The organism is Streptosporangium sp. NPDC006007 (genome assembly GCF_040614315.1).
Taxonomy (GTDB): domain Bacteria; phylum Actinomycetota; class Actinomycetes; order Streptosporangiales; family Streptosporangiaceae; genus Streptosporangium.
Genome location: NZ_JBEXUG010000006.1, coordinates 170,884 through 226,932, shown reverse-complemented (window position 1 = coordinate 226,932; position 56,049 = coordinate 170,884). Strand labels below are relative to the sequence as shown.

At 71.3% G+C, this 56,049-nt stretch carries 54 protein-coding genes (2 of these 54 cut by a window edge); 35 read left to right on the top strand and 19 right to left on the bottom strand.

What is annotated here, in order from left to right:
* Nucleotides 1-361 carry the 5' end (the start) of a hypothetical protein gene (locus ABZ194_RS07700; RefSeq protein WP_355593484.1) on the bottom strand. It extends 623 nt beyond the left edge of the window, so 361 of the gene's 984 nt are visible here — the first part of the coding sequence; the start codon lies at nt 359-361; its stop codon lies off the left edge, out of view.
* On the bottom strand, nt 358-570 hold the full coding sequence (locus tag ABZ194_RS07695; protein ID WP_355593482.1) for a heavy-metal-associated domain-containing protein: 213 nt from the start codon (nt 568-570) through the stop codon (nt 358-360). Before ABZ194_RS07695 ends, ABZ194_RS07700 begins: the two co-directional genes overlap by 4 nt.
* A 1,170-nt stretch (nt 571-1,740) precedes the next feature.
* On the opposite strand from ABZ194_RS07695, the gene ABZ194_RS07690 reads away from it, so the two are divergent.
* Nucleotides 1,741-1,875 (top strand): hypothetical protein, encoded by a 135-nt coding sequence (locus tag ABZ194_RS07690; RefSeq protein WP_355593479.1) that lies wholly within the window; start codon nt 1,741-1,743, stop codon nt 1,873-1,875.
* A 178-nt stretch (nt 1,876-2,053) separates the two neighbouring features.
* Here ABZ194_RS07690 and ABZ194_RS07685 read toward each other — a convergent pair whose 3' ends face one another.
* Complete coding sequence (locus tag ABZ194_RS07685) at nt 2,054-2,263, bottom strand: hypothetical protein (RefSeq protein WP_355593477.1); 210 nt, start codon at nt 2,261-2,263, stop codon at nt 2,054-2,056.
* Nucleotides 2,264-2,579: 316 nt separating this feature from the next.
* Between ABZ194_RS07685 and ABZ194_RS07680 the strand changes: the two genes are divergently transcribed.
* The 4 genes from ABZ194_RS07680 to ABZ194_RS07665 all read left to right on the top strand — a co-directional run bounded on the left by ABZ194_RS07680 (nt 2,580) and on the right by ABZ194_RS07665 (nt 6,813).
* A complete protein-coding gene (locus tag ABZ194_RS07680; RefSeq protein WP_355593475.1) occupies nt 2,580-3,239 on the top strand; it encodes a CBS domain-containing protein in 660 nt (219 codons plus the stop codon).
* Between the two features lie 49 nt (nt 3,240-3,288).
* Nucleotides 3,289-4,335: a nitroreductase family protein gene (locus ABZ194_RS07675; protein WP_355593473.1), complete on the top strand. Its 1,047-nt coding sequence runs from the start codon at nt 3,289-3,291 to the stop codon at nt 4,333-4,335.
* Between the two features lie 187 nt (nt 4,336-4,522).
* Entirely contained in the window at nt 4,523-5,035 is a 513-nt protein-coding gene (locus ABZ194_RS07670; RefSeq protein WP_355593524.1) for a hypothetical protein, read from the top strand.
* A 77-nt stretch (nt 5,036-5,112) separates the two neighbouring features.
* The gene (locus ABZ194_RS07665) at nt 5,113-6,813 is read left to right on the top strand and encodes a GAF domain-containing sensor histidine kinase (RefSeq protein ID WP_355593471.1); all 1,701 of its coding nucleotides are present in this window, start codon (nt 5,113-5,115) and stop codon (nt 6,811-6,813) included.
* Nucleotides 6,814-6,872: 59 nt separating this feature from the next.
* Here ABZ194_RS07665 and ABZ194_RS07660 read toward each other — a convergent pair whose 3' ends face one another.
* Nucleotides 6,873-7,280 (bottom strand): pyridoxamine 5'-phosphate oxidase family protein, encoded by a 408-nt coding sequence (locus tag ABZ194_RS07660; protein WP_355593469.1) that lies wholly within the window; start codon nt 7,278-7,280, stop codon nt 6,873-6,875.
* 52 nt (nt 7,281-7,332) lie between these two features.
* Entirely contained in the window at nt 7,333-7,974 is a 642-nt protein-coding gene (locus ABZ194_RS07655; RefSeq protein WP_355593467.1) for a response regulator transcription factor, read from the bottom strand.
* A gap of 224 nt (nt 7,975-8,198) precedes the next feature.
* Between ABZ194_RS07655 and ABZ194_RS07650 the strand changes: the two genes are divergently transcribed.
* Nucleotides 8,199-8,684: a hypothetical protein gene (locus ABZ194_RS07650; protein WP_355593465.1), complete on the top strand. Its 486-nt coding sequence runs from the start codon at nt 8,199-8,201 to the stop codon at nt 8,682-8,684.
* A 49-nt stretch (nt 8,685-8,733) separates the two neighbouring features.
* Here ABZ194_RS07650 and ABZ194_RS07645 read toward each other — a convergent pair whose 3' ends face one another.
* Nucleotides 8,734-9,003 (bottom strand): DUF1876 domain-containing protein, encoded by a 270-nt coding sequence (locus ABZ194_RS07645; protein ID WP_355593463.1) that lies wholly within the window; start codon nt 9,001-9,003, stop codon nt 8,734-8,736.
* Nucleotides 9,004-9,181: 178 nt separating this feature from the next.
* Here ABZ194_RS07645 and ABZ194_RS07640 point away from each other — a divergent pair, with 178 nt between their 5' ends.
* Nucleotides 9,182-10,309, top strand: a complete 1,128-nt coding sequence (locus ABZ194_RS07640) for a site-2 protease family protein (protein ID WP_355593461.1) — start codon at nt 9,182-9,184, stop codon at nt 10,307-10,309.
* A 172-nt stretch (nt 10,310-10,481) separates the two neighbouring features.
* On the opposite strand, the gene ABZ194_RS07635 is transcribed toward ABZ194_RS07640, so the two are convergent.
* The 4 genes from ABZ194_RS07635 to ABZ194_RS07620 all read right to left on the bottom strand — a co-directional run bounded on the left by ABZ194_RS07635 (nt 10,482) and on the right by ABZ194_RS07620 (nt 14,840).
* Nucleotides 10,482-10,910 (bottom strand): Hsp20/alpha crystallin family protein, encoded by a 429-nt coding sequence (locus ABZ194_RS07635; protein ID WP_355593459.1) that lies wholly within the window; start codon nt 10,908-10,910, stop codon nt 10,482-10,484.
* A 202-nt stretch (nt 10,911-11,112) separates the two neighbouring features.
* Nucleotides 11,113-12,153 (bottom strand): zinc-dependent alcohol dehydrogenase family protein, encoded by a 1,041-nt coding sequence (locus ABZ194_RS07630; RefSeq protein ID WP_355593458.1) that lies wholly within the window; start codon nt 12,151-12,153, stop codon nt 11,113-11,115.
* A gap of 156 nt (nt 12,154-12,309) precedes the next feature.
* Complete coding sequence (locus ABZ194_RS07625; RefSeq protein WP_355593457.1) at nt 12,310-13,011, bottom strand: CBS domain-containing protein; 702 nt, start codon at nt 13,009-13,011, stop codon at nt 12,310-12,312.
* Between the two features lie 335 nt (nt 13,012-13,346).
* Nucleotides 13,347-14,840 carry an AAA family ATPase gene (locus ABZ194_RS07620; protein ID WP_355593455.1) on the bottom strand — a complete coding sequence of 498 codons (1,494 nt, stop codon included), beginning with the start codon at nt 14,838-14,840 and terminating at the stop codon, nt 13,347-13,349.
* Nucleotides 14,841-15,179: 339 nt separating this feature from the next.
* On the opposite strand from ABZ194_RS07620, the gene ftsH reads away from it, so the two are divergent.
* From ftsH to ABZ194_RS07480, 28 genes are all read left to right on the top strand, one after another.
* Nucleotides 15,180-17,156, top strand: a complete 1,977-nt coding sequence (ftsH, locus tag ABZ194_RS07615) for an ATP-dependent zinc metalloprotease FtsH (protein WP_355593453.1) — start codon at nt 15,180-15,182, stop codon at nt 17,154-17,156.
* A gap of 275 nt (nt 17,157-17,431) precedes the next feature.
* The gene (locus ABZ194_RS07610; protein ID WP_355593451.1) at nt 17,432-19,471 is read left to right on the top strand and encodes an FAD-dependent oxidoreductase; all 2,040 of its coding nucleotides are present in this window, start codon (nt 17,432-17,434) and stop codon (nt 19,469-19,471) included.
* Between the two features lie 66 nt (nt 19,472-19,537).
* Entirely contained in the window at nt 19,538-20,611 is a 1,074-nt protein-coding gene (locus ABZ194_RS07605; protein ID WP_355593449.1) for a class I SAM-dependent methyltransferase, read from the top strand.
* Complete coding sequence (locus ABZ194_RS07600) at nt 20,611-20,925, top strand: hypothetical protein (protein ID WP_355593447.1); 315 nt, start codon at nt 20,611-20,613, stop codon at nt 20,923-20,925. The genes ABZ194_RS07605 and ABZ194_RS07600 overlap by 1 nt, the downstream gene beginning before the upstream one ends.
* Nucleotides 20,922-21,332 carry a nuclear transport factor 2 family protein gene (locus ABZ194_RS07595; protein ID WP_355593445.1) on the top strand — a complete coding sequence of 137 codons (411 nt, stop codon included), beginning with the start codon at nt 20,922-20,924 and terminating at the stop codon, nt 21,330-21,332. Before ABZ194_RS07600 ends, ABZ194_RS07595 begins: the two co-directional genes overlap by 4 nt.
* Nucleotides 21,333-21,345: 13 nt before the next feature.
* Complete coding sequence (locus ABZ194_RS07590) at nt 21,346-22,479, top strand: ABC transporter substrate-binding protein (RefSeq protein WP_355593443.1); 1,134 nt, start codon at nt 21,346-21,348, stop codon at nt 22,477-22,479.
* Between the two features lie 82 nt (nt 22,480-22,561).
* Nucleotides 22,562-23,392 (top strand): ABC transporter ATP-binding protein, encoded by an 831-nt coding sequence (locus tag ABZ194_RS07585; protein WP_355593442.1) that lies wholly within the window; start codon nt 22,562-22,564, stop codon nt 23,390-23,392.
* 11 nt (nt 23,393-23,403) lie between these two features.
* Nucleotides 23,404-24,255, top strand: a complete 852-nt coding sequence (locus ABZ194_RS07580; protein WP_355593440.1) for an ABC transporter permease — start codon at nt 23,404-23,406, stop codon at nt 24,253-24,255.
* Nucleotides 24,255-25,007 (top strand): SDR family NAD(P)-dependent oxidoreductase, encoded by a 753-nt coding sequence (locus ABZ194_RS07575; RefSeq protein ID WP_355593438.1) that lies wholly within the window; start codon nt 24,255-24,257, stop codon nt 25,005-25,007. The genes ABZ194_RS07580 and ABZ194_RS07575 overlap by 1 nt, the downstream gene beginning before the upstream one ends.
* A gap of 26 nt (nt 25,008-25,033) precedes the next feature.
* The gene (locus ABZ194_RS07570) at nt 25,034-26,395 is read left to right on the top strand and encodes a M20/M25/M40 family metallo-hydrolase (protein ID WP_355593437.1); all 1,362 of its coding nucleotides are present in this window, start codon (nt 25,034-25,036) and stop codon (nt 26,393-26,395) included.
* Nucleotides 26,392-27,645, top strand: a complete 1,254-nt coding sequence (locus ABZ194_RS07565; RefSeq protein WP_355593435.1) for an Ohr family peroxiredoxin — start codon at nt 26,392-26,394, stop codon at nt 27,643-27,645. The genes ABZ194_RS07570 and ABZ194_RS07565 overlap by 4 nt, the downstream gene beginning before the upstream one ends.
* Nucleotides 27,646-27,724: 79 nt before the next feature.
* A complete protein-coding gene (locus ABZ194_RS07560; protein WP_355593432.1) occupies nt 27,725-28,534 on the top strand; it encodes an IclR family transcriptional regulator in 810 nt (269 codons plus the stop codon).
* Between the two features lie 105 nt (nt 28,535-28,639).
* Nucleotides 28,640-29,842 carry a CoA transferase gene (locus ABZ194_RS07555; protein WP_355593431.1) on the top strand — a complete coding sequence of 401 codons (1,203 nt, stop codon included), beginning with the start codon at nt 28,640-28,642 and terminating at the stop codon, nt 29,840-29,842.
* 42 nt (nt 29,843-29,884) lie between these two features.
* A complete protein-coding gene (locus ABZ194_RS07550) occupies nt 29,885-30,787 on the top strand; it encodes a cyclase family protein (RefSeq protein ID WP_355593429.1) in 903 nt (300 codons plus the stop codon).
* Nucleotides 30,780-32,225 carry an MmgE/PrpD family protein gene (locus ABZ194_RS07545; RefSeq protein ID WP_355593428.1) on the top strand — a complete coding sequence of 482 codons (1,446 nt, stop codon included), beginning with the start codon at nt 30,780-30,782 and terminating at the stop codon, nt 32,223-32,225. Before ABZ194_RS07550 ends, ABZ194_RS07545 begins: the two co-directional genes overlap by 8 nt.
* Nucleotides 32,222-33,697, top strand: a complete 1,476-nt coding sequence (locus ABZ194_RS07540) for a dihydroorotase family protein (RefSeq protein ID WP_355593427.1) — start codon at nt 32,222-32,224, stop codon at nt 33,695-33,697. Before ABZ194_RS07545 ends, ABZ194_RS07540 begins: the two co-directional genes overlap by 4 nt.
* A gap of 15 nt (nt 33,698-33,712) precedes the next feature.
* Nucleotides 33,713-34,573: a CoA ester lyase gene (locus ABZ194_RS07535; protein WP_355593426.1), complete on the top strand. Its 861-nt coding sequence runs from the start codon at nt 33,713-33,715 to the stop codon at nt 34,571-34,573.
* Nucleotides 34,574-35,107: 534 nt separating this feature from the next.
* Nucleotides 35,108-35,788: a nitroreductase family protein gene (locus ABZ194_RS07530; RefSeq protein ID WP_355593424.1), complete on the top strand. Its 681-nt coding sequence runs from the start codon at nt 35,108-35,110 to the stop codon at nt 35,786-35,788.
* Entirely contained in the window at nt 35,782-36,537 is a 756-nt protein-coding gene (locus ABZ194_RS07525; protein WP_355593522.1) for an enoyl-CoA hydratase, read from the top strand. Before ABZ194_RS07530 ends, ABZ194_RS07525 begins: the two co-directional genes overlap by 7 nt.
* The gene (locus tag ABZ194_RS07520) at nt 36,534-37,454 is read left to right on the top strand and encodes an SDR family NAD(P)-dependent oxidoreductase (RefSeq protein WP_355593422.1); all 921 of its coding nucleotides are present in this window, start codon (nt 36,534-36,536) and stop codon (nt 37,452-37,454) included. The genes ABZ194_RS07525 and ABZ194_RS07520 overlap by 4 nt, the downstream gene beginning before the upstream one ends.
* Nucleotides 37,455-37,470: 16 nt before the next feature.
* On the top strand, nt 37,471-39,918 hold the full coding sequence (locus tag ABZ194_RS07515) for an AMP-binding protein (protein WP_355593421.1): 2,448 nt from the start codon (nt 37,471-37,473) through the stop codon (nt 39,916-39,918).
* 3 nt (nt 39,919-39,921) lie between these two features.
* Nucleotides 39,922-40,635 (top strand): ABC transporter ATP-binding protein, encoded by a 714-nt coding sequence (locus ABZ194_RS07510; RefSeq protein WP_355593419.1) that lies wholly within the window; start codon nt 39,922-39,924, stop codon nt 40,633-40,635.
* 2 nt (nt 40,636-40,637) lie between these two features.
* Nucleotides 40,638-41,516 carry a branched-chain amino acid ABC transporter permease gene (locus ABZ194_RS07505; protein ID WP_355593417.1) on the top strand — a complete coding sequence of 293 codons (879 nt, stop codon included), beginning with the start codon at nt 40,638-40,640 and terminating at the stop codon, nt 41,514-41,516.
* Nucleotides 41,513-42,535, top strand: a complete 1,023-nt coding sequence (locus ABZ194_RS07500; protein WP_355593416.1) for a branched-chain amino acid ABC transporter permease — start codon at nt 41,513-41,515, stop codon at nt 42,533-42,535. Before ABZ194_RS07505 ends, ABZ194_RS07500 begins: the two co-directional genes overlap by 4 nt.
* 94 nt (nt 42,536-42,629) lie before the next feature.
* Nucleotides 42,630-43,838 carry an acetyl-CoA C-acetyltransferase gene (locus ABZ194_RS07495; RefSeq protein WP_355593415.1) on the top strand — a complete coding sequence of 403 codons (1,209 nt, stop codon included), beginning with the start codon at nt 42,630-42,632 and terminating at the stop codon, nt 43,836-43,838.
* 237 nt (nt 43,839-44,075) lie between these two features.
* Entirely contained in the window at nt 44,076-44,879 is an 804-nt protein-coding gene (locus ABZ194_RS07490; RefSeq protein WP_355593414.1) for an IclR family transcriptional regulator, read from the top strand.
* A gap of 233 nt (nt 44,880-45,112) precedes the next feature.
* Nucleotides 45,113-46,447 (top strand): CoA-binding protein, encoded by a 1,335-nt coding sequence (locus tag ABZ194_RS07485; RefSeq protein WP_355593413.1) that lies wholly within the window; start codon nt 45,113-45,115, stop codon nt 46,445-46,447.
* The gene (locus ABZ194_RS07480; RefSeq protein ID WP_355593411.1) at nt 46,444-47,076 is read left to right on the top strand and encodes an acetate--CoA ligase family protein; all 633 of its coding nucleotides are present in this window, start codon (nt 46,444-46,446) and stop codon (nt 47,074-47,076) included. Before ABZ194_RS07485 ends, ABZ194_RS07480 begins: the two co-directional genes overlap by 4 nt.
* A gap of 78 nt (nt 47,077-47,154) precedes the next feature.
* Here ABZ194_RS07480 and ABZ194_RS07475 read toward each other — a convergent pair whose 3' ends face one another.
* The 9 genes from ABZ194_RS07475 to ABZ194_RS07435 all read right to left on the bottom strand — a co-directional run.
* The gene (locus ABZ194_RS07475) at nt 47,155-48,429 is read right to left on the bottom strand and encodes an ABC transporter substrate-binding protein (RefSeq protein ID WP_355593409.1); all 1,275 of its coding nucleotides are present in this window, start codon (nt 48,427-48,429) and stop codon (nt 47,155-47,157) included.
* Between the two features lie 261 nt (nt 48,430-48,690).
* Complete coding sequence (locus ABZ194_RS07470) at nt 48,691-49,497, bottom strand: alpha/beta hydrolase (RefSeq protein WP_355593407.1); 807 nt, start codon at nt 49,495-49,497, stop codon at nt 48,691-48,693.
* 84 nt (nt 49,498-49,581) lie between these two features.
* Nucleotides 49,582-50,766 (bottom strand): acyl-CoA dehydrogenase family protein, encoded by a 1,185-nt coding sequence (locus ABZ194_RS07465; protein ID WP_355593405.1) that lies wholly within the window; start codon nt 50,764-50,766, stop codon nt 49,582-49,584.
* A 69-nt stretch (nt 50,767-50,835) separates the two neighbouring features.
* Nucleotides 50,836-51,963: an acyl-CoA dehydrogenase family protein gene (locus ABZ194_RS07460; RefSeq protein ID WP_355593404.1), complete on the bottom strand. Its 1,128-nt coding sequence runs from the start codon at nt 51,961-51,963 to the stop codon at nt 50,836-50,838.
* A 170-nt stretch (nt 51,964-52,133) separates the two neighbouring features.
* On the bottom strand, nt 52,134-53,021 hold the full coding sequence (locus ABZ194_RS07455; protein ID WP_355593402.1) for an alpha/beta fold hydrolase: 888 nt from the start codon (nt 53,019-53,021) through the stop codon (nt 52,134-52,136).
* A 4-nt stretch (nt 53,022-53,025) separates the two neighbouring features.
* Nucleotides 53,026-53,178, bottom strand: coding sequence for a hypothetical protein (locus ABZ194_RS07450; RefSeq protein WP_355593401.1), 153 nt, complete (start codon nt 53,176-53,178; stop codon nt 53,026-53,028).
* Entirely contained in the window at nt 53,175-54,083 is a 909-nt protein-coding gene (locus ABZ194_RS07445; protein ID WP_355593399.1) for an alpha/beta hydrolase, read from the bottom strand. The genes ABZ194_RS07450 and ABZ194_RS07445 overlap by 4 nt, the downstream gene beginning before the upstream one ends.
* 34 nt (nt 54,084-54,117) lie before the next feature.
* Nucleotides 54,118-55,446, bottom strand: a complete 1,329-nt coding sequence (locus ABZ194_RS07440; RefSeq protein WP_355593397.1) for a peptidase dimerization domain-containing protein — start codon at nt 55,444-55,446, stop codon at nt 54,118-54,120.
* Nucleotides 55,443-56,049 carry the 3' portion of a hypothetical protein gene (locus ABZ194_RS07435; protein ID WP_355593395.1) on the bottom strand. Its footprint extends 338 nt past the window's final position, so 607 of the gene's 945 nt are visible here — the last part of the coding sequence; its start codon lies off the right edge, out of view — the gene reads right to left on this strand; it ends in the stop codon at nt 55,443-55,445. Before ABZ194_RS07435 ends, ABZ194_RS07440 begins: the two co-directional genes overlap by 4 nt.

The following is a 56,049-nucleotide window of genomic DNA, read 5'->3' as shown; positions in this document are numbered from 1 at the left end:
TGAAGTGCAGTCTCCTGTCGTGCTGAACCTGGTAGCCGGTGACCGGCCGGCCGTCGGGACCCGTCACGGTGAAGCGGAGGTCCGTCGCCTCACCGGGCCGGAGGGTCGTGCTCCGCGGGGTGAGCGTGTAGCCGTCCTGAGACACCTGGAGCCCTCCTGGAGCCGGGAGACCGGCCGTGGTCAGGCCGGGAGGCGATGTCGACGCCGGGGCCGACGCCGCGGGGGTCGTGTGGGTGCCGTGCCCGCCGGCGGCGGGGAGGGGCGGGCCGGTCGGCCCGACCGCCCTGCCGGCTCCGATGGCCCCGCCGAAGAGTACGGCGACGCCGAGGAGGTAGGCCCCCAGTTTGGTGGAGGTGTTCACAACGGGTTCACCACTTCGTATCCCGCGGTCTCGACGGCGGCCCTGACCCGGTCGTCGTCGACCGGGCCGTCACCGCTCACCGTCACCAGGCCGGTGGCCAGGTCGGCCTCGACCCCGGTGACCCCCGGAACCTCGCCGACCTCTTTGGTGATCGAGCTGACGCAGTGGCCGCAGGTCATGCCCCGGACGGTGTATGCGACGGTGATCATGAAGATCATTCCCTCCGTATTCCTTTACATCGTTCCTGTATGTCGTTTCCGCAGGTCGAACCGCGTGCCGGCGCGGGCCGGGAACGGGGCGGGCGGGCGACGGCGCCCGGCTTCTCCTTGACCCCGGCCTCGGCCCCGCCCCTGGTGGCGGTGGTGGCGGCGCGTCAGGTGCTTTCCTGGGTAACATCATACCCCCCCACCGTATTCCGCCCGATGTCGGGGCCGCCGCACGGCTTCCGGAGTCGCCGGGAAGCCGTGCGGTAAGTCCGGGGGGACCGCAGGGCCGGGACGGCTCCCCGGGGGCGATGTGGATGTCCGGGCCGTCGCCTCCCGCCCGGGCTCCGGGGGCGTCCCCGGCGCCGTACGCGCCCGTCGTGCGCATGAGGTTCTCCCCCTCTCATTACCCTGGTGGGGTATGAAGCGTGACCGTAACATACCCCTAGGGGGTCACCCCCTCAAAGGAACGGCGGATCCGGTGTGACGCCGCCGCGCCCCGTTCTACCGCGCCCCGTTCCGGTGCGGGCCGTCCCCTCCGCGGAATGGAACTCGTTTTCGGCGAGTCTTTGATTCCGATGTATTTCGCGCGCCGAATAGTCGGCCGCCTCCGGGGCGCGTGAAAACGTAATGAGAAATTCAGGTGCTCGCCGGATCTGCCTTACCCCTGTCGAGTGGTGGGCCGATCGTCCGTGACGGCCTGAGGGGCGTGGCATTCCGCGTCGACAATGCCCTGTTGGCAGGGTTTTTAGTAGCAGAGAGTAGTGGTTTATTCTCTTTTAGTTACCAACGGGTTTGGGAGGGTAATCAGACAGGATTGAGGCTTTTGCCTCTCTGGGGTGACCTGTTCAAGGTCTTTCTCACTAGCGTGGAGTTTGAGTTCCACGTCATCTCGACGTCTTTTCGAGGCGCCGATTCGATGATCCGGTGGCCCAGGCACCGCCCAGGGCGCAACCATCACGACATGGAGTGATCTCATGATCAAGCAGATTCTCGCTGCCGGTGCAATGGTGGCCTCCGCCCTCATCGCCCCTGTGACGATGCCGGCCGAGTCCGCCAGCGCTTCCAGCGCACCCCAGACCGTCACCACGGCCGGCTCCACATCCTTCCTCGTGAGCTCGGGACCCTGTCGTCACAACCGGAACTGCCGGCATAGGACCGGTGGTGGAGGCGGCGGTGGCGGCGGTGGTGGAGGCGGCGGAGGCGGAGGCGGTGGCGGCGGTGGTGGAGGCGGCGGTGGTGGCGGTGGCGGCGGAGGCGGTGGCGGCGGTGGAGGCGGCGGCAGCCGCTGAGCCGACCGAAACCCGCTGAGCAACCGCACCGTTCTCCCAGCCGGTTGAGGGCCGTACGGCCCTCAACCGGCGGTCCGGGAGACCGCGACCACCTCGCCGTCCGTCCCGCCGGCTGCCGGGCCTTCCGCCTCGGCCTAAGCCCGGTGGGAGGAGACAGCCGTCGTCCTCGGAGAGGGGTGAGGAGTAAGGCGCGCCTCTCACCGAAGGCGGAACGGTTCAGCCGAGGCCGCCCCTTCACGGAGGGGCGCCATAACCGGATCCCCGGGCGACCCGCCCGGGGATCCGTCCGCGTCCTGGAGCGCGATCCCCGCCTCGGCCAGTACGGCGGCCACCCGGCGTTCGGCGGCTTCGGCCCGCGTCAACGTCCCGGAGAGGTCGAACAACACCGCGTGCACTGGTTCCGGCATGACCGCGGACCCCATCGTCGGCGACGTCCGCCGGGGAGCCGCCCTGGATCCGGGGCGCGTCCGGCTCCGGTGAGGGACGCGCGGGCGCGTGGCCGGTCCGGTGTACCCGCCGGTGGCGGAGGGTGGGTAAGCGCAGGTCGGAAGCGTGGCGGAATGGGGGCGGAAGTCCCACGCCCAGGGGACCTTCCGCTCTGCCGTGCCGTGCCGCCCGCGGTCCACCATGGCGGGAGAGGAAAAGCCGGGGCCGCGCATCGCCGGTATGGGCGACCCCGCGGGCCGATCAGAGCGGCATCGCGAGAAAGACAGGGGGCCGGCTATGACGCTGCAGGTGAAGGATGTCATGGGGCTGGTGGCCATCGCGGTTCACCCGGCGGCGACGTTCACCGAACTCGTGACCACCATGCGCCGCTTCAAGGTGGGCGCCGTCGCGGTGATCGACGCGCAGGGGCGCCCGATCGGGGTGGTGTCGGAGGACGATCTGCTTCTGAAGGAGACCGGTGCCTCGTTCGGCGCGGGTGTCTTCGAGGGACGCGGGGAGCACGACAGGGCCAGGGGAACGACCGCGGGGGAGATCATGACCAGTCCGGCGCTGGTCGTCACCCGGGTGACCCCGGTACGGGAGGCGGCCCGGCTGATGCACGTGAACAGGATCAAGCAGTTGCCGGTGGTCGACCAGGTCAGCGGGAGGATCGCGGGTACCGTGCATCAGGCCGATCTGCTGAAGGTCTTCACCAGGAGGCCCTCCGACCTCCTGGCGGACGTGGCGGCGGCCATCGCGGGGCTGGGGCTGGATCCGGACATGTTCACCGTCACCGTGTACGACGGGGTGGTCCGCGTCACGGGGAGACTGGCCGGACGCTCGCAGGCCGCCCAGATCATCGAGGCGGGGCGCCGGGTGGAGGGCGTGGTCGACCTGGAGGTCGAGGCCGCCTACGGGCGCGACGATCCGGCGAGGACGCGCACCGGCAGCCGGTGAACCCGTCCGGCGGCGCCCATGGAGATGGGACTTTCGCCCCTGCTCGAACATGTGCCGGCCTGATACGCATGATCTTCGGGAGACCTTCGGGAGAGAGGTGGAAACCGTGAGTGCTCACGCCACGGAAGAGATCACCCAGGCGGTTCACACGGCGGTGGAGGCCGCGCTGTGGGCGCCGTCGCCGCACAACACCCAGCCGTGGTCCTTCGCCGTCTCCGGCGACGAGATCAGCGTCCGGGCCGACAGTGACAGGCAGTTGCGCACGGCCGACCCGGAGGGCCGGCAGATGCTGATCAGTTGCGGGGCGGCCCTGTTCAACGTCCGGCTCGCGCTGCGCGTGCTCGGCTACCGGCCCCGGGTGCTCGTCCTGCCGGACCCCGACCGCCCCGCGCTGCTGGCCACGGTGCGGCTGGCGCCGGGATCCGGTGCCGACGAGCACAGCCGGCTGTTGCACGGGGAGATCGAGCGCAGAAGGACCCACCGGGCCGGGTTCACCGCTCTGCCCGTGCCCGAGCGACTTCTTGAGGAACTGGCCGATCAGGCGGCCACCGAGGGCGCCCGGCTGACCCCGGTCCGGTCCGAGGCCGCGGTCCGCGTCCTCTCGGCGCTCACCGGCGCGGCCCAGGACGTCCAGTCCCAGGATCGGGCATTCGGGCTGGAGGTCCTCCGCTGGGCGCGTCCGCCCGGCAGCCCGCGCCGCGACGGTGTGCCGGCCGAAGGCTATCCACGGACCGCCCGGCTCACCAACCCCCCCTTCGCCCAGCGCGACTACACGGGGGGCCGTCCGTGGGGCGCCGACGGGAGCCCGGACGGCAGCACCGGCGTGGTGGCGGTGCTCACCACACGGGGCGACCTCCGCGACGACTGGATCATCGCCGGTCAGGCGCTGCAGCGTGTCCTGCTGCACGCCTCCGCCTACGACGTCAGCGCCGCGTTCCACACCCAGGCGCTGGAGATGTGTCACCTGAGGGAGTTCCTGCGGCTGGAGATGTGCTCGGGGGAGTACCCCCAGATGATCATGAGGCTGGGGTTCACCTCCGACGACAGGCCGGGAACCCGCCGCCCGCTGCCCGAGGTGCTCGACGAGCTGCCCTGAGGGGCGAAGGTCCCGGCGGAGTGGGGACCTTCGGGGCGGGCGCCGCGAGCCGTACGGCACTGCCGGAAAGTTCTGCGAAACGGTGTGATTAACCCATCACAGCCGCAGGTCGGCAGCACCGAAGGAGACAGTCATGGCGATCACCGAAGGCCGGCACCAGGGCCACCGCACAGACCCCGCGCCCGTCATGGACACCCTCCCCGCCGAGGGCTCGGCCCGGCCGGTCGACTACGTCTGGGCGATCGCCCGGATCTCGCTGGGCTGGATCTTCCTCTGGGCCTTCCTCGACAAGACCTTCGGCTGGGGCTTCGCCACCCCCGCGGAGCGCGCCTGGACCGCGGGCGGCAGCCCGACCACCGGCTTCCTCAAGGGCACCGGTGAGAACGCCCTCGGCGGCCTCTTCAGCGGCCTGGCCGGTCAGGGATGGGTCGACTGGCTGTTCATGCTCGGCCTGCTCGGCATCGGCGCCGCGCTCATCCTGGGGGCCGGCATGCGGATCGCGGCCGTCACCGGCGGTCTGCTGCTGATCCTGATGTGGGCCGCCGAGCTGCCGCTGACCACCAACCCGTTCATGGACGACCACGTCGTCTACGCCGTCGTGCTCGCCGGGCTGGCGCTGGCGGGTGCCGGTGACACCCTCGGCGTCGGCGCCCGGTGGGGGCGGACCGCCCTGGTCCGGCGCCTGCCGATCCTGAAATAGCCCTCCCCCTGACGTCTGAGAGCCCACCTCGCATCACGGGGTGGGCTCTCAGACGTCAGGGTGCGAAACTTCGGTGTATGGGAAAGATCGAGCCTGGTGCGTTGATGCCGCACATGCGGCTGGACGAACTGCTGTCGGAACTGCACGTGCGGCTGGAGGCGGTATTGGCCACCCGGGACCGGGTGCACGCGCTGCTGAGCGCGGTCGTGTCCGTCGGCAGCGACCTGGACCTGGAGACGGTACTGCGGCGGATTGTGGAGACCGCGACCACGCTGGTCGACGCCACCTACGGGGCGCTGGGGGCGATCGGCGCCGAGAACACGCTGGTCCAGTTCATTCCGGTGGGGCTGAGCGAGGAGGAGATCGCCCGCATCGAGCACTGGCCGCACGGCCTGGGTCTGCTGGGCCTGCTCATCAAGGAACCGCGGCCGTTGCGTCTGGCGCACATCTCCGACCATCCGGAGTCCTACGGCTTCCCGCCGGGGCATCCGCCGATGGGGTCGTTCCTGGGCGTGCCGATCCGGGTCCGTGAGGCGGTGTTCGGCAACCTCTACCTCACCGAGAAACGCGGGGGAGGGGAGTTCGACGAGGAGGACGAGGCGATCGTCACGGCGCTGGCCACCGCCGCGGGCGTGGCGATCGAGAACGCCCGGCTGTACGAGGAGAGCCGGCGGCGTGAGATGTGGCTGCAGGCGTCCTCCGACGTCACCACCAGCCTGCTGTCCGGAGCCGAGCCGCAGGAGGTGCTCACGCTGATAGCGCGGCAGGCGCGGGAGATGGCCCGCGCCGACGTCGTGGCGGTTCTGCTGCCCGACCAGACCGGGTGCGTCCTTCAGTCGATCATCGCGGACGGGCCCGCCTGCGACCAGGTGGCCGACGCCGAGGCCCCGATCACCGGCTCCTTCGAGGGCAGGGCGTTCGTCAGCGGCGAGCCGCTCATGGTCACCGATCCGGCCGAGACCGAGATCCCCGTTGTGATCGCCGAGTACGGGTCGCTGGGCCCCGTCGCCGCCGTGCCCATCGGCACGGCGGGGGCCGTACGCGGTGTGCTGTCACTGGGCAAGCGCTCGGGCCGCATCCCGTTCAACCAGGCCGAGCTGCGCACCCTGCACTCCTTCGCCGGCCAGGCCGCGATCGCCCTGAAACTGGCCGAGAGCCGGATGGACGCCGAGCGGCTGGGGCTGCTGGAGGACCGCGACCGGATCGCCAGGGACCTGCACGACGTGGTGATCCAGCGGCTGTTCGCCGTCGCCATGACGCTGATGAGCACGGTACGGCTCGTCGACCGGCCGGAGACCTCCTCCCGGCTGCAGAACGCGATCGACGAGCTGGACAACACGATCCGCCAGATCCGCTCGACCATCTTCGCGCTGCAGACCCCCCACCAGGGCGGCGAATCCGGCCTGCGCGCGCAGATCGTGGGATTGGTGGAGGACGTGCGCGGTCATCTGGGGTTCATGCCGGGCCTGGAGCTGGAGGGGCAACTGGACAACAGGGTGCCGCCGGAGGCCGCACAGCATCTGCTGGCCGTTCTCCGCGAGGCGCTGTCCAACGTCGTACGGCACGCCAGGGCCTCCAAGGCCGAGGTGCGGGCCGTGGTGGAGGGCGAGTGGCTCACCCTCGTCGTGCGGGACAACGGGACGGGGCTGCCCGAGGACGGCAGGCGCAGCGGACTGCGCAACCTCCAGGAGCGGGCCCTGCAACTCGGCGGCTCCTTCGAGGTCGACTCGCCCCCCGAGGGCGGCACCCGGCTGATATGGAGCGTCCCGCTCGGCTAGCCGGGGCCGGCAGGGGCGGAGCGGTCCACGGGAAACCGGGAACGGACCGGGAACCGGGCCTAACGCCGGATGCGGCGGCCGGAGATCTGCTCGGTCCGCATCACGATGAAGTGGTCCCGGTCGCCGGGCGCCCACGCGGTCAACGGCAGCATCGACAGCCGGGCGATCTCCGTGATGTCGGAGACCGCCCGCGCGTGTCCCACCGCGGTGACCGACCAGCCGGTGCGCGCCTCGGCGTCGAAGTCGTCGATCTCGAAGGCCACCACCGTGTGGCGGGTGGCGGCGGCCAGCTTGGAGCCCGCGCCGGTGCGGATGACGATGTCCTCACCGTCCAGGTAGAAGTTGACCGGTTGCACCGCGGGAAGGGCTCGGTCGGTGAAGACGATCCGCCCGATCGGTGTCGAGGACAGCAGATCGATGCACTCCTGGCGGGAGAGTACGTGCAGCCCGGCTGAATCGACGTTCATGCCTTCATAGCCTGCCGACTGCCTGTGCCCCGGATAAGGGTCGAAGGTCCCGTCAATCAGGGCGATCGGCCTTCAAACGGGCAGCCAGGGCGGCGGCCTGGGTGCGCCGCTGCATGCTGAGTTTGGCCAGCAGGTTCGAGACGTAGTTCTTGACGGTCTTCTCGGCGAGATAGAGCCGCTCGCCGATCTGCCGGTTGGTCATGCCCTCGCCGATCAGCTCCAGGATGTGGCGCTCCTGGTCCGACAGGGAGGCGAGCGGATCCCTCCTGGTGGCCTGCTCGCGCAGGCGCGTCAGCATGGAGGCGGTGGTCTGCGGGTCCAGCAGCGACTGGCCGGCGGCCACCGTCCGCACCGCCCCGACCAGGTCCGAGCCGTGGATCTGCTTGAGCACGTATCCCGCGGCGCCCGCCATCACCGCGTTGAACAGGGCCTCGTCGTCGGCGAACGAGGTCAGCATCAGGCAGGCCAGCTCCGGCATCTTGGACCGGACCTCGCGGCACACGTCCACGCCGCTGCCGTCGGGCAGCCGCACGTCCAGGACCGCCACGTCAGGCCGGAGCGCCGGGATGCGCGCCACCGCCGACTCCACGGTCCCGGCCTCACCGATGATCTCGATGTCCCCCTCGGACTCCAGCAGGGCGGCGACCCCCCGGCGCACCACTTCGTGGTCGTCCACGAGGAACACGCGAATCATGCCATGAACGTTAACCCTCCCCGGCGGCTGTGGGTAGGGACCAAGGTCCCGATGGGCCACGCCCAAAGACTCTGACGCACCATGTGGGTAGGACAGACGGTGGAGGTGTATGCGCAGTAGGAGGTGATCCGATGCGTTCCCTTGGTCAGTGGGTGATGCGTTGTCTGTGCCTTCACCGTTTTGACGGCAACCCGTTGCGCAGGCGCTCGGACCGGATTGAGACGGTGGTGGTTCTGGCAGGCCTGATGATATTCATCGCCGCGCTCTGGCCGGCGGTCACACTCGGGCGGCAGGCCTACGAGAACGGGCTGCGTGCCGAGCTCACCGGTCCCGGACACCGGCAGGCGGTGGTCGCCGAGGTCGTGGATCCGGCGCGCGGCGCGGGGTGGCAGGCGCGGACGGTGCGATGGATCACTCCGGGGGGAGGCCCCGGGACGGGCAAGGTGGTACTTCCGCCGAGTGCGCCCGCCGGTTCGCACACCGGCGTCTGGGTCGATGCGGCCGGTAGGCTCACGACCTCCCCGCAGAACCACGCGAAGACGGCCGTGGACGCGGGGCTCGCCCTGGTCGCGGTGATGAGCGGGGTCGCGATGGCGCTGCTGCTCTGCCTGACCGGTCTGCGCGGGCTGCTGAACCGGTGCCGGGACGCCGAGTGGGACAGGGCCTGGGTCCTGGCCGACGAGCGGTGGCGCCGGCCGAGGCAGCCCTGATCCCGCGGGGCCGGCCGCGCGGCCGGCCCCACGGGCGGCCGGCCGGGCACTAGCCGAACTCGTGGGCCGAGCCCGCCAGCTGGGCGACGTCCTCGGCGCCGTCCTGGATCAACTGGGCGGCCAGAACGGAGAGCGCGCGCCCGACCGCCAGCTCGTCTCCGATCTCCGGGACCGGCTGGTCGCTCGGGTTGCGCCGGGCGTGGGCGACCCCCTCGTGCCTTCTGCCGCGATCGGTGAACAGCACGGCTCTGGCGGTGGTGACGTCGTCGTTGTCGTCCTCGCTGATGAAGATCTGCACATTCCACTGCTTGGCTTCCATCGTGAACACCTCCCACCGCAGCGTCTCTCTCCGGTACGGGCCGGTGAAAGGGTCCTTGGACCCTATTGCGCCAGGTCGTTGCGCCCTGTCCGTCCGGTGTGACGCTAACGACCAAAGTCCCGATCGAACGGGCATAACGGCTCTAAACCGGTAAGAGAGTAAAGCCGATCGTGGAACCATGAGGCCGAGTCTGCGTCTGGGAACCGTCGCGGGGATCCCCATAGGAGTGCACTGGTCCACGCTCCTCGTCGTCGCGCTGATCATGGCCGTGCTGGGAACGGCGGTGTTGCCGGTCGAGGGGGCCGGCATGTCGCGGGGGGTGTACTGGACGGTCGCCGCGGTGACCGCGCTCGCGTTCCTCGCGTCGCTGCTGGCCCACGAGCTCGCCCACGCCCTGGTCGCCCGTCACCGGGGGGTCCGGGTGGGATCTATCACCCTGTGGCTGCTGGGCGGGATCACCGAACTCGACGACGAGGCCGGTACCCCGAGGACGGAGGCGGAGATCAGCGCGGCCGGCCCCCTGATGAGCCTGGCCCTCGCGGTGGCGGCCTACCTCGTGCTGATCGTCACCCACGGGCCGCCGCTCATCTCGTCGGCGCTGGCCTGGTTCGCCCTCGTCAACGCGGTACTCGGCGTGTTCAACCTGCTTCCCGGCGCACCCCTGGACGGCGGGAGGGTCCTGCACGCGTTCCTGTGGTGGCGCTACCGCGACCGTTCCCGCGCCGACCGGGCGGCCGTGCGGGCCGGGCAGTCGCTCGGCATGCTCCTGGTGGCCGCCGGTGTCCTGCAGACCGCCCTGTGGTCACCGGCCGGCGGGCTGTGGACGGTGCTCATCGGCTGGTTCCTGGCCGGTGCCGCCCGCAGCGAGGCGTTCGCCCACACGGCACGGGAGGGACTGGCCGGGCTGCGGATGCGTGACATCATGACGTCCGGCCCGGACCTCGCCCCCGCCTGGCTCACCGTCGACGCTTTCGTGGCCACCGTGGCGCTCCGGTCGCGGCAGAGCGTCTTTCCCGTCGTGGACTTCTCCGGAGCGCCCGTCGGCTCCGTCTCGCTTGAGGCGCTCTGCGCCCTCACCCCCGAGCAGCGAACCGCCACCCATGTCACCCAGCTGGCTCGCCGGCTGCCCCCGGACCATCTCGTGGCCCCCGACGAACCCGCGGCGCGGATCCTGAGACGGTCCGCGGAGCCGGCCACCCTGGTGGTCGAGAACGGCCACGTGACGGGCATGGTCACCTCCGCCGACCTGACCAGGATCCTGCTGCAGGCCACCCTGCGCGGCGGGCCGTGCGGCGACGCGACGTGATCCACGTCCGGGACGCCACCGCCCGGACGGGCGCATGGTCAGCCGATCGCGCCGGCTGACCATGCCGGCCACCCCGTGGTGCCACGGCACCGGAAGGTCCCCGGCCCCGGTGACGGTCGTGGCCTCGGAGGCCGGTGTTCCCGCCCCGCCGTGCCGTCGCTCAGGGCTCCCGCTACCTCGACCTGCCGTGGTGCGCCTCGACCGGGATGCGCTTACTCTTCTCCTCGGGCCTGGCCAGCTTCATGCTGACTTCGAGGATGCCCTGGTCGTAGCCGGCCTTGACGTCCTTCTCGTCCACCGTCGGGGGCAGGGTGATGGACCGGGTGAACGAGCCGTAACGGAACTCCGTCCGCTGCTGGTCCTTCTCCTCCTCCTGACGTTCGGCGTGGATCGTGAGAATGCCGTTGTTCAGGTCGATCTCGATGTTCTCGGGGTTGACGCCCGGCAACTCGGCCCGCAAAATGTACCGGCCCCCCTTGACGTAGTCCTCGAACCTCATGGCCTGCTGGCCCTGCGACCTCATGGTGGCGAAAGGAGCGTCGAGCAGGTCGAGCAGCTCGGGGAAGAGCCCCCTCTGCTCACGACGTGTCAGCATGCTCATATATGTCCTCCCTGTCAGATCGGGACCCTGCCCACTCTTGTCCCACCGCTCCCGCGGTGCCGGCACGGCGGCCGGAGGTCCCCACTGAACAGGTCTTTCGCCCGGCGACCGCTGCGAAAAACCCTTGGAAAGGGCTGATTTCCCCATAGAGGTGCCGTTCCACTCACCGGCGTCTCGGCTGCGAGGGCCGGAGCCCCGGGGGTCAGGCGCGGGTGAGGACGACTTTGAGCGCGCCGGTCTCGGCGGGACGGGAGAAGACCTCGTAGGCCTCGGCGAAGTCGTCGAGCGGGAACCGGTGTGTGATCATGCTGTCGGTGTCGAACCGCCCGCTGCCGAGCATGCCGAGCAGGGTAGGGGTGGAGAAGGTGTCGACCAGGCCGGTGGTGATGGTCAGGTCGCGGATCCACAGGTCCTCCAGGTGCAGCGTGGCGGGCCGGCCGTGGACGCCGACGTTGGCCACCCTGCCGCAGGGCCGTACCAGGGTGGTGCACATCTCGAAGGTCTCCGGCAGGCCGACGGCCTCGATCGCCACATCGGCCCCCAGCCCGTCGGTCACCGAGCGGATCACCTCCAGCGGATCGTCGTCGGGCCTGAGGGCGATGTCGGCGCCGAACCGCTTGGCGGCCTGCAGACGGCTCTGCGCCGTGTCGATCGCGATGATGTGCGACGGCGAGTACAGCCGCGCGGTGAGGATCGCGGCCAGCCCGATCGGGCCCGCCCCGACGACGACCACCGTGTCACCCGGCCGGACCTGGCCGCTCAGTATCCCTACCTCGTAGGAGGTGGGCAGGATGTCGGCGAGCATGACGGCCGCCTCGTCGCCGATGCGGGCGGTGAGCCTGTGGGTGGACAGGTCGGCGAAGGGAATCCGGGCGTACTGGGCCTGGACGCCGTCGACGAGGTGGCCGAGGATCCAGCCGCCCCCGCCCAGGCACTGGCCGTATCTGCTCCGCCGGCAGTAGTGGCACATGCCGCAGGCGGAGATGCACGACGCCAGGACCCGTTCACCCGGCCGCAGTGTGCTGACGGCGTCGCCCACGTCGACCACGGTGCCCACCGCCTCGTGGCCCAGGATCCGCCCCGGCCGCACCTCGGGTACGTCTCCGCCGAGGATGTGCAGATCCGTGCCGCAGATGGTCACCGTGTCGATCTGGATGATCGCGTCGCGCGGATCGACGATCCTCGGGTCGGGCACCTCGGTCCAGCTCTTCTGCCCGGGACCGCCGTACACCAGAGCCTTCATCGCAACTCCTTGAGGTTGGAATCCCCCGGCCTCAGCCGTGGGGAGAGGGTCAAGATCGCCTCCCAGGGCCTGACCGAGGGCCGGCGTTCCGGACGGCGCGGGCGGAGGGTCTCGCAGCCGCGGCGGGTCGCCGGCTCCCTTTCGTGGAGGGAGGGGTCAGCGCCCTCTCCAGGCGGGGAGGTCGTCCACGTTCCACTCCAGCTTGTCGATCACGTCGACGACCCCGTGCACCCGGTGGGTCATCCGCGCCGCCAGCTGGGCCTCACTCCGCCGGTGCATGCGGCCGGTCAGCGTCACGATACCGTGTGTGACGGTGACGGCGGTGTCGTGCGGCTCCGCCCAGAGTGAGTGCTCAAGGATCTCCTCGCACACCTCCTCGGCGATGCCGGCATCGCTGCGGACGAAGACTCTCAGCAGGTCATGACGGCTGATGATGCCTTCGAGCACCCCCTCGTCGTCCACCACGGGCAGCCGCTTGACGCCGTGCTCCTCCATGAGCCGCATGGCGGCCACGATCGAGGCGTTCGGCCGGGTCGTCACCGCCGGGGCGGTCATCAGCTCGGCGGCGGTGTCCCCCCGGGACTTGCTCCTGCCGTCGCCGCCCTCCTGGCTCAGGCGGTGGCGCAGCCGGGTGCGCAGCGGCGGCCGGTACCCCTCGCGGTAGTACTGCTCCTTGAACTCCTCCTTGTGCAGCAGGTCGGCTTCGGAGACGACGCCGATGACGTGTCCGTCCCCGTCCACGACGGGGACCGCGCTCACTCCGTGGGCGATGAGCACCTCGGCGACGTCCTTGAACGAGCTGCTGCCGTTGACCGACGCCACCTGTGTGCTCATGACGTCCTTGACCTTCACCCGCATCGCTGAACCCCCTTCGTGCGCGTGCGGGCCCGATCCGGCCGGGCGACTCCGCACGTCTTCGGCTCTCCTCCCCGGGCGCGGCCTCGACGAGGACGATCTCTGCCCGGCTCCCCACATCTCCATCTCACCGCCGGAGGGGCCGGTGAGGCAGAGGCCGGAGGTCCTCAATGCCGGGGTCTTTCGGCCGCCCCGCGGCGGGCCCGGAGGGCGGTCGCGCGCAGTCCGCGCAGTCCGCGCAGTCCGCGCAGTCCGGGCTGCGCGGGTGGCCGGCCGGGTCCGGTGCTCCGTTCCGTCCGGGACGCCGGATCGGACCGGTTCCATGAGATATCCCCGGATCAGCCCGGTTCCATCCGGGGGCGCCGGAACCGCCGGGCGGCGGTGCCCGGGGGCGGGTGGATCGCCGCCAGCGCCCGTTCGAGCGACTGTTCGGGGGAGGTGCCGGTGTCGATCTCGACCGCGTCGGGCCAGGGGGCCGCCCGCTCCGCCATGGTCGCGGCGATCGCCTGGTCGGCGTCCGAGATCCCGCCGGTACGGAAGGCGAGACGTTCGGCGACGACCCGAGGGGAAGCCGTACAGCGCAGGGCCACGAGATCGCTGGAGGTGTTCCGGGCGACCTCCTCCGCCGCCGCCCGGTGCCCGGCGTCGATCCAGGAGGCGTCGAGGACGACCGGCTCGCCGTGCCGCAGCAGCCTCCCGGCTCGGGACAGCAGTTCGCCGTAGGTGCGCTCGGTGTGCTCGGTGTGGTAGACGCCCTCGCCGAAGGGGGCGGGCGCGGGTTGCCCGGGTGCGATGCCGGCAAGCTCCTTGCGGACCCGGTCGCTGCTCAGCAGGGTGTGGCCGAGCCGGTCGGCGACGGCCGCGGCCAGGGTCGACTTCCCGGTCCCCGGCGTCCCGCCGACGAGGATCAGGTGGACCGCGCCCGCCCGCAGATGGCGTACCGTGAGCTTGGCCAGCTCGCGGGCCTCCCACACCGCGTCGGAGTCCCCCTGGCAGTGCCGGAGGCAGGCCACCTTGGCGCGGACGAACGCCCGGTAGGCGACATAATGGTGCCACAGCGAGGGCGGGGAGGGATCGCCGGAGAACTCGGCGTACCAGTTCAGGAACATCTCGCCCGCCTGGGGCGCGCCCAGCCGTTCCAGATCCATGGCCAGGAAGGCCGCGTCGTCCAGGCCGTCGAGGAAGCGCAGCCGTTCGTCGAACTCCAGGCAGTCCAGAATCCGCGGTCCGTCGTCCAGGCAGAAGATGTCCTCGGCGAGGAGGTCGCCGTGGCCGTCCACGATACGGCCCTCCTCGACACGGGCGGCGAACAGGTGCTCCCGGCCGTCGAGGAAGCGCAGGGTGAGCCGCTCGATCTCCTGAAGCACCTCGACGCCGAGGATCACGTCGGGAAGCGCGCGGACCTGATTGAGGCTCGCGGTCCAGCGGGACCACAGCGCCTCCCTCCCGCCCTGCTCGTCGATCTGCGGGCCGTGGCGGGCCCGGCTGTGCATGCTCGCGACCATCCGGGCGACCTGGCGCAGGTGCGCCTCCACCGGCTGCCCCGAACGGACCAGCACGGAGAGCCGTCGTTCCTCCGGCATCCGCCGCATCACCACCAGGTGCTCGCAGAGCTCTCCATCCGGGCCGAGCACGTCGGCGACCCCCTCGTAGACGTCCGGTGCCAGCCGCCGGTTGAGCTCCACCTCCTCCAGGCAGACGGCCCGCCGGGCCTCCCTCGTGGTGAAGTCCAGAAAGCCGAGGTCCACCGGTTTCTTGAGTTTGAAGGCGTGATCCCCGAGGAGGACCACGACGCCGGAGTGTGTTTCCCTGATCTGCGCCCACGGTCTCATCGCCGATGCCTCCGCGCTCGGGTCTGCCGCCCGGGTGATCCGGGAACCGGCTGAGGCGGGGGAGCCCGTGCCTCCCCGGAACGATCTCGTGCGGGTGGGGCGGACGCCCCCTGTCCCTGACTCTTCCCACAGCCGCGGCGTTCGACGCCGGTCGCGCGTGGAGTCGGTGTTGGAGGGCGGTGACGGGCGGGTGTGACCGGTGAGGTAGGGCCGCGGCGGAGGCCCCGGGGCCGCGCGGGGCCGTCCGTCCCGCTCTTCGGGTCTTTCGGCCCTGCCCCGCCCCCGCCGGGTGACTGAAAACTGGCGGTAGAGGCAGGGAGCCGGCAGGGAGGTCAGCTGATGATCACACGGGTTCGGCTGCGCGGCCGGCACATGACGGGTACGGCGAAGCCGGGGCCGCCGAACGACCCCCCGTCCCCGCCGGCGCCCCCGCGGCCTCCGGGCTGGCGGCACTGGCTGCTGCCGCTGGGAATGGCGGTCATCGCGCTCTGGCTGCTGCTCCCCCTCCTGTTCACCGGGACGGCGGCCAAGCCGTACTCCTACAGCGACTTCCTGGCCAAGGTGGGCGCCGGGCAGGTGAAGGAGGTGACGATCGACGACCAGGGCGCGGTGACCGGCGGCCTGAACGACGGCACGAGGTTCACCACCCAGATCCCCACGGCACCCAACGCCGATCAGGTGGAGGCCCAGCTCCGGTCCCACCACGTGGGGGTCAGCGCGACCCGGTCGGGCGGTTCCCTGCTGTCGATCCTGGCCGGTTTCCTGCCGCTGGCCCTGCTCATCGGCCTGTTCATGTGGACGGGACGGAAGGCGCAGCAGTCCATGGGCGGCGTCGGTGGCATCGGGGGCTTCGGCCGCTCGAAGGCGAAGATCATCGAGGCGGAGCGGCCGACCACCCGGTTCGGCGACGTCGCCGGTTACGACACCGTCAAGCAGGAGATCGGCGAGGTGATCGGTTTTCTGCGGGATCCCGGCCGATACGCGGCCGCGGGCGCGAAACCGCCCCGGGGCGTGATCATGGTCGGTCCGCCGGGGACGGGCAAGACGCTTCTCGCCCGGGCGGTGGCCGGTGAGGCGGCCGTGCCGTTCCTGTCGGTCACCGGCTCGGCGTTCGTGGAGATGTTCGTCGGCGTGGGTGCCTCACGGGTCCGTGACCTCTTCGACGAGGCACGCAAACGCGCCCCCTCGATCGTCTTCATCGACGAGATAGACGCCATCGGCGGGCGGCGGGGCGGCCCGATCTCCGGTGGCAACGACGAACGCGAGCAGACGCTCAACCAGCTGCTGGCCGAGATGGACGGCTTCGACCAGAGCAGCGGCATCGTCGTCCTGGCCGCGACGAACCGGCCGGAGACCCTCGACCCGGCCCTGCTCCGTCCCGGCCGGTTCGACCGGCAGGTCACCGTGCCCCTGCCCAACCAGGCCGAACGCGCGGCGATCCTGGCCGTTCACACGGCGGGCAAGCACCTGACCCCTGAGGTCGATCTCGGGGTGATCGCCCGGGCCACGCCGGGATTCTCCGGCGCCGACCTGGCCAACCTGGTCAACGAGGCCGCCATCAACGCGGTCCGGGCCGACCGGACGACGATCAACGCCCAGGACCTCGACGAGGCCCGTGACCGGGTGCTGCTGGGCCGCAGGGAGACCTCCAACGCCCTGCTTCCGCAGGAGCGCCACGCGGTGGCCGTCCACGAGTCCGGGCACGCCCTGCTCGCCACGCTCTGTGAGCACGCCGACCCGGTCGCGAAGGTGACCATCCTGCCCGCAGGTCTGACGCTCGGTGTCACCGAGCAGCTTCCCGAGGCCGAGAGGCACCTCTACAGCGAGAGCTACCTGGCCGACCTGCTCGCCGTACGGCTCGGCGGCCGGGCCGCCGAGCTGGTCGTCTTCGGTGAGGGTTCCACCGGCGCCGCCAACGACCTCGCGGCCGCCACCCAGATGGCCACCCGGATGGTGCGCGACTTCGGTCTGTCACCCGCGCTCGGCCCGGTCGGCTACTCCTCCGCGGCCCCCCGGTATCTTGGTGAGCAGGCCGAGGACCTCCAGCGCAGGCCGTACTCCGAGCGGACCCAGCAGATCATCGACGAGGAGGTCGCCCGTCTGCTCGGCGGGGCCGAGAAGCGCGCGGTCGATCTGCTCCGCGCCCACAGGACCGCGCTCGACCGGCTCGCCGCGATCCTGATCGAACGCGAGACCGTCGACGGTGACGTGGTCGGCGGTGTGCTCCGGCGGGAGCGGCCGGCGGCCCGCGGCCCGGCTCTTTCCGGGAGTCTCGTGCCGGGACGACGTCGTGATGAAACCCCCATGAAACCATGACGGGGTCGTGACGGGGTCGTGACGGAGCGGGTTGAAGGCGTTTCCGCGTGGTCCTGAGCATCCCGGCGGAGGCCGGCCTCCGCCGGCGCTCCGGCGTGTTTTGGGACCGCCCGATAACCGCCTTACTGAAACATGAAATCCGGGTTAGGTCATTGACTCTCTGTTCGGCGGTACCTACTGTTCTGCTTACGCGAACGCTGTATCGCTGATCGGAACGATTGGTGTGCAGTCGAGCCTGTCGTGTTCACCTCCCTGCGAGACGTGAAGGGGGATCGATGACAACGTCGGGCGTGGAGGGACTTCTCTCACCCGTCACGGTGGGACCGCTGTCACTGCGCAACCGGGTGTTCGTCCCCGGCCACACCACCAACTTCGGCCTGGACAACCGCCCGACCGACCGCCACACGGCCTACCACGTGGAACGTGCCAAGGGTGGCGTCGGCCTGATCATCACCGAGGCGGTGCGGGTCCACCCGACCAGCGCGGGACGGCACATCAGCCTCGGCAGCTTCGACGACTCCTCCATCCCCGCCTACGCCGAGGTCGCCCGGGCCGTGCAGGCGGAAGGCGCGCGGATCTTCGCCCAGATCATGCACGCGGGGCGCCAGGCCGCCGGGGACGCCACCCGAACCGCCGCCTGGTCGGCGGCCGACGTGCCGTGGGCCGCCGGAGCGCACGTCCCGCACGCCATGGGACGGGGTGACATCGCCGTCGTCGTCGGCGCCTTCGGCGGCGCCGCCCGGCGGATGGCCGCCGCGGGCTACGACGGCGTCGAGGTCCACCTCGGCCACGGGCACCTGCTGCAGCAGTTCCTGTCACCGGTCACCAACACCCGGGCCGACGGCTACGGCGGCGACCTGAACGGCCGCCTCAGGCTCATCCGCGAGGTGCTCGAATCGGTGACGCGGCAGGCGCCGGGGCTGCCGGTCGGCCTGCGGGTCAGCGCCGACGAGTTCCTGCCGGGCGGCCTCACCCCACCCGACGTGGTGGAGGTCGTCGCGCTCCTGCGGGAGGAGTTCCCCCTCGTCTACGTGCACGTCAGCCACTCGGCCTATCACGGGAGCCACTCGCTGGCGACCCAGATGGCCGACATGAGCTTCGGGCACGCCCCGTTCCGCCACCACGCCGCGCTGTTCAAGAGGGAGTTCCCCGACCTGGCGGTGCTCGCGGTCTGCCGGCTCGACAGCCTCCCCGAGGCCGCCGAACTGGTCGCCGGGGGAGAGGCCGACCTGGTCGGGCTGGCCCGCCCCCACATCGCCGACCCCCACCTGGTCCGCAAGGCGATCCAGGGCCGCTCCCACGAGGCGCGCTCCTGCCTGGCCTGCAACCAGGGATGCGTCGGACGGCTGGAGAACAGCCTGCCGATCTCCTGCGTGGTCAACCCGGAGGTCGGATCCGAGCGGCAGTGGGCGCGGCTCCGGTCGGCTCCGCCGCCCGCCGCCACCGGCCGGCGCCGGGTCATGGTCGTCGGAGGCGGCCCGGCGGGCATGGAGGCGGCACTGTCGGCACACCGCGCCGGCCACCACGTGACGCTCGCCGAGGCCGGCTCCGAACTCGGCGGCCAGGTGGCCGTCGCCGCCCGGGTGCCGGGGCGCGAGCGCCTCGGCCTGCTCACCGCCGAGCTCGCCGCCGACCTGGCCGCCTCGGGGGTCGAGATCCTGCTGGGACGGCACGTCCAGGCCGCCGACCTGCTGGCCGGCGGCCGGCACGAGGGCGTCGACGACGTCGTGGTGGCGACCGGTTCACGGCCGGGGCGGCGGGAGCTGCCGGGCGGCCCCCCGGTGCTCGACCTCTGGGAGGCCGTCGCGGCCCTGGACGATCCGGCCTCCCCGCTGCGCGGCACCGTCGTCGTCCGCGACGACGAGGGCGCGTGGCCGGCGGCCTCGATCGCCGAGCACCTCGCCCGGCTGGGTACGAAGGTGCACCTGGTGTCGCCCACGGCCTCGCTCTCGGCCCGGATCACCACCTACTCCAGGCTCGCGCTCACCCACCGGCTGGGCGAGCTGGGCGTCAAGGCCCACCTGCTCCGCGTCCCGCAGGGCGCGAGCGGGCATGAGGTCGTTCTCCGCGACACCCTCTGCGGCGACGTCGAGTCACTCCCCGGGGTGACCGCGATCGTCGACGCGGGCACGCCCGTCGCGGTGGACGAGATCTACCGCGCGCTCGACGGGGTGGCCGGAGCCCCCCGGGTGCACGTCGTGGGCGACGCCAACGCGCCGCGGACCGCGCTGGAGGCGGTCTACGAGGGGCGGCTCGCCGGCACGTTCCTGACCGACGCCGCCGGCGGCGCGACCGCCCTGGCCGGCGACGGCTGACCCCGCCCCCCCGGCCCGCCCCGGCCTCACGGACCCCTGCCCGCCTCCCCGCCGAGAAGGAGAGCCATGATCGACATTGAGGACAGACTGACCTTCGACGAACGCTCAACCGTGGACTACATCCTCGCCCTGCGCAAGCGGTGGGCCGACACCGTCTACCCCGCGCTCGCGCAGGAGTACCGGACGAGCGGCGCCCCGGCCCGGACCGTTGAGGAGGCGGCCGGACGCCTGCGCGAGCTGAGCCTCTACCCCTGGTACAGCCACCTGGAGCGCGTGCAGCAGAAGATGCTCTGGAGGAGCGCGGGCGACGCGGTCATCAGCCGCAGGGCCGACCTGATCGACCAGCTGAACGCCTCCGAGGGAGCCGGGGGCACGCTGACCCTCGACCCGGAGCTCGACCTGCCCGGCTGGTACACCGACTTCGACATCCACCTCCAGCCCGGAGGCTTCTTCTCCGACGACCTGTCCGCCTACGTCTACGAGTTCGGCGCGCGGATCGTCATGCTGCGCGACAACGACGGCTACAAGTTCCACCGGCTGTTCGCCGAGACCGCTCTGCCCGACCTGCCGTCGGCGGCCCGCGTGGTCGACATCGGCTGCGGCTTCGGCAAGAGCACCCGGCCGCTCGCGGCCCGCTACCCGGACGCCGAGATCATCGGGGTGGACCTCGCCGCGCCGGGGCTGCGCCTGGCGCACGCGGAGGCCGAGGCGGAGGGCACGGCCATCTCCTACGTCCAGGGGGACGGCAGGGCCACCGGCCTTCAGGACGGCTCCTGCGACGTGGTCACCGGCACCATGGTGCTGCACGAGATGCCCGCGCAGGCCGTACGGGAGACCATCCGTGAGGCGGCCCGCCTGCTCAGGCCGGGCGGCGCGCTGCGGTTCCTCGAATTCCAGCCGACCGGCGAACCGTTCAGGGACGCGACGATCTTCGAGCACGCCGAGCGGAACAACGAACCCTTCTTCCACGACCTGTTCGCCTCCGACCTGCTGGAGTCCTGCCGCGAGGCCGGCCTCACCGAGCCGTCCTGGTCCCCGTTCGACGAACGGAACCACGGTGTCAGCCCCGGCGGCTGGGGCGAACGACGCGAGTGGCACTTCCCGTGGGCGGTTCTGGCCGCGACCAAGCCGGAGAACTGATGAGCGACGAATTCGACTACTTCCGCGACCGTAACGCCGGCAGGTTGTTCGACCTGATTTTGCAGCTCAGCACCGACCTGCACGTCGCCGACCAGCGACTGCACGGCCTGGAGGCGCTGCTGGTGCGCCGCGGCGTCCTCGCCCCCGGCGAACTCGACTCCCTGGTGCCCGACGAGGCCGAGCGCCGGGTCCTGGACGGCAGGCGCGACGCCATGGTGGGCCGCCTGATGAGGATCATCACCGAGTCCGGCCCCGCCGAGCACCCGCTCCGCGACCAGTGGGAGGCCGTGCTGGCGAGCGGGAACGGCCGATGACCGGGGAGACCGGAGCCGAGCTCGTGGACCGCTACCTGCGGTTGTGCGAGGACCGTGACCTGGAGGAGGCAGCCCGGCTGCTCGCTCCGGACGCGCGGATGGTCTTCCCCGGCGGCCGGGTCTTCGCCTCGCTGCCGGAGATGGTCGCCGGGGCCGGCGGGCGCTACCGGTGGGTCCGCAAGCGCCGCGAGCGCTACTTCGAGGGCGCCGCGGGCGACGCGACCGTCGTCACCTCCCTCGGGACCCTGTACGGCGAGGACCTGATCGGCGAGCCCTTCTCCGGCGTCCGCTACGCCGACGTGTTCGTCATCCACGACGGTCTCATCACCGAGCAGAACGTCTACAACGACCTCACCGAGGCCGGGATCCCTTTCCGGCCCGCCGACGCCTCCCAACCCCCCAGCTGACAGAGGTTCGAACATGAAGCAGTTCCTGCGAATGGGCGCCGCCGCCCTCGCCGTCGCGACGCTGAGCGCCCTCACCGCGTGCGGCGGAGACGAGGGTACGGCCGCGAGCCCGGCCGCCGACGGCGGCAAGCCCGCCCAGGGGAAGATCACCTTCGCGATCGCCTCGGCCGTCATCGGGCCGAAGGAGGAGGTCGCCACCTACGCGGTGGCCAAGGACCAGGGCTTCTACGAGGAGCAGAACCTGGAGGTGGAGACCATCAACACCGACGGATCCGTGGCCGCCATCCAGGCGGTCGCCTCCGGCAGCGCGGACATCACCGCGGCCGACGCCGGCTCGATCCTGGCCGCCGTCGAGAAGGGCGTCCCGGTCAAGGCCGTCGGCGGCCTGGTCCAGAACTGGCCGTGGGTCATGGCGGTCAAACCGGGCAGCGGGATCAAGAGCGGCGCCGACCTCAAGGGCAAGAAGATCGGCGTCATCAGCCTGGCGTCGGGCTCGGCCCCCTACGCCAGGGCCTATGTCCACGAGGCCGGGCTCGACCCGGAGAAGGACGTCGAACTGCTGCCCGTCGGCGTGGGAGCCCAGGCCGCCGGCGCGTTCAACAGCGGCGAGGTGGACGCGCTCGCGCTCTACACCCAGGCGTACACCACGATCGAGCTCTCCGGCACCGGCTTCGAGTACCTCCCCAACCCGGACATGTTCCAGGGGATCCGCTCCATCACCTTCGCGGTGCGCAAGGACACCCTCGACCAGAAGAGGGACGAGCTGACCCGCTACCTGCGGGCCGGCTACCAGGGCATGCTCTTCGCCTCGGTCAACCCCGAGGCCGCCACCCGGATCGGCTACAAGGTCTTCCCGCAGATCCTGGCCGGCAAGTCCGCGGAGGAGCGGGTCGCCAACGACACCAAGGTCCTGGGCGCGTGGATGAAGACCGCCACCCCCAAGAGCGGCGAGCCGGAGACCTTCGCCGACTGGGGGGCGATCAGCGAGCAGGAGTGGGACAAGACCGCCGCCTACACCATAGGGGCCGGTCAGATCACCAAGAAGCCCGTGATGGCCGACGTCTGGGAGCCCGGGCTGCTGGCCGGGGCCAACACGTTCGACTCCGCGGCCGTGGTCGCCAAGGCCAAGGCGTACGCCCCGAAGTGACCTGGCCGGTGACGCCCGCACCCCGGTGACCCGATCCGGCCGTCCCCCGCACGACCCGCCCGATTACCGAAGAGGAGAACCGATGGCCATCAGGACTCCCGGCCGCCGCCGGGCCGGCGCCGGCCCGGCGGCGGCGGACGAAGCCTCCTGGATCGAGGTGAACGGCCTGCGGAAGGTGTACCGGCCGCGCAGGTCGGAACCGACCCACGCGCTGGCCGACATCGACTTCACCGTCAAGCGCGGGGAGTTCATCTCGATCGTCGGTCCCTCCGGGTGCGGCAAGACCACCATGCTGAAGATCCTCGCCGGGCTGATCCCCAGGACCGAGGGGGTCGTCCGCGTCGCGGGCCGCGACGTGGACGGCCCGCTCCCGCAGGTGGGCATGGTCTTCCAGGCGGCGACCCTGCTGCCGTGGCGGACCATCCTGCAGAACGTGATGGTGCCGGTGGAGGTGCAGAGACTTGACGCCTCCGCCTACCGGAAGCGGGCCGTGGAACTGCTGGAGATGGTCGGGCTGGGGGGCTTCGAGGGCAAGTACCCCCATGAGCTGAGCGGGGGCATGCAGCAGCGCGCCGGGATCTGCCGGGCCCTCGTGCACGACCCGGCCGTGCTGCTCATGGACGAGCCGTTCGGCGCCCTGGACGCCATGACCAGGGAGTACATGAACGTCGAGCTGCTGCGGATCTGGAAGGAGAGCGGTAAGACGATCGTGCTCGTCACCCACTCCATCCCGGAGGCGGTTTTCCTCTCCGACCGGGTCGTCGTGCTCAGCTCCCGGCCGGGACGGATCGCGGAGATCGTCCCGGTCGAGCTGGAGCGCCCCCGCGACCTGAGCGTCATGTCCTCCGACCGCGCCGGGGTCTACGTGACACGGATCCGCACCCACTTCAACGCCGCCGGCGTCATCGACTGACGAGGTCCGCAATGACATCGAGCAAGACCGCAGACGAGTCGCAGGCCACCCCCAGGCTTCCGGCCCGCACCACGAAGAGCCGCTTCGACCTGCGGGAACGTCCGGAGCTTGTCCTGGTGCCCGCGGTCTTCGTGGTTGTCGTGCTCCTGTGGGAGTTCGCGGTCCAGCCCCTGGGCATCGACGACTACGTGCTTCCCCGGCCCACCCAGATCGTCTCGGCGCTGGCCACCCAGCTCACCGGCGAGCAGTTCTGGTCGCACCTGTGGGTGACACTCCAGGAGTCGCTGCTCGGCTTCGTGATCGGCGTCGTCGCGGCGATGGTGCTGGGCACGCTGATATCCCAGGTCCGGCTGGCCGACCGCACGCTCATGCCGTACATCGTCGCCTTCCAGACCGTGCCGAAGGTCGCGCTGGCGCCGCTGTTCGTCGTCTGGTTCGGCTTCGGGACAGCCAGCAAGATCGTCATGGCGGCGGTCATCTCGTTCTTCCCGATGCTCGTCAACGTCATCGAGGGACTGCGCTCCGCCGACGCCGACAGGATCCAGATGCTGACCGTGTTCGGCGCCGGGAGGTTCCAGGTGTTCCGCATGGTCCGGCTGCCCAGCGCGCTGCCCTTCATCTTCGCCGGCCTCGACATCGGCATCGTGTTCGCCATCCTCGGCGCCGTCGTCGGCGAGTTCATCGGGGCCAAGGAGGGGCTCGGCTACCTGCTCCTGCAGGCCAACTACAACTTCGACATCGCGAGCATGTTCGCGGTCCTGGTGGTGCTGTCGGTGATGGGCCTCGTCGCGCACTCCCTGATCCGCTTCGCCCAGCGGCGCTTCGCCTTCTGGGCCGAGGACAACCAGGTGATCGGGGCATGATGAGCGATCCGAACCGGTTCGACGGCAAGGTGGCCCTGGTCACCGGCGCCGGGCGGGGCATCGGCGCCGTGATCGCCGCGACACTGGCGGCCCGGGGCGCCCGGGTGGCGCGGGCCGACGTCGATCCCGCCGGCGCCTGGCAGGCGCCGCTCCCGGCCGCCGGCGGGCACACCGGCCACCGGGCCGACGTCCGTTCGGCCGGCTCCTGCCGGGAACTGGTCGCCGAGGTGCTCGCCGCGCACGGCCGCCTGGACCATCTGGTGAACAACGCCGGCGTCGTACGGCGGGGCCCCGCGGCCACGATGAGCGAGCGCGACTTCGTCGACGTCCTCGACGTCAACCTCACCGGAACCTTCCGCATGTCCCAGGCCGCCTATCCCGCGCTGCGCGAGGCGGGCGCCGCGAGCGTGGTGAACATCGGCTCGACCAACGGTCACATCGCGGTCCTCGACACCCTCGGATACTGCGTCAGCAAGGCCGGGGTCATGCACATGGCCAGGGTGCTGGCTCTGGAGTGGGCCCCCGACGGCATCCGGGTGAACGCCGTCGGCCCCACCATCGTGCCCACCGACATGACCGCGGACGTGCGCGCCGACCGGGCGTACATGGCGGACAAGCTGGCCACCATCCCGCTCGGCCGGATGGCCGGAGCCGACGACGTCGCCAACGCGGTCGCCTTCCTGCTCAGTCCCGCCGCCGCCATGACGACGGGCCAGACGATCTACATCGACGGGGGCGTCACCATCTGGTGACACCCGACCGAGTGCGAGGAGTTCCCATGTCACACCCCGACGTCGCCGCGGCGCTGGCCGCCGTCGACACCCACTTCGACACCTTCGTCGAGGAGCTTCAGCAGCTGTGCCGCATCCGCAGTCTCCGCGAGGAGGCCGACCAGATGACGGCCACCGCAGAGTTCCTCGCCGGTTCGCTCGAACGCTGGGGCGGCAGCGCCGAGATCGTTCCGTGGGCCGACTCCCACCCCTACGTGCTGGGCGAGATCGGCGGCGGCCAGCGCGCCCTGCTGCACTTCAACCACTACGACGTCGCGGTGGAGCCGACCGGCGACGACGACCAGTGGGTCAGCCCGCCGTACGCGGCGGAGATCCGTGACGGGCGGCTGTACGCGCGGGGTGTCGCCGACGACAAGGGCGCCATGCTCTCCCGGGTCCACGCCGCGGCGGCCTGGCGGCTGGCCGGGCTGGAGCCGCCCGTCACCAGCCGCTACATCATGGAGGGCAAGAAGTGGCTGCACAGCCCGGGGCTCGGCTCGTTCGTCCAGGCCCACGCCGACCGGCTGGCCGCCGACGCCGCGCTCTGGGAGAACTCGTGGACGGACACGGACGGCCGCCCGCTGCTCAAGCTCAGTGAGAAGGGCGTGCTGTACCTCAAACTGACCGCCCGCACGCTGACCCGCGATCTCACCAGCCAGAACACCGTCCTGCTGCCGGCGGCGACCATCCGCCTGGCCGCCGCGCTCACCAGCCTGCAGCGCTCCGACGGCACCGTCACCGTGGCGGGCTTCGCCGACGACGCGCGGCCCCCGACGGCCGAGGAGCGCGACCTGCTGGCCCGGCTCCGGTTCGACGGCGAGTTCCTGCGCGCCAGGGCCGGGGTGGACGGCTTCATCGGCGGTCTCGACGACGTCCAGGCCGCGATCGAGATCCGGACCCGGCCCACCCTGACCGTCGCGGGCGTCTCCGGCGGGGACAACCGCGACGAGGTCACCCTCGGCATCCCCTCCACCGCCAGTGCGAAGCTGGAGATCCGGCTGGTCGCGGGCCAGGACCACGAGCGCGTCCTGCGCGCCGTCCGCGAGCACCTCGACGACGCGGGCTTCGGCGACCTCACGATCGAGGTCATGGCCACCAGCAGCCCCAACCTGACCGACCACCGCCACCCGTTCGTGGCGCTGGTCGCCGACGCGGCCCGCCGCGCCTACGGCGCCGAGCCCGTCATCGAGCCCTACACGCAGTGGATCGGCAACCAGGGCGTCATGGGCGACCTCCCGATCGTCGGCGTCGGGGTCTCCCGCGCCGACGCCTGCATCGACGGACCCAACGAGCACATCCGCCTGGAGGACTACCGCATGGGCGTCAAGCACGTCGTCGAGGTCATGGCGGCGATGGCCGTGACGGCATGAACACCGGCATGCGCGGCGCCTCCGAGCGCGGCTACCTCAACCTGCCCTGGGGCCAGGTCCACTTCCGGCGGGCGGGCGACCCCGCCGGGGTGCCGCTGGTCGTCCTGCACCAGTCGCCGCTGTCGTCGGCGACCTACGAGCCCGCCCTCGCCGCGATCGCCGCCTACGGCGTGCACGTCGTCGCCCTCGACACCCCCGGCTTCGGGATGTCCGACGCCCCGGCCCGGCAGTGGTCCGTCCCGGACTACGCGGCGGCCGTCTGGTCGGCCGTCGACGCGCTCGGCCTGGGCAGGGTGCACCTGCTCGGGCAGCACACCGGCGCGGTGGTCGCCGCCGAGGCCGCGCTCGCCGCCCGGGACCGGGTGAGCGGCCTGATCTTCCAGGGGCTTCCCCTGTACGGCGAGGCCGAGCGGGCCGAGAAGAAGGCGTCCTACGCGCCGGGCTACGAACCCGCCTCCGACGGCGGTCACCTGCGGACGATCTGGGAACGCGTCCACCGGCTCTACCCGAGGATCTCGGCGGAGTCGGCCAGCCGGCAGGTCGCCGAGTATCTCAGCGCCGGCCCCGACTACGCGGTCGCCTACCGCGCGGTGTTCGACCACCGCCTGGACACCTCCGCGCTCGCGGGCATCCCCGCACTGCTGCTCCACGGTGACGAGGACGTGGTGAACCGGATGAACGACACCGTGCTGGCCGCCCTGCCGGGGACGCCGCTGGTCGTCATCGCCGGCGGCACCGACTTCGTCGCCGAGGAGCAGCCGGAGGTCTTCGCCAAGGCGGTGGCCGAGGAGGTCCTGCGGCACGGCGCCGCCGGGCCGAGGCCGGGGTTCACCCCCGTCTACACCGCGACGGTCGAGGTCCGGGGGGGCCGGGGCGGTGGCGCGCGTTCGCGCACCGGCCCGCTGGAGCTCGCGCTCACCCGGCCGGGCGACAGGAGGCCCGGCGACACCGGCACCGATCCGGAGGAGCTCTTCGCGGCCGGCTACGGCGCCTGCTTCGACAGCGCCCTGGCGGTGGCGGCCCGGCGCGAGCGGATCGTCACCGGCCCGGTGACCGTGACCGTGTCGGTGACCCTGGGCACCGTACCCGGCGGGAGCTACGCCATCGCCGCCGGTCTGGAGGTCGCCGCGCCGGAGTGCCGCCAGGCCGACCTGGAACGGCTGGTGGGGATCGCGGACGGGCTCTGCCCCTACTCCAACGCGGTCCGGGGCAACGCCGACGTCACGATCGACGTGCGCGGAGGTGCCTGACGACGCCCCGTTCCACGACGTCCACGCAATCTCCGATCCCGCGCCGCCCGCGGCGTGCGCCGCACCAACCGAGGAAGCCATGACCACCGATGAGGCCGGAGGCGAGCAGGGGCGTTCGCGCTCCGGCATCGCCAGGGCCCTGGCCGTGATCGACGTCATCGGCAGGTCGCCGCGGAGCCTGGGCGTCTCCACGATCGCGCGGGAGACCGGGCTGCCCAAGGCCGTGACCCACCGCATCCTGCGGGAACTGGTGGGCGGCCGGTTCCTGGGCTTCGACGAGGACAGCAAGCTGTACCGCCTCGGCCCCGGCGCACTGAACATCGGGCTGGCCGCGATGCGTGAACTCGACGTTCCCGCGCTCGCCCACCGCCACCTGGTGGCGCTGGCCGAGCGGACCGGGGAGACGGCGACGCTCTCGCTCCGGCAGGGCTGGTCGCGGATCTACGTCGACCAGGTGCTGTCCGCCCAGGAGATCCGGATGTCGGTCGCCCTCGGCACCGGCCACCCCCTGCACGCCGGGTCGTCGTCCAAGGCGATCCTCGCCGCCCTGCCCGACGCCGAGGTGGAGGACTACGTGGTCCACCACCGCCTCGACGGCCTCACCGACGCCACCATCACCTCCGCGGCCGCTCTGCGCGAGGAGATCGCCCGGATCCGTGGGCTGGGCTACGCGGTCAGCTCCGGAGAGCGGCAGTCCGGCGCGGCGAGTGTGGCGGCGGCGTTCCACGGCGCCACCGGGCAGGTCACCGGGTCGGTCTCCGTCTGCGGCCCCCTGGACATGTTCACCCTGGGCCGGACGCAGTCACTGGGCGCCTGGGTGGCCGCCGCGGCCGCGGACATCTCGGCCGACCTCGGCCACCGCGGCACCGCCCCGGCACGCGGGCCGTGAGACGGCACGTGACACGGGCGGCGTGAAGCCGCGTGAGACGGCGGGAGGCCCGGCCTCCCGCCCGGCGTATACGACGTTGAACCTTTTTCTCATCTGGGGGTAAGCATGCGAGACGGGCCACTCGAAGGTCTTCGAGTCGTCGACGCCTCAACGATCCTGGCGGGGCCGCTCTGCGCCCAGATCCTCGGCGACTTCGGCGCGGACGTGGTGAAGATCGAGCATCCCACCGCCGGGGACGGCATGCGCGGCCACGGCAGGTCCAAGGACGGGCACCCGCTGTGGTGGAAGGAGATCTCCCGCAACAAGCGGACGGTCGGACTGAGCCTGTCGGCCCCGGAGGGAGCCGAGATCTTCCTGCGGCTGGTGGAGGGCGCCGACGTCCTCATCGAGAATTTCCGTCCCGGAACCCTGGAGCGCTGGGGGCTGGGCCCCGACCGGCTTCACGAGGTCAACCCCGCACTGGTCGTCGTCAGGATCACCGGCTTCGGGCAGCGCGGGCCGTACGCGGCCAGGGCGGGCTTCGGAACCCTCGCCGAGGCGATGAGCGGGTTCGCCCACCTGACCGGCGAGGCGGACGCGCCGCCCACTCTTCCCGCGTTCGGGCTGGCCGACAGCATCTGCGGTATCGCGGCCTCGTCCGCGGCGATGATGGCGCTGTGGGAGCGTGAACGCCACCCCGACAGGCGCGGCCAGGTCGTCGACATGAGCCTCCTGGAGCCCATCATGACGGCCGTCGGCCCGTCGCCCACCGTCTACCAGCAGCTCGGGATCGTCGAGGAGCGCCACGGCAACCGCTCGACCAACAACGCGCCGCGCAACACCTACCGCACCTCCGACGGTCACTGGGTGGCGGTGTCCACCAGCGCGCAGACGATCGCTGAACGCGTCATGCGCCTGGTCGGGCACCCCGAGGTGATCGGCGAGCCCTGGTTCGCGAGCGGCGCGGGACGCGCCGCCCACGCCGGCCCGCTGGACGGGATGGTCGGCGAGTGGATCGCCGGCCGCACCCGGGAGGAGGTCGTCGCGGAGTTCACCGCCGCGGGCGCCGCGGTCGCCCCCGTCTACAGCTCCCGGGACCTCGTCGAGGACCGGCACGTCCGCGAGACCGAGATGCTCACCGTCGCCGACGACGCCGACCTCGGCCCCCTGCTGATGCACAACGTCATGTGGCGCATGTCGCGGACGCCGGGCCGGATCCGGTTCACCGGCCGGGCGCTCGGGGCGGACACCGAGCAGGTGCTCGTCGGGGAGCTGGGCTGCGACCCGCAGGAGCTGACCGGCCTGCGCGCGCGAGAGATCGTCGCCTGAACCGCGGTGATCGAGGAGACAAGCGGACATCGGGAGAGACGAGTGACCATTTATACGACCGCCGCCGCTTCCCGCGGAGAGGTGGAACACGATCCCCTGCTGAGCGCGGTGCGTGACGGCGTGACCGTCTACGACCTGGGCCGCCCCCTTTTCGCGGGGATGCCGCAGTCGCCCAACCACCCCGCCTACACCCACACCCTGCCGCGCCGTCACGGCGACCGGGTGCGTCCCGACGGCGGCTCGGCCGCCAACGACATGCTCGTCATGGGCACCCACGTGGGCACCCACATCGACGCGCTGGCGCACGTGTCCCAGGACGGCAGGCTGTACGGCGGGGCCGACGCGGACGAGGCCTGCGTCGGAGGGCTCTACCCCGACCACGGCGTGCACACCGTCGCGCCGATGGTCTGCCGCGGCGTGCTGCTGGACGTGCCCGCCACGCTCGGCGCGGACTCCTGCGAGCCCGGCTACGAGATCACCCCCGCCGACCTCGACGCGACCGTGCGGCGCCAGGGCACGGAGGTCGGCGCCGGCGACGTCGTCCTGATCCGCAGTGGCTGGGGCCGTCGCTTCACCGACCCCGACCGTGCGGTCTACATCGGCGGCGAGTCCGGTGTTCCCGGAGTGGGCGAGGCGGGGGCGCGCTGGCTGGCCGGGCGCGGCGTGCGCGCCGCGGGCGCCGACACCATCGCCTTCGAGTGCCTGGCCCCCGGGCAGGGCCACAGTGTGCTGCCCGCGCACCGGGTGCTGCTGGTGGAGTCGGGTGTCTACATCATCGAGGCGATGGCGCTGGACGAACCGGCCCGCGACGGGGTTCACGAGTTCACCTTCGTGCTGTCGCCTCTGCCGCTCTTCGGGGCCACCGGGTCACCGGTGCGCCCGCTGGCACTGGTGGGCCGCAGGCCGTCGGCCGGCGACGCGGAGGAGGGGGGCCGTCGTGGCTGAGCCGACCCTCGGCCGGCTGCTGGCCGACTTCGCGGCGGACACCTCCTGGGCCACGCTCCCCGGCGAGGTGGCCGGCAGCGTCCGCAGCCGCGTGCTCGACGTGATCGGCCTCTGCGTCGCCGCGCACCGGCTGCCGACGAGCACGGCGATCGTGGAGCACGTCCGCGACCAGGGCGGACGCCCGCAGGCGCACGTCGTCGGCGGCGGTCGGGCGGTGCCCGCCCCGCTGGCCGCCCTCGCCAACGGGGTGCTCGCGCACTCCCTCGACTACGACGACACCCACCTGCCCTCGGTGCTGCATCCGAGCGCCCCGGTCATCCCCGCGGCGCTCGCCGCCGCCGAGCTGGCCGGCGCGTCGGGCCGGGAGACGATCCACGCGATCGCCGTCGGCCTGGAGGTGTGCGTACGGCTGGGCATGGCGGGCTACGACCCGGAGAGCGGCAACTCGACCTTCTTCGAACACGGCCAGCACGCCACGTCCATCTGCGGCACCATGGGCGGCGCCGTCGCGGCGGCCGTGCTGTTCGGCCTGTCCCGCGAGGGCGTGCTCGACGCCCTCGGCGTGGCCGCCTCCACGGCGTCGGGCGTCATCGAGGCCAACCGGACCGGCGGCACGGTGAAGCGGCTGCACTGCGGGTGGGCCGCGCAGTCCGCGGTGACCGCCGCCGAGCTGGTCCGGCGGGGGTTCACCGGTCCGCCGACCGTCCTGGAGGGCCGGTTCGGCTTCTTCGAGGCGTTCCTGCACGGACGGTACGCTCCCGAGGCGATCACCGCGGGTCTCGGCGTCGACTGGGCTGTCCCGGGGATCTTCTTCAAGCCCTATCCGGCGAACCACTTCACCCACGCGGCGGTGGACGCCGCGATCGGACTGCGCGAGCAGGGCCTGGACCCCTCCCGGGTGGAGAGCCTGACGCTGGGCGTCCCCGCCCCCGTCATCCGGACCATCGGGCAGCCGATCGAGGGCAAACGCGCCCCGGAGACCGGCTACCAGGCACAGTTCAGCGGGCCGTACGCGGTCGTGGCCGGGCTGCTGGGCGGCGGCGGCCTCGGGGTGGGACTGGCCGACTTCACCGACGAGCTGGCCCGCGACCCGCTCCGCCGTGCGCTCATGGCCAAGGTGGACGTGGTGCCGGACGACCGGATGACGGAGATCTTCCCCCATCAGTTCCCCGCGGTGCTGCGCGCCCGCGACCTCGACGGCCGCGAGTGGCGCCACGAGGTGCTCGCCAACCGGGGCGGACCGGCGCGCCCGCTGTCGGTGGCGGAACTGGCGCTGAAGTTCCGCGACAACACCGAGGGCCGGCTGTCCGAGGCCACCGCGGGCGTGGTGACCGACCGGGTGAACCGCCTGGACGAGCTGGACCACATCGGCGACCTTCTCCGCCTGGTGGCGGAGTTCGAGGTGGAGTCCGAGACGGCGACAGGAGACAGGAGATGACCGTGGCCGAGTTTGACCTGCTGGTAAAGAACATCCGCGTCGTCACGCACGATCGCGATGAACCGGTTGAGGCGGACATCGCCGTGCGGGACGGCCGGATCGTCCAGGTGGCGCCCGGCCTGGCGGCCGAGCCGGCCCGCACGGTGGTCGACGGCGGAGGCCGTCTCGCCTTTCCCGGTGTCGTCGACGCCCACCAGCACTGGGGCATCTACAATCCGCTGGAGGAGGACACCGCCTCGGAGAGCAGGGCGAGCGCCCAGGGCGGTGTCACCACCGCGCTCACCTACATGCGGACCGGGCAGTACTACCTCAACCGCGGCGGTGACTACGCCGACTTCTTCCCGCGGGTGCTGGCCGCCTCCGCCGGCCGCTCCCACATCGACTACGGCTTCCATCTCGCCCCGATGTCGCGTGGCCACATCGGGGAGATCCCCGAGCTGGTCGAGCGGTTCGGCGTCACCTCCTTCAAGATCTTCATGTTCTACGGTGGTCACGGCCTGCACGGCCGCTCCTCCGACCAGAACTCCTTCCTGATGATTCCGGAGGGGGAGCGCTACGACTACGCGCACTTCGAGTTCGTCATGCGCGGCGTGCAGGAGGCCAGGGAGCGCTTCCCCGAGCTGGCCGACGAGATCTCCCTGTCGCTGCACTGCGAGACGGCCGAGATCATGAGCGCCTACACCAGGATGGTCGAGGAGGCCGGAGACCTCAGTGGCCTGGCCGCCTACCACGCCTCCCGGCCGCCGCACTCCGAGGGGCTCGCGGTCTCCATCGCCTCCTATCTGGCCCACGAGACGGGCCTGCCCACCGTCAACCTGCTCCACCTGTCGTCCAGGAAGGCCGTGGACGCGGCGGTGCGGATGGCCGGGGCCTTCCCGCACATCGACTTCCGGCGCGAGGTCACCGTCGGTCACCTGCTGGCCGACATCACCACCGCGTACGGCCTGGGCGGCAAGGTGAACCCGCCGCTCCGCCCCCGTGAGGATGTGGAGGCCCTCTGGGAGTACGTGCTGGACGGCATGGTCGACTGGGTGGTCAGCGACCACGCCTGCTGCCGGGAGGAGATGAAGTTCGGCGAGCCCCGCGACGACGTCTTCGTGGCCAGGTCCGGGTTCGGCGGGGCCGAGTACCTGCTCCCCGGCATGATCACCGAGGGGCGCCGGCGAGGCCTGTCCTACGGCCGCATCGCGACGCTGACCGCGTGGAACCCCGCCAGGAGGTACGGCCTGCGCGCGAAGGGCGTCATCGCCGCCGGCTTCGACGCCGACTTCTGCCTGGTGGACCCCGGCGCCACCTGGACCGTGCGCGCCGAGGAGTCCGAGTCGACCCAGGAGTACACCCCCTTCGAGGGGTTCGAGCTGACCGCGCGGGTCACCGACACCTTCGTCCGGGGGCACCGGGTGCTCGAAGACGGGAAGGTCGTCGGCGGTCCGGTCGGCCGTTACGTCCACCGCCCGGCCGGCACCGGCTGAGGGAGACGACACACGGTGAGATCGGCACTCTACGTCCCGGGCGACAGCCCGGAAAAGCTGGCCAAGGCGCTCGGCCGGGGGGCCGACGCGCTTATCGTGGATCTTGAGGACGCGGTCTCGCCCGGGGCGAAGGCCACGGCCCGCGCGGCCGTGGCGGGATGGCTCGGCACCCTCCCGCCCCGCGCGGGCCGGCCCGGGGCCGGTCGGGCTCCCGGGGTGCGGCCCCCGGAGATCTGGATCCGGGTGAACCCCGGACCGCTCGGTCACGAGGACCTGCGCGCGGTGGCGCTGCCCGCCGTGACCGGGGTCTGCGTGGCCAAGACCGAGTCGGCCGCCGAGCTCGTCGCCGTCGACGGGCTCCTCTCGGACGCCCCGTGGATCGCGGTCTGCCCGCTGCTGGAGAGCGGTGCCGCCGTGCTGGCCGCCGCCGACCTCGCCCGCGCCCCCCGGGTGGTCAGGCTCCAGCTCGGCGAGGCGGACCTCCGCGCCGACCTCGGCGTCGAGCCGGGACCCGACGAGCGGGAGCTGCTCTGGGTCAGGTCCCAGATCGTGCTCGCGTCGGCGGCGGCCCGGATCGGCCCGCCCCTCGGCCCGGTCAGCACCGACTTCCGCGACCTCGGCGCCCTCCGGAACTCCACCCAAGCCCTCAGACGGCTGGGGTTCCGGGGCCGGGCCTGCATCCATCCCGCCCAGATCGAGGTGGTCAACGAGGTGTTCACCCCGTCGGCGGAGGAGGTCGGCCGGGCCCGGACGCTGATCGAGCGTTTCGAGTCGTCCGGTTCCGGCGTCGTCCTCGACGACACGGGCCGGATGGTCGACGAGGCCGTCATCCGGCGGGCCCGCCGGACCCTGGAGGGGGACCGGGCGGCGGGGTGAGCCGTGGCGGATCGGGCCGTCCGGCGGCGGAGTGTTTGATCCAGGCCGGTCAGCGCCGGTTATTGACTTAAACATCCCCTATATGTCTACTTGAGGCGCAGAAGATTGTTTTGCCGCCAAATCTCACCGGAAGTCCGGCGGAGGGACCGCCCTCGGTGAACCGAGCGAGGTGTCCGTCGTGCCGGTGAAGTCCCGTGTCTCCAAGCCTCGAAGCCGGCCGGGAGCACCATATCCGGAAGCCCCATATCCGGAAGCGACGGGGCGGGGAGTCCGGTGAACGGACCGATCCCCTCGCAGGCAGACCGTATCGGTGCCACAGTCCACAAAATCCGCCGGCCCGCGAGAGCGAGACCCATCGCCGGCGGGACGGCCGGAGCCACGCCAGGGAGGAACGTTGACCAACCGGGTTCGCCGGCGCGGGCCACGGCTCCGCGATCTCCCGAGGTGTCCCGGTGACGCCGGGGGAGAGGTGGCGACGGCGACCGTTTCGCACGGCCGTGACCACGGTGTTCCGCTGAGGGGAAGATCCCGATCATGAAGGAAGGTCGAGACGAGACAGTGAACGACTCCCACGAGCAGGCCGGTCACGAGAGCGCCGGCGAGGTCCCGCTGCTGGGGCTCTCCGCGGACGAGCTGCTCATGACGACCCGGACGGTGCGGCGGAGACTGGACCTCACCCGGCCGGTGCCCCGGGCGGTCATCCGCAGAGCCGTCGAGATCGCCGTGCAGGCCCCGACCGGAGGGAACCGGGCGGGCTGGCGGTGGATCGTCGTCGACGATCCCGCGCTACGGGCCGAGGTGGGACGGGTCTGGTCCGAGTGCGCGGAGGGCTACCTGCGCCACGTCCCGGCCGACGACAGGATGCTGCCCGGCGCGCGTCACCTGCAGCGGATCATCGGAAGTGTGCCGGCGCTGGTCATCCCCGTGATCGAGGGGCGGCCGCCGGAACGGGACCTCAGCTGGACCGCAAGCTTCTGGGGCTCGATCCTCCCCGCGATGTGGAGCTTCATGCTGGCGCTCAGGGCGCGCGGGCTGGGCGGGGCCTGGACCCAGGTTCACCTGCGGCGCGAACAGGAGATGGCCGAGCTTCTCGGCATCCCCCACGGAGAGGTGACACAGGCCGGGCTCGTCCCCGTCGCCTGGACCGTCGGAACGACGTTCAAACCCGCTCGGCGGGAACCGGTTGAGGAGATCCTGCATTGGAACGAATGGTGACGGCGGCGGACCCCGGAACGGCCGTCCTGCTCCGCGAGGAGCCCGCGGAGGGCGTCGCGCTGCTCACACTCCACCGGCCCGAGGCGCGCAACGCCCTGAGCGTGGCGCTCAGGGAGCGGCTCCGGGTGGAGTGGGAGGCCCTGGCCGGCGACGACTCGGTACGGGTGGTCGTCCTCACCGGGTCCGGCCCGGCGTTCTGCGCCGGGCTGGATCTGCGCGAGATCACCACCGACGGCGGGGTTCTCGCCGGTGAGCGCCGGACGCTCCACGCGGAGCCGTTGATTCCCCCGCTGACGGTTCCCGTCATCGGAGCGGTCAACGGCCCCGCCGTCACCGGAGGATGGGAACTCGCCCTCGCGTGCACCTTCGTGGTGGCCTCGGAACGGGCCTGGTTCAGCGACACCCACGCCCGGCTGGGTCTGCTGCCCGGCGCGGGGCTGGCGGTCTCGCTCTCCCGCAGGGTCGGGCACCGGCTCGGAGTCGAGCTCAGCCTCACGGGCCGCAGGCTTGACGCCGCCGAGGCCGCCCGCCTCGGGCTGGTGAACAGGGTTGTGCCCCACGAGCGGATGCTGCCCACCGCCCTGGAGACGGCGTCGGACATCGCGCGCCTCGACCCGGTCCTGGTGCCGCGGCTCCTTGAGCTCTACCGGCAGCTCGCCGAGGCGGGCGGGCACGCCGCGTGGGCCGTCGAGCACGCCGAGTCACGCCGGTGGCTGGCGGAGCGTGGTCCGGTGGTGAGGCGGCCGTGAATGAGACGTCTTCCGGGCGGCTCCGCTTCGACGGCCGCGTCGCCGTCGTGACGGGCGCCGGGGCCGGACTGGGCCGGGCCCATGCTCTCGCCCTCGCCGCGCGCGGCGCACGGGTGATCGTCAACGATCTCGGTCCGGGCACGGGAGAGACCGACCGGGCGGGCGGCGTGGTCGAGGAGGTCCGCGCGCTCGGCGGCACGGCCATCGCCCATCGGGAGTCGATCGCCACCGCGGACGGATGCCGCTCCCTGGTCGAGGCCGCGGTGGCGGCCTACGGCCGGCTCGACATCGTTGTGAACAACGCCGGAATCATTCGGGATAGAACGATCCAAAATCTCAGTCCGGAGACGCTGGAGCCCGTCCTCGCCGTACACCTGCACGGCACGGCGTATCTGATGGCGGCCGCCTGGCCGCTGTTCAAGGCGCAGTCCTACGGCCGCCTGGTGAACACCACCTCGGCGAGCGGGCTGTTCGGCAACTTCGGCCAGGCGGCCTACGCCGCGGCCAAGGCGGGGACAGTCGGCCTCACCAGGGTCGCCGCGCTTGAGGGCGCCCGCCACGGCATCAGGGCGAACGCCGTGGCACCGGTCGCGCGGACCGACATGACCGCCGGGATGCTCGGAGAACTGGCGGCGTCCGCGGACCCGGCGCTGGTCTCGCCCGCGGTGGTCTACCTGTCGCACGAAAGGTGCTCCCTGAACGGCGAGGTCCTCGCCGTCGGCGCCGGGCGGGTGGCGCGGACCTTCGTCGCCGAGACCCGGGGGGTCGTCCGGGCGGACCTGACCCCGGAGACGGTCGAAGCCGATCTCCAGCGGATCTGCTCCGAGGAGGGCTACGCGACGCCGTCGAACCTCCAGGAGGAGTCCAGGCTCATCCTCTCCCTGCTGAACGGGGAGAGCGGTGCCGACCACAGGTGACGAAAGGACCGGTGCCATGGCCGAATTCGAGGCCAACCTCGCCGTCGTCCACGAGGCGATCGCGGCCACCAGACCGGCGCGCGAGTGCCTGATCCACCGCGATCGGCGTGTGACCTGGGAGGAGCTGACCGATCGCACCCGCCGGCTCGCGAGCTTCCTGCTCGCGAACGGCCTGAAGGAGCCCGAGCGTCTTCCCGAGGCGGGCTGGGAGAGCACCCAGGATCATCTGGCGATCTTCCTGACCAACTGCGTGGAGTATCTGGAGAGCATGGTCGCCGCGTTCAAGGCGCGGGTCGTGCCGTTCAACGTCAACCATCGTTACGTCGAGCGCGAGCTCGCCGCCGTCTTCAAGGAGGCGCGGCCGAGGGCGATCGTGGTTCACACGCGTTTCGCGGCCGTCGCCGCGTCCCTGGCCGGCTCGCTCGGCTCACGCCCGCTCGTCCTGCAGGTGGACGACGGCTCGGGCGGACCCCTCGCCGACGGGGCCGTCTGGTACGAGGAGGCGATCCGGCGGGGGGCGCCGGACCCCCTGGGGGTCGGCTACACGCCGGACGACCGCTACATGATCTACACCGGTGGGACCACCGGCGTTCCGAAGGGCGTGCTGTGGCGGCAGGCCGACATCTTCGCGGGCGCGATGGGAGGCCGGCGGGCGGACTTCCGGGAGTTCGAGTCGCTTGAGCACCTGGTGGCCGCCGCCGCGGACGGCCGGGAGGTCTACCTGCCGGCGCCGCCGTTCATGCACGCGGGCGGCCAGTGGCTGGCGTTCTACGCCTTTCACGGCGGCCACCGCATCGTCCTGCCCGACGTCACGGAGCAGTTCGACGCGGACTCGATCCTGGACACCGTCGAACGTGAGCGTGTGACCATGATGCCGATCGTCGGCAACGCCATGGGACGCCCGATCGTGGAGGCCCTGGAGAGAAGGCCACGTGACCTGTCGTCACTGCGCATGATCCACACCGGAGGCGGGATTCTGACGCCCGACCTGAAGGACCGGCTGCTGGAGTTCCTGCCCGCCGGGCTCACGCTGGTCGACGTCTACGGCTCCAGCGAGACGGGCGGCCACATGGAGAACAGATGGTCGGCGGGCTCGGCCACACACGGCCTGTTCTCCCCGGCGGCCGGGACGCTGCTGGTGAGCGACGACCGGTCGAGAGCGCTGCCGAGGTCGTCGCGGGAGGAGGGGTGGCTGGCCCGCTCCGGCCGGATACCGGCCGGCTACCTCGGTGACCGGCACAGGACGGAGGCCACCTTCCGGATGGTCGGCGGCGTCCGGGTGGGGATTCCGGGTGACAGGGCCAGGTGGGAGGAGGGCGGCCTGATCCGTCTGATCGGCAGGGCGTCCACGACCATCAACACCGGCGGGGAGAAGGTCTTCGCCGAAGAGGTGGAGCAGGTGCTGGTGTCGCTGCCCGAGGTGGTCGACGCGGTCGTCGTCGGTGTCCCCGACGACCGCTGGGGGCAGCGGGTCGTCGCGGTGGTGCAGGCCGCGGCCGGGACGGTTCCGGACGCGGCCGATCTGCGGCGGCGCTGCGCCGGACAACTCGCCCGGTACAAGGTGCCCAAGGACCTGGTCTTCGTCCCCAGGGTTCTGCGCGGCCCCCAGGGCAAGGCCGACTACCGCTGGGCGAGGGAGACGGCCCGGGGCGCGCCGGAGGACCCGGCCGTGCGGCGGTCCGGGGGGGAGGGCGGCGGGAAGGGCGACCCGCTTCTCCGGGTGAGTGGTCTGAGTCTCTCCTTCGGCGGGGTGCGCGCCCTCGACGAGGTGAGCCTCACCGTCGAGCGCGGCACCGTCTGCGGCCTGATCGGCCCGAACGGGGCCGGGAAGACCACCTTGTTCAACTGCGTCAGTGGAATGCACAGGCCGCAGAGCGGGGAGATGCTCTTCGACGGTGAGAACCTCGCCCACCGCCGCGCGCGGGACACCGCGGGGATCGGCATCGCGAGAACGTTCCAGAACGTCGTGCTCTTCGAGCACCTCTCGGTCGTGCAGAACGTCATGGTGGGGGCCCACGCCCGAAGCCGTGGTGGTTACCTCGCCGCCGGGCTGGGGCTTCCCTCCTCGCGCAGGGAGGAGCGCGCTCTGCGGGCGGAGGCGGGCGCGCTGCTGGCCGAGCTCGGTCTCGGTCACCTGGCGGAGGCCGAGGTCGGAACCCTGCCGTACGGCTCCCGCAAGCGGGTCGAGATCGCCCGCGCCCTGATGGCGAGACCGAAGCTGATGATGCTCGACGAGCCCGCCGCGGGCCTTCCACAGGGTGAGGTGGCCGAGCTGGCGTCGGAGATCACCCGCATCCGGGACGCGTTCGGCGTCACGGTTCTCCTGGTGGAACACCACATGGGCCTGGTGATGTCGACCTGCGAGAAGGTTGTCGTGCTTGAGTCCGGGCGGGTCATCGCCGAGGGAACCGCCGACGAGGTCCGGCGGGACCGGGCGGTCGTCTCGGCTTATCTGGGGACGTGACCGATGCTTACCTGTTGTCGTCTCGGCGCCTCCTACGGCAGGGCCGAGGTGCTGCGCGGAATCGACCTCACCGTGGAACCGGGCCAGGTGAGCGTGGTCCTCGGCGCGAACGGCGCGGGCAAGACCACGCTGCTGCGGGCGCTGTCCGGCATGATCCCGGTGTCGGGCGCCATCCGTTTCGCCGGGGAGGACGTCACCCGGTTGACGGCCCCGGCGATGACCCGGCGCGGGATGGCCCACGTGCCCCAGGGGCGGGGCACCTTCAGCGAGTTCACCGTGCACGAGAATCTGCTCCTGGGGGCGGCCACCCGGCGCAGGAGACGCGCCGAGGTCGCCGAGGACCTCGACCGGATGTACGCCACCTTCCCCCCACTGCTCGAACGGCGGGAGCAGACCGCGTCGACGCTGAGCGGCGGGGAGCAGCAGATGCTCGCCGTCTGCCGCGCGCTGATGAGCCGTCCCCGGCTCCTGCTGCTCGACGAGCCCTCGCTGGGACTCGCCCCGCAGGTCACGGCCAAGCTCTTCGAAACCCTCGGCGGGCTGAACCGGGATCTCGGAATGGCGCTGCTCGTCGTCGAGCAGAACGCCGCGCTCGCCCTTGAAATCGCCCACTACGCCGTCGTGCTGGAGACCGGCCGGATCGTCCTGGAGGGCGAGGCGGACGTCGTGGCCCGTGACGACGGGCTGAGGGCCGCCTATCTCGGAGGAGGAGGATAACAGTGCTGTTCCTTCAGCAGATCACCGACGGCGTCGCCACCGGCGCCATCTACGCCTCCATCGGCCTGGCGCTGGTCCTGATCTTCCGCTCCACCGGGATCGCCAACTTCGCGCAGGGCGAGATGGCGATGTTCTCCACCTTCGTCGCCTGGCAGCTGATCGCCTGGGGGCTTCCGGTACCGGTCGCGGCCCTGGTCGCCGTCGCGTTCGCGTTCGTCGTCGGTGCCGCGACCGAGCGTTTCGTGGTCCGCCCCGCCGAAGGCGGCAGTCATCTGAACACGGTGATCCTCACGTTCGGCCTTTACCTCGTCTTCAACGAGTTCGCCGCGCTGATCTGGCACTCCACCCCGCTGTCGTTTCCGACACTCGCGCCCGAGCGCGTCTGGTCCGTCGGCGGCTGGCGGATGACGTCCTCCATGGTGGTGATGGTGGGGGCGCTGGTCGTGGAGTCGCTCGCCGTCTACCTGCTGCTGCGCCGTACCACGCTGGGCCTGTGGATGCGCGCGTCCGCGGCCAACCCGGAGTCCAGCGCGCTGGTCGGGATCGACGTCAAGCGCATGCTGATGCTCGGGTGGGGGCTGGCGGGGGTGTTCGGGGCGATCGCCGGAATTCTCATCGCCCCCCGGGTCTTCCTCGAACCGAACATGATGTCCGGCATCCTGCTGTACGCCTTCGCCGCGGTGATCCTCGGTGGACTGGACAGCGTGCTGGGCGCCGTCGTCGGCGGCGTACTGATCGGCGTGATCGAGAATCTGGTCGGCACCTACGTGACGGTGATCGGGCCGGATCTCAAGGTGGTGGTTCCCCTGGTGGTCATCGTGCTGGTGCTCATGCTCAGACCGGCCGGTCTGTTCGGCGCCGTGGAGAGGGTGCGGGTATGAACAGGATCTCCGCGGTTCTGTCGGGCCCGGTGGCCGCCAGGTCGGCGAGGTTCGCCTTCGTGGTGCTGCTTTTCGTGCTGCCGTTCGTGCAGCCGCCCGACCGCAACTTCCAGCTGACCATGGTGTTCGTCTACTCCGTGGCGATCCTCGGCCTGACCGTGCTCACCGGCGCCTCCGGCCAGATCTCCCTCGCGCAGGCGACATTCCTCGGCATCGGGGCGTACTGCGCGGGAGTGACGACCGTCGTGTGGAAATGGCCGCTCTGGGCGGGGCTCGTCGCCGCGGCCGTGGTCCCGTTCGTCGTGGGCTATCTCGTCGGTGTGCTGGCGGCCAGGCTCAACGGTCTCTACCTCGCCCTGGTCACGGTCACGATCGCGATCGTGTTCATCCCGCTGGTCAAGCGGTTCGACGGCCTGACCGGGGGAGCGAACGGCCTGGTGGTGCCGCAGCCTCAGCCCCCCGCGGGCCTCGGGCTCGCCACCGACCAGTGGCACTACCTGATCGTGCTGGTGCTCACGCTGGCCTGCTGGCGGATCGGCAGGGGGATCCTGGGCGGCCGGGTCGGCCGGGCGCTGTACGCCTCCCAGGACAACGCGCTCGTGGCCGTCGCCATGGGGGTCGACGTGCCGTTCGTGAAGGCCACCGCCTTCGCCTGGTGTGGCGGTCTGGCCGGTGTCGCGGGCGGCATGTACGTCATCGCGGTCGGCTTTCTCTCGCCGGAGTCGTTCAGCCTGCTGCTCTCCGTGGGCCTGCTCGCCGGAATGGCGGTCGGCGGGGTGGGGCGCGCGGCCGGCGCGGTGCTGGGCGCCGTCTACATCCAGTTCGTGCCGGTGTACACACAGGAGATCAGCAGTTCCCTGGCGGGCATCATCTACGGCGCCTCGCTGATCCTGGTCATCCTGCTGCTCCCCGGCGGCCTCGCGAGCGTCCCCCGGCTCCTGCGGGTGGATGTCCGGGCGAGCCGCCCGGACATCCACCCGCAGGCCGGGGAACGGCCGAGGGAGGCCGCCGATGGGTGATCCGGCCCGCGGGGCACTGCGGCCCCCCACCCGTCGTCCGCCGGGCGCCGCCCTTCCGGAAACCCGCCCCGAGTCCCGCCGAGAGAGGAACCCCATGCCCGAACCGGTGATCGTCGCCGCCACCCGCAGCCCGATCGGACGTGCCCGAAAGGGGTCGCTGGCCTCGGTCCGCCCGGACGACCTGGCCGCGGCCGTCGTCCGGGCGGTCGTGGAGCGGGTCCCGGCGCTCGATCCGGCCGAGGTCGCCGACGTCGTCATCGGCTGCGGACGGCCCGAGGGGGCGCACGGCAACAACATCGCCCGGGTCGTCGCGGTCCTGGCCGGCCTTGAGCACAGCCCGGGGGTGACCGTCAACCGCTACTGCTCGTCGAGCCTGCAGACCATCCGCATGGCGGAGCACGCGATCCGCGCGGGAGACGGCGACGTCTATGTCGCGGGCGGTGTCGAATGCGTGTCCTGGTACGGCGTCGCCTCCTTCGACGCGCCCGACGAGCCGAACCCGAGGTTCGACACGGCCCGCGCCCGCACCGCCCGGCGGTCCGGTGGCGGCGAGCCTGCCTGGAGGGAGCCGGAGGGCCTGCCCGACATGTACATCGGCATGGGGCAGACGGCGGAGAACGTCCGCGAGCTTGAGGGGATCACCCGGGAGGAACTGGACGGCTTCTCGCTCCGCAGTCATCGGCGGGCCGTCGCCGCCCAGCGGAACGGGTTCTTCGACCGGGAGATCACGCCGATCGAGCTCCCCGACGGAACGGTCGTCCGTACCGACGACGGCCCGCGCGCGGACACCACCCTTGAGAGGCTGGCGGACCTGGCCCCGGTGTTCCGGGTGGGGGGCGCCGTCACGGCCGGTAACTCCTGCGCGCTCAACGACGGCGCGGCGGCGGTCGTGGTGATGAGCGAGCGGCGCGCCTCGGAGCTCGGGATCACGCCGCTGGCCAGGATCGTGTCGTCGGCCGTGAGCGCCCTGCATCCGGAGATCATGGGTCTCGGCCCGGTCGAGGCGTCACGGAGCGCGCTCAAGAAGGCGGGGCTGTCGATCGACGAGATCGACCTGGTGGAGATCAATGAGGCGTTCGCCGCCCAGGTGATCCCCTCGGCACGCCGTCTGGGGGTCGCCGACGAGCGGCTCAACGCGTACGGGGGGGCGATCGCACTGGGTCATCCGTTCGGCATGACCGGCGCGCGCATCATGACCACCATGATCAACGGGCTTTCCGGTTCCGGGGGCCGGTACGGGCTCGAAACGATGTGCGTCGGCGGCGGACAGGGGATGGCGATGGTCGTGGAGCGTCTCTCCTGAGCGCCCCCGTCCGTCCTGTCGGCGTTCTCCCCGTTCTCCCCGTCCGGCCTTGGGCGGGGGCCGGGGCCGGCCGCGCCCTGCGGCGCCGGAGCCGAATAATCCGTCAAAAGCCGCAAAGTATTTTTTTGAGATCATATAGATATAAATCAGGCGTTAAATCCGGCTTATCATGATGTGCCGTTGGCGCCGCCGGTGCAGTGGCCGCCGGAGGTCGCGGGTCGATCGGAGGCTGCTGACATGACCGTCCACACTTCAGCCGGTACCGCGTCCGCTCATCCACTTACCGCCAGGCCGGACGCGGCGGCGATGAACTCCGTACTGGGCAAGGTGCGCCTGATCATCGAGGCGTTCACCGTCGAGGACGACAGGCTGTCCCTCACCGAGCTGGTGGAGCGGACCGGCATCGCCAAGGCGACCGTGCACAGGCTGGCACAGGAACTGCTCGGCTGGGGAGTCCTGGAGCGGGCGGGGACCAGCTACCGGCTCGGGCTGCGCATGTTCGAGATCGGCCAGCGGGTGCCACGGCAGCGGATCCTGCGTGAGGCCGTCCTGCCGTTCATGGAGGACCTCCTGGTCACGACCCAGGAGACGATCCACTTCGCCGTGCACGACAATCTCGACGTCCTCTACGTCGAGAAGATCATCATGCACCGGGGGCTGAGCAAGCAGTCGCGTGTGGCGGGCCGGCTCCCGCTGTACTGCACGGCGACCGGCAAGGTGATTCTGGCCTTCTCCGGAGCCGACCTGCTGACCGAGGTGGTGCGGGCGGGGCTGGTGCCGCTGACCCGTCACACGGTCACCTCGCCGGCCATCCTGACGACCCAGCTGGACCGGGTGCGGGCCGGCCAGATCGCCACCGAGTACGAGGAGACCCGGCTGGGCTATGCGAGCGTGGCCGTTCCCGTCTTCAGCGGCGACGGAGCCCTGGTGGGGGCGCTGTCGGTTACCGCGCCGACGGCCCGGATGAACGCCGGCCGCTTCTCCGGCAACCTGCGGGCCGCGGCACTCGGCGTCAGGCGCAGGCTCAGAACGGCGGGGTGAACCCGGTCACCGGTCCGCTCGGCGGACCCGCCCCGTTGCCCCGTCGTCCGTGATCCCGCAGAGTCCTGGTGAGCGGGTACCGGGCCGTCACATCCGCCGGACCGGCGGACAACCCCCGCGGGACCCCGCGCCCGCGCGGGGCCGGCCGGCGCGTTCCCGAACACGGCCCCGGACCCGCTCAGCCGATCCTCGGCTTCCGAGGCCCGAACCGAACCCTGTTGAGGTCGTAAAATATGGGGCACGAACTGGATCCGCTCTTCTCGCCGCGCAGCGTCGCGGTGTACGGGGCCTCCGCCACCGATCCGGGCAGGCTGGGCAACACCCTCCTGGCCAACGTCACGACCGACGTCGATTCGGTCGTGTGCGTGCATCCGAGCGCGGCGACCGTCGACGGGACGCCGGCGGTGCCGAGTCTGGACCGTACGGTCGACCTCGCGCTCGTCTCCGTACCGGCCCGCGCCGCGGAGCGGGCGGTGCGGGACGCGGCGGCCGGGGGGGCCAAGGTCGTGATCGTGCTCTCGTCGGGGTTCGGCGAGGCGGGCCCCGGCGGGCAGGCGCTTCAGGACCGCCTCGTCACGGTCGCCCGCGCGCACGGCGCACGGCTCGTCGGCCCCAACTGCATGGGCGTGGTGAGCCATCTGGGAGAGGACCGCTGGTTCAACGGGTCCTACTTCTGGTCGGTGCCGCGGCACCCGGGACCTTTGAGTTTCATCAGCCAGAGCGGCGCGTTCGGCGGCATGTTCCTCTCCGAGGTCCGCCGGCGCGGGATCGGCTTCGCCCGGTTCGTCAGCCTCGGCAACTCGCCCGACGTGGACGTCACCGAGGCGCTGGGCTGGCTGGCCGCCGACCCGCGGACCACGGTGATCGGGGTGTTCACCGAAGGGCTGCGCGACGGCCGCGCGTTCGTGGAGGCGGCCCGCGAGATCACCGCGGTGAAGCCGGTCGTCGTCCTCAAGGGAGGGCGTGGCACCGCCGGAGCGCGGGCCGCGGCCGGGCACACGGGATCACTGGCGGGAAGCGCCCGGGCGTACCGGGCGGGGTTCGACCGGGCCGGGGTCACCGCCGTGGAGGAGTCCGCGGAGTTCTTCGACACGCTCACCGCGCTCGCCTCGGGGACCTCCACCCGGCGGGGCGGCCGGATAGCGGTGCTGACCGTCTCCGGCGGCCCCGGTGTCCTGGCCGCGGACGCCGCCGAACGCTGCGGCCTGAGCCTGCCGCCCCTGTCGGCCGACCGGCTGGCGGCCATCCGGAAGGTGGCGCCGGCGTTCGCCGCCGTCGCCAACCCGGTCGACCTCACCCCGCAGTGCCCGCCGTCCGGCTTCGCCCCCGCCGTCGCGGAGGTCTACGCCGACGACGGTGTCGACGGGGTGGTGGTCGTCAACTGCGGGCTGGACGTACCCGAGTTCGGGGCCGCGGTCGCCGAGGCGTACGCGGCGACGGGAAAGGCCACGACCGCCTTCCTGCTGGACGTGCCCAGGATGCGGGAGTCCGTGGAACGGGCGGGAATTCCGTGTTTCGACTCGCCCGAGGCCGCGGTGCGCGGGTTCGCGGCGAAGGTGGTGCGATGACGGCCGGGGAGAGCCCGCGGGCGCTGTCCGAGTGGGCCAGTAAGCGACTGCTGGGCGCCGGCCTGCCGACCCCCCGTGAGCTGAGGACCGGCTCACCCGAGCAGGCGGTACGGTTCGCCGGGACGATCGACGGCCCCGTCGTCGCGAAGGCGTCCGGCGTCGCCCACAAGTCGGACGCCGGACTGGTACGGCTCGGGCTGGACGCCTCGGGGCTGTCGCGCTGCTGGGCCGAGCTGGCCGGGGCCGGTGACGGCACGGTCGTGGTGGCCGAGCAGCTGAGCGGTGAGCTGGAACTGATCGTGGGCGGCAGCCGGGATCCCGGATTCGGCGAGTTGATCACCGTGGGGCTCGGAGGTGTCGCGGCCGAGGTGTTCGACGACGTGGCGGTGCTCCTGGCGCCGCCGGAACCCGGGGAGCTGGAGCGGGCGCTCTCCCGGCTGCGTGCGGCGCCGCTGCTCAACGGCTATCGGGGGCTGCCCGTACTCGATGTCGGGAGGCTGGCTCTGATCGTCGACGTGGTGGCACGCCTGCTCCGTGACGATCCGGACGTCGTGGAGATCGACTGTAACCCCGTGCTCGTCCGCCGGGGACGTCCGATCGTGCTGGACGCGCTGGTGGTGAAAAGGTGATCGGCGGTGAGGCCCGTGATCGGGCCTCACCGCCGTTCCCGGCGGGGGAGGCGCGCCCGGGCCGGCGCGCCTCCCCCGCTATCTCTCGCCGACCGGCGTCCTGCCCTCCAGGGAGATCGGCTCCGCGCCGATGAACTCGTACTTGCCGCCGTCGAAACGCTGGAGCCAGAGCGTTTCCAGCGGGAACCCGTCCGTCGGCGAGGTACGGCTCTCAAGTTTCGGAAGCAGCGCCGACGAGGTCTGACCGTTCAGGCCGTGCACCGCGTCCATGAGCGAGGAGCGAGTCGGATCGACGTCTTTGAGCACGTTCGTGAAGACCTCGGCGAGTGCCCATCCGGCCACGGCGAAGGAGTCCTTCGGATTGGCCCGCGGTTCGTACTTCTGCACGCTCCGCTGGAGTGTCCTTATCGTCTCGTCGGCCGCCCACTGCGGGTCGGTGGGATCCTTGAACCATCCGACCGTGACGATGCCCTTGGCGTTCTCAAGCCCGGCCGGCTTGAGAACCGCCTCCGGCGAGCTTCCCTGGGAGGCCACCAGCTGGAGGGGCTTCCATCCCAGCTCGGCCGCCCCCTTGATCGCGAGGGCGGTGAACTTCGGTGTGGCGAAGTTCGCGAACACGTCCGCTCCGCTCGACGCCATGATCGACATCTGTGAGTCGATGGACGCGTCCGTGTTCGCATAGGTCTGCTCGGACACGATCGTCATGTCCGTCCTCTTGAGCGCCTCCTTGAAGCCGTTGAGGAAACCGGCCCCGTTGTCGTCGCCCACGGTGAGGATCGCCACCTTCGCCTTGGGCCGTTCCCGCTGGACGTACTGGGCGAACACCGCGGCCTCGGTCGCCGCCGACGGCGATCCGGAGAGTGAGAACGGATACTTTTTGAATTCGGCGCCCCATTTGGGGGAGTTCGACTGGATGAACACCTGTGGAACGCCCTTCTGGTTCAGGTAGTCGCGCACCGCCAGGTTCGTCGCCGTGCCGAAACCCCCCGCGAGCGCGAACACCTTGTCCTTCTCGACGAGGCGTTTGACCACCTCCACGGTCTTGGCCGGCTGATAGCCGTCGTCGTAGTAGATGTAGCGGACCTTTCGCTTCTTTCCATCGGCCATTGTCACACCGCCCTCGGTCTCGTTGAGATGGCCGAAGAAGGCGGAGGCGCCGTAGACGACGTTGGCGAATCCGGAACCGGGTCCGGTGAGCGGAGCGTTCGCCCCCACCACGATCTCGCCGTCCGTGATACCCGGGTCCGGATAGGAGCCCGAACCCGTGTCGCCGTCTCCACGCCCGCACGCGGCGGCGAGGGAGACAAGTGCCACCGCTGTCGCCAGACATCGCAGCACCGGTCGATTCTTCAAAGCTCCTCCTGCGGGGTGTTCCGGGTTTTCGGCGGCTCGGGTGGCGGCCGTTCCCGCCTCACGTCGCCGTAACTGTTCGGCCAGCCGGATTCTCGTTTCTCTGATCGCCGGCTGAAATCGGTGTCGATTCGAATGTGTGGAGACATTCGACTTTCGGTACGGGAACTGTGGCATTGATACACGGATCGGGTTAGAACACGGGTCCGCTCACCGAACCTCGGGGCCGGAGGCGTGCCGGGGGCCTCCCGGCGCCGATTTTCCTCAGGGCCGCGCCGGAGCGCCGGCGGAGAGAAAGGCGAGCACGACGCGGGAGAACTCCCCGGCCGTGTGTTCCAGCGGGATCGCCCCGCCGGCGATCACCTCCGTCCGGGCGCCGGGAATGAGCTCGGCCAGACGCGACAGGCCGGGGAAGGCGAAGGGATCGGCGTCGTGTCCCACGCACAGCGTGGGCTGCCGAATCGAGCCGATCCGGTCCTCCATCCGATAGCGCTCCACGGCCCGATGCCCCTCCTCGGGGTCCTCGGTCGCCAGGGCGTCGCGGAGGTAACGGGCCAGCAGTTCCGGTTCGCCCGGCGGATAGTATCTCCGCCGTCGTTGCCACAGCTCGGTGAGGTGTGTCCCGTCAGGACGAGGCTCGACCTCGTCGATGCCGCGCCGTCCCGCCCTGTCGGCCCGTGCCGCCTCGTCGACGTACGGCGTCGAGGAGAGCACCAGCCGGTCCACGCGCCCGGGTGCCCGGGCGGCGACCTCAACGGCGATCACCCCGCCGGTGTGGTGGCCGACGAGATGGCAGCTGCCGATGCCAAGCGCGTCAAGCATGTCCAGCACCGCGCCGGCGTAGGCCACGACGCTGTGGCCCAGGGGCGAGACGTCCGACGCCCCCATGCCCGGGGTGTCGACGGCGATGGCCCGGAACCGCCGGCCGAGCATCGGCAGCACCTCTCGATACTCGTCCCAGCTACGCGGTGTCTGGTGCAGGAGGACGACAGGCTCTCCCGAACCCGCCGTCGCGATGTGCAGCTGGCCCCAGCTCGTATCCACGTAGTCACGGCGGACGGGCACTGTCACGGGTGGCTCCTTGACGGTAGGGAACGGCCGATCCGGCCGGCCGGACAAGGTGGGCGTCCTCTGCTTCGGGGAGCGCGGGCCGGATCAACCGGCCGGCCGGGGCTCCTTGGGCAGCCCGAGCACCCGCTCTCCGAGGATGTTCCTCATCACCTCGGAGCTGCCGCCCCCGATGGAGTCGCCGCGGGCGAACAGGTACCTGCGCTGGATCTCGAAGTCGTCGGGCACGTGATCTTCCGGATGGTGCATGTTGTAGCTTCCGAAGAGCATGCCCCGAGGGCCTTTCAGGTCCAGGCACAGCTCGTAGACCTGCTGCTTGAGCTGCGCGTAGACGAGCTTGGCGATCGACCCCTCGGGGCCGGGAACGTTGGTGTCGTAATTGTGCGCCGCGCGGAGGTTGAGCAGCCGGGCCGACTCCGCCTGGATCCAGAGCCTGACCAGCCGATCTCGCATCACGTCGTCCCGGACGGCGGTACGGTGCCACAGCTCGATCGCCTCGGCGATGGCCCCACCCCCCTCGTCGGCGACGCCGCCGCCGATCGACACGCGCTCGTTCATCAAGATGGTGAGGGCCACCTGCCAGCCCTCCCCCTCACCGCCGATCCGGTCCGCGTCCGGGACGCGCAGATCGGTGAAGAAGACCTCGTTCAGATGGGCCGATCCGTCGATCTGCCGCAGCGGCCGGACCTCCACGCCGGGCGCGCCCATGTCGACGACGAACGCCGTCAGGCCGCGGTGCCTGGGGGCCTGCGGATCGGTCCGGGCCAGCAGCAGTCCGCGCCGGGCCCGATGCGCGGCGGTGGTCCAGATCTTCTGCCCGTTCACCACCCATTCCCCGCCCTCACGTACGGCCCGCGTGGTCAGGGCGGCGATGTCCGAGCCCGCCCCCGGCTCGCTGAACAGCTGGCACCAGATCTCGGCCCCGGTGAAAAGCGGTCTGAGCCATCGGTTCCACTGCTCGCGGTGGCCGTGTTCGACGAGCGCGGGTGCGATCATCCCGACGCCGAGGGCGTTACGCAAATACTCATCCTGGGTGGGGGCGCCGGCCTGTGTGAGGACGCGCCGGACGACCGCCTGCAGGGATCGGCTCGCCCCCAGGCCGCCCGATCCGACGGGGAACTGCACCCAGGCGAGCCCCAGATCGAACTGTCTCTCCAGGAAAACCGTCTCGTCGGTGGACGCGGGAGGCGTGGCCGTCAGCAGGCGCCGCAGCAGGCCGGTCACCGTCGCCTCCGTGGGAGGTCCTTCAACGCTGCCTGGTTCCGCCGGCATGGGATGTCTCCGTTCGGTGGTTCTGGGAATGGTGGCTGAGGGGGCGGGTGATCGTGATCGGGGGGATGTTCAGAGGCCGAGAAGCCCGGCCAGACGCCGCCGATGACAGGCCGCCGAACCGAGCAGCAGCTCCGAGGACTTGGCCCTCTTGAGGTACAGGTGCGCGGAGAACTCCCAGGAGAACCCCATGGCACCGTGGATCTGGATGTTCTCGGCCGCCGCGCGGACGTAGGCGTCCGAGCAGTAGGACCCGGCCATGGCGGCCAGGACGGGCAGGTCGTCGCCCGGCTCCGACGCCGCCCACAACGCCCGCTGGACGATCGACTGCGCCGACTCCACCTCCACCAGGACATCCGCGCACTTGTGCTTGACCGCCTGGAACGAGCCGATCGGCCGCCCGAACTGGACGCGTTCCCCGGCGTGGGCGACGGACATCTCCAGGCATCTGCGGGCTCCGCCCACCTGCTCGGCGGCGAGGGCCACCGCCGCGAGGTCGAGTACGACGGGCAGCACCTCCGCCGCCGACCCCTCGGCGCCGATCAGTCGTGCGGGAGCGTCGCGGAAGTCCAGCCGCGCCTGCTTGCGGGTCTGGTCCATGGTGGACAGCGGCTCACGGCCGACCCCGCCCGCCCGGGTGTCCACCGCGAAAAGACCGACGCCGGACGCCGTGCGCGCCGCGACCAGAACGAGATCGGCGACGTGGCCGTCCAGCACGAAGTTCTTCGTGCCGTTGAGCCTCCAGCGGCCGTTCCCGCGCACCGCCCGTGTCTCGACGTCCTCCAGGTCCCAGCGGCCGGACTCCTCGGCGAGAGCCAGGGTGGCGACCGTTTCCCCGGAGGCGATGCCGGGAAGGTAGTCGGCCCTGGCGGAGTCGTCGCCGCATCGGAGCAGGACGCCGGTCGCCAGTACGGAGGTGGACAGATAGGGGGCGGTCAGCAGCGCGGCCCCCATCTGCTCAAGGACCACGCCCAGCTCACGGAAGGAGGCTCCGGATCCGCCGTACTCCTCGGGGATGATCAGCCCCTGCAGGCCGAGATCGGTGGCCATCCGGTGCCAGACCGTACGGTCGAACCCCTCGTCGGTCTCCATCAGCCGCCGGACCTCGGACTCGGGGGACACCTTGGACAGGAAGTCCCTGACCACGTCCCGGAACTGCTCCTGTTCCTCGCTGTAGGCCAGAACGATCGGGTCGTTCATCGAAACTCCTTCGCTGGAGACCTCGGGCTTTAGCCTCCCGGCCGATTCCGGCTGAACCGAAACCTCTATATGCGACATTTAGTGATAATCCCCCCCATGGATGGCCGGAGCAACGGGGCAAGTCCACCCAGCGAACCGGGATCGCCCCTCCCGCGCCTCCCGCCCCTCCATCACCGTCCCGAGTCGTACGCCCGCCCCGTGAAACCCGCCGCGGAGCTCTCGGCCAGGAAGGCCAGGCTGAGCGCGTTGTAGCGTTCGGCCTGCTCGTGCTGAGGCCAGTGACCGCACTCCTCGAAGAGCTCCAGCCGCGAGCCGGGGATGGCCTCGTGCATCGCGGACGCCTCCGGCACCTCCCCGAACGGGTTCTGCCGTCCCCAGACGATCAGCGTCGGATGGGAGATCCTCGCCAGGTCGTCCGGACGGAGCAGGTTGCGCTGCCGTACCTCCATGTTCTGCAGGGAGAGAAGGTTGTCGATACCGGACACGAAATCGGGCCGGTGGTAGATGGTGTGCCGTATCCGCACCAGTTCCTCGGTGGCGTCGGCGGGATCCGCCATGAGCAGCCGCAGCCGCCGCCGGGTCGGTTCGACGTCGTCACAGGCCACCGCCTGCCGGGTGCTGGTGCGGATCCGATCCATGACCTCCGGGTTGGCCACGGTGCCCCCGGCGCAGAGCAACTGCAGGCTGGCGATCCGGTCCGGGTGGTCGATCGCCGCGCGCCCCCCGACCCAGCCGCCGAGAGACTCTCCCACCACGTGGGCCCGCTCGATTCCGGCCGCGTCGAAATACGCCAGCAGATGGTCGACGTAGTGGGGGATCTCATACGGATGGTCGGGCTTTCCGGTGTAGCCGTGCCCCAGCATGTCGATGGCGTGACACGCGTACCCCGCGGCGTGCGCGGCGAGGTTGCGGCTGAACGCCTCAAGGTGACCGCTCGTCCCGTGCAGGAACACCACCGGCTCGCCGGATCCGGCGCGCAGAGTACGCGTCGGCACCCCACCCGCGTTGACGTGGGAAACGCTCAGGGCCAGCGGACTCATCTCGGTCCAGATACTCATGTCGTCACCTTCGCCGATCGGCCGGGCCGGGCTTGTTCTGATTGATCCGATGGACCTGGGTGCCGCTGCGGGCGGCGAGGGCGCGGACCGCGATCACCGTGATCACCGCGACCACCACCAGTACGACGGCCGCCGCGGCCGCCGGTTTTCCCGTCATGGACGCGTTCCCCCGTTCCCCCGGTCCGTGGCGTCCGCCGTGGAGGCCGACGTGTGGTCGACGTCCACCGAGTTCAGGAATCCGGTGACGACGGCGTGGAACGCCGAGGGCCGCTCCTCCTGAAGGTGGTGGGAGACGTGATCCATCACGTGCAGACTTCCGCGCGGGACCATGCGCGCCAGCATGAGCGGATAGTCGGGCGTGAGGAAGGCGTCGTGCATTCCCCAGACGAACAGGACCGGGGCGCTGATCCGCCCGAGCTCCTCGGTCAGGTCCTGCCACTCGCCACGCGGCGAGTCCGACATCGCGGCGAGCCGCCGCTCCTCCGGGTCGAGGCTCTGCCGGTAGCGCAGGTCGAGTGTGGCCTCGGGGAGGCGGCCGCCGTCGTACCACTCCAGCCGGGTGATGAGGTCGCGCATCTTCTCGCGGGTGGGTCCCGAACCTCCGTAGTAGACGTCACGGGCGTTGCGACCCCGGCGGGCGCCCTCCGGCAGTGGCGCCAGCGGTCCGTAGAAGACCGGCATGCTGCCGGTGACGACCAGCGAGCGCACCCTTTCCGGATGGCGGGCGGCCAGGCAGAGCGCGATCGTGCCCCCCCAGGAGTTGCAGACGAAGTCCGCGCGCTCGACGCCCAGCCTGTCCATCAGGGCGGCGGTCTTGGCGGCGTGGAAGTCCCACATCGGCCCGCTGATCAGGCACTTCTCCGACCCGCCGTACTGCAGGAGGTCGACGATCAGGCAGCGGCGGTCCCCGGCGAACAGCGGCGCCACCGGCCCGAAGTCGCTCCACCCGGTACAGCCGGGACCACCTCCGTGCAGGAACAGGGTGTCGCTGCCCGCCCCCATGTCGAGGTAGTGATAGGTAACACCGCCCGCGTCGGCGTACGACCCGATCGGTGGCTCCATGCTCGTCTCCTTGTCCGTCGTTCATGATGCGATGTCACCCGGAGGCCGGAGATCCGTCGATCCCGGCGCGGATCCTCGTGGTCGAGTCGACCGTCACGCGCAGCAGCACCTCGCACAGCCGGCGCATGGCGCGCACGTCGACCGTGTTCATCCCGCGCTCGAAGTCGACCTCGAAATCCGGCGACACGACCTTGGGCATGCCGACCCGGGCGGTCGGAATTCCGCGTGCTCTCAGGATGTTGGCGTCCGTCGCGCCGCTGTTGTCGGCGATCGGCTCGTGCGGCCGTCCGGAGACACGCTCCCAGGCCCGGATCGCGCTGCCCACGATCCAGCTCTCCGGCGGGGTGCGGGTGCCGGGAACGGCGAGGGTCATCTCGACCGCCGGCTCCGCGCCCAGCTCCCCGGACAGCCCGGCGACGAAGGCCGAGACCTCGCGCTTGACCTCCATCGGCGTGACTCCGGGGGCGATCCGCACGTCCAGCCGGATACGGCAGACCGCGGGGGTGACCGCGGGCATGCGCTCCCAGCCGCCCGTGATCGATCCGATCACCCCCTGTGGAGCGGCCGTCGCGGTACGGTGCCGCTCCGGATAGGCCTCCAGCCACCGTTCCAGCCGGGTGACGACCTCCGCGGCGGTCACGATGGGGTTGCCGTACGGCAGCCTGTGCCGGCTGCCGGCGTAGGTGTGAACGCCGGGAACGGTGATGTCGAACCAGCAGAGCCCCACCTCCTCGTACGCGACGAAGTCTCCGGGTTTGGCGATCACCGCGTGGTCGGCGTGCCAGCCGCGTTCGAGCAGGAACGAGCAGCCGACACCGTGACCGGTGTTGGACCTGCCCGAGGCGCCGCCGTCGATGACGTCGGTCGGCATTCCACCCGCTCCGAACGCCACCAGCAGGTCACCGGCCAGCCGGGGGCGCAGCGCGGCCAGCGCCTCGGCCACCACGAGAACACACGCCGCGTGCCCCTTGGGGTTGCCCGCCCCCAGGCCGCTGACGAAAGGTCCGTCGCATCGCGCCTCGGCCCGCATGTCGGGGCGGAGTTCCGGTCCGACCCAGGGAAGGTCCTGGCCGGGATCCCCGGTCGTCAGGGTGTCGATCGGCGCGTAGAGCATCAGATCGGCGCCCGTTCCGTCCCCCCTCAGCCGTCCGGCCGCGCTGGCCTGGCCGTCGTCGATGCGCTGCACCCGGCCCTCGACGCCGGCCGCGGCCAGCCGGCCGGCCAGCCAGGAGGCCAACCGGCTCTCCCCGCCGGTCGGGCTGGCGATGGAGACGACGGACACGGCCGCGTCCCGCAGGCGGTCTTCGGTGATCGACGCCATGGCCTCGGTGACGAGCCGCTCGCGCTCGACGCCGGAGTTCACCGCGCGGTCCCCGGCTCGATGACCGCGACGCCCATTCCGGTCAGCCATTCGGGCATCGGCGCGTAGGCCAGTGTCCGGCCCGGACGGAAGTCCAGCGCGGCCGCCATCATCAGCCAGTTGCGCAACTCCTGCCCTCCGTTGCCGGCGGCCGCCTCGATGTCCTCGGTGGACATCTCCGCGTACCGCTGGAGATCGCCTCTCTCCAGTGCCGCGAGGAACCCTCTGTCGAAGTCCGGGGAGAGAGCCGGCCGGGCCGCGGTGGTGATCTCCCGCCGTCGCGCGTCGTACCGCTCCCAGTCGCCCCGGCCGTTGAGCCAGGACTGGACCAGGAACCTCTCGTCCTCGTTTCCGGGCTCCTGCCAGCGGCTGGGCCAGGGCAGCCGGTGCGACAGCCCGCCCGAGGCGATGACCGCGACCCTCAGGCCGCCGGGCAGCGCGGCCACCGCGGCGGCGAGGTTGCGGCCCACCTCGACGCAGCGCGACATGAGCGGGAGCGGCGCGGCGAACGCGTTCACCACCAGCGGCACCACGGGCAGGTCGAGGTCGCGGAGGACGTACTGGACCGCGTGGCTCTGACCGTGATCGATCTGCAGCCTGGCGGAG

What these genes read in the sequence shown, in the direction of transcription:
- ABZ194_RS07695 (WP_355593482.1), bottom strand. Translation starts at nt 570, where the DNA reads ATGATCACCGTCGCATACACCGTCCGGGGCATGACCTGCGGCCACTGC.
- ABZ194_RS07685 (WP_355593477.1), bottom strand. Translation starts at nt 2,263, where the DNA reads ATGCCGGAACCAGTGCACGCGGTGTTGTTCGACCTCTCCGGGACGTTG.
- ABZ194_RS07680 (WP_355593475.1), top strand. Translation starts at nt 2,580, where the DNA reads ATGACGCTGCAGGTGAAGGATGTCATGGGGCTGGTGGCCATCGCGGTT.
- ABZ194_RS07675 (WP_355593473.1), top strand. Translation starts at nt 3,289, where the DNA reads ATGTGCCGGCCTGATACGCATGATCTTCGGGAGACCTTCGGGAGAGAG.
- ABZ194_RS07670 (WP_355593524.1), top strand. Translation starts at nt 4,523, where the DNA reads ATGGACACCCTCCCCGCCGAGGGCTCGGCCCGGCCGGTCGACTACGTC.
- ABZ194_RS07665 (WP_355593471.1), top strand. Translation starts at nt 5,113, where the DNA reads ATGGGAAAGATCGAGCCTGGTGCGTTGATGCCGCACATGCGGCTGGAC.
- ABZ194_RS07660 (WP_355593469.1), bottom strand. Translation starts at nt 7,280, where the DNA reads ATGAACGTCGATTCAGCCGGGCTGCACGTACTCTCCCGCCAGGAGTGC.
- ABZ194_RS07655 (WP_355593467.1), bottom strand. Translation starts at nt 7,974, where the DNA reads ATGATTCGCGTGTTCCTCGTGGACGACCACGAAGTGGTGCGCCGGGGG.
- ABZ194_RS07645 (WP_355593463.1), bottom strand. Translation starts at nt 9,003, where the DNA reads ATGGAAGCCAAGCAGTGGAATGTGCAGATCTTCATCAGCGAGGACGAC.
- ABZ194_RS07640 (WP_355593461.1), top strand. Translation starts at nt 9,182, where the DNA reads ATGAGGCCGAGTCTGCGTCTGGGAACCGTCGCGGGGATCCCCATAGGA.
- ABZ194_RS07635 (WP_355593459.1), bottom strand. Translation starts at nt 10,910, where the DNA reads ATGAGCATGCTGACACGTCGTGAGCAGAGGGGGCTCTTCCCCGAGCTG.
- ABZ194_RS07630 (WP_355593458.1), bottom strand. Translation starts at nt 12,153, where the DNA reads ATGAAGGCTCTGGTGTACGGCGGTCCCGGGCAGAAGAGCTGGACCGAG.
- ABZ194_RS07625 (WP_355593457.1), bottom strand. Translation starts at nt 13,011, where the DNA reads ATGCGGGTGAAGGTCAAGGACGTCATGAGCACACAGGTGGCGTCGGTC.
- ABZ194_RS07620 (WP_355593455.1), bottom strand. Translation starts at nt 14,840, where the DNA reads ATGAGACCGTGGGCGCAGATCAGGGAAACACACTCCGGCGTCGTGGTC.
- ftsH (WP_355593453.1), top strand. Translation starts at nt 15,180, where the DNA reads ATGATCACACGGGTTCGGCTGCGCGGCCGGCACATGACGGGTACGGCG.
- ABZ194_RS07610 (WP_355593451.1), top strand. Translation starts at nt 17,432, where the DNA reads ATGACAACGTCGGGCGTGGAGGGACTTCTCTCACCCGTCACGGTGGGA.
- ABZ194_RS07605 (WP_355593449.1), top strand. Translation starts at nt 19,538, where the DNA reads ATGATCGACATTGAGGACAGACTGACCTTCGACGAACGCTCAACCGTG.
- ABZ194_RS07600 (WP_355593447.1), top strand. Translation starts at nt 20,611, where the DNA reads ATGAGCGACGAATTCGACTACTTCCGCGACCGTAACGCCGGCAGGTTG.
- ABZ194_RS07595 (WP_355593445.1), top strand. Translation starts at nt 20,922, where the DNA reads ATGACCGGGGAGACCGGAGCCGAGCTCGTGGACCGCTACCTGCGGTTG.
- ABZ194_RS07590 (WP_355593443.1), top strand. Translation starts at nt 21,346, where the DNA reads ATGAAGCAGTTCCTGCGAATGGGCGCCGCCGCCCTCGCCGTCGCGACG.
- ABZ194_RS07585 (WP_355593442.1), top strand. Translation starts at nt 22,562, where the DNA reads ATGGCCATCAGGACTCCCGGCCGCCGCCGGGCCGGCGCCGGCCCGGCG.
- ABZ194_RS07580 (WP_355593440.1), top strand. Translation starts at nt 23,404, where the DNA reads ATGACATCGAGCAAGACCGCAGACGAGTCGCAGGCCACCCCCAGGCTT.
- ABZ194_RS07575 (WP_355593438.1), top strand. Translation starts at nt 24,255, where the DNA reads ATGAGCGATCCGAACCGGTTCGACGGCAAGGTGGCCCTGGTCACCGGC.
- ABZ194_RS07570 (WP_355593437.1), top strand. Translation starts at nt 25,034, where the DNA reads ATGTCACACCCCGACGTCGCCGCGGCGCTGGCCGCCGTCGACACCCAC.
- ABZ194_RS07565 (WP_355593435.1), top strand. Translation starts at nt 26,392, where the DNA reads ATGAACACCGGCATGCGCGGCGCCTCCGAGCGCGGCTACCTCAACCTG.
- ABZ194_RS07560 (WP_355593432.1), top strand. Translation starts at nt 27,725, where the DNA reads ATGACCACCGATGAGGCCGGAGGCGAGCAGGGGCGTTCGCGCTCCGGC.
- ABZ194_RS07555 (WP_355593431.1), top strand. Translation starts at nt 28,640, where the DNA reads ATGCGAGACGGGCCACTCGAAGGTCTTCGAGTCGTCGACGCCTCAACG.
- ABZ194_RS07540 (WP_355593427.1), top strand. Translation starts at nt 32,222, where the DNA reads ATGACCGTGGCCGAGTTTGACCTGCTGGTAAAGAACATCCGCGTCGTC.
- ABZ194_RS07530 (WP_355593424.1), top strand. Translation starts at nt 35,108, where the DNA reads ATGAAGGAAGGTCGAGACGAGACAGTGAACGACTCCCACGAGCAGGCC.
- ABZ194_RS07525 (WP_355593522.1), top strand. Translation starts at nt 35,782, where the DNA reads ATGGTGACGGCGGCGGACCCCGGAACGGCCGTCCTGCTCCGCGAGGAG.
- ABZ194_RS07515 (WP_355593421.1), top strand. Translation starts at nt 37,471, where the DNA reads ATGGCCGAATTCGAGGCCAACCTCGCCGTCGTCCACGAGGCGATCGCG.
- ABZ194_RS07510 (WP_355593419.1), top strand. Translation starts at nt 39,922, where the DNA reads ATGCTTACCTGTTGTCGTCTCGGCGCCTCCTACGGCAGGGCCGAGGTG.
- ABZ194_RS07500 (WP_355593416.1), top strand. Translation starts at nt 41,513, where the DNA reads ATGAACAGGATCTCCGCGGTTCTGTCGGGCCCGGTGGCCGCCAGGTCG.
- ABZ194_RS07495 (WP_355593415.1), top strand. Translation starts at nt 42,630, where the DNA reads ATGCCCGAACCGGTGATCGTCGCCGCCACCCGCAGCCCGATCGGACGT.
- ABZ194_RS07490 (WP_355593414.1), top strand. Translation starts at nt 44,076, where the DNA reads ATGACCGTCCACACTTCAGCCGGTACCGCGTCCGCTCATCCACTTACC.
- ABZ194_RS07485 (WP_355593413.1), top strand. Translation starts at nt 45,113, where the DNA reads ATGGGGCACGAACTGGATCCGCTCTTCTCGCCGCGCAGCGTCGCGGTG.
- ABZ194_RS07480 (WP_355593411.1), top strand. Translation starts at nt 46,444, where the DNA reads ATGACGGCCGGGGAGAGCCCGCGGGCGCTGTCCGAGTGGGCCAGTAAG.
- ABZ194_RS07465 (WP_355593405.1), bottom strand. Translation starts at nt 50,766, where the DNA reads ATGCCGGCGGAACCAGGCAGCGTTGAAGGACCTCCCACGGAGGCGACG.
- ABZ194_RS07460 (WP_355593404.1), bottom strand. Translation starts at nt 51,963, where the DNA reads ATGAACGACCCGATCGTTCTGGCCTACAGCGAGGAACAGGAGCAGTTC.
- ABZ194_RS07455 (WP_355593402.1), bottom strand. Translation starts at nt 53,021, where the DNA reads ATGAGTATCTGGACCGAGATGAGTCCGCTGGCCCTGAGCGTTTCCCAC.
- ABZ194_RS07450 (WP_355593401.1), bottom strand. Translation starts at nt 53,178, where the DNA reads ATGACGGGAAAACCGGCGGCCGCGGCGGCCGTCGTACTGGTGGTGGTC.
- ABZ194_RS07445 (WP_355593399.1), bottom strand. Translation starts at nt 54,083, where the DNA reads ATGGAGCCACCGATCGGGTCGTACGCCGACGCGGGCGGTGTTACCTAT.